We start from the raw sequence: 44,450 nt of genomic DNA, 5'->3' as shown, positions 1-44,450 counted from the left end.
CACTGCCTTCCAAATAGCCTGTACTCGTCAATACGGTTCTCGCTATACGCTTACGTATGGCGGTGAGAATAATCCAGACCAATAAAAACCGGATATTTACATTTTGGTTAAGTTGCACACTGGCCAGCAGGGCGGTCAGCCATAAGGGGACGATGAAAAGTAGCAACGCAGGCGGATAATAATAAAGTGCAGCCAGCGCGGTAAGCATAAGGATGACACTGAGAGGCCAGGCAAAAGGCAGTTGCCACCAAACAATAAAGCAGTAGCTACAATAACTCCACATCAGGCTGAGAATCAGCAGCATCACCAGACAAAGAGGCGTAAATCTGGCCGAAAGGCGGTAAATGAAAAGGAGTATCAGGACCGAAAAAACAATAATACTGCCCATAATATCGTCTATTAACGGCAGTATTCCAGTCTGTGCACTGATCGACTTGTCAAAGTCACTGATGAGTACGTGGCGAAATAAAATGATAAGCGCAAAGCTGATATTCACAAATGTGAACCACGGAATACTTACACGTAGCGCTTGCGTGACCATATCTTTATGATCCTGCCATACCCTTCCAGCATTGGAAGTACGGCGTCTGTCGTCCGAATCCTGTCCCATCCTTAATCGCCTCATAAATGAAGAATTACTATCCAGTGTAGTGCGCTGATATCTCACAGTGAAAAATGGAAAAGCTATCAGGCCAGGCAGCATTTTTGGCTGATGAGATGATTTTGTTCCACAGTGACGAACTTATAGTCACAGCTCCTGTAGTAGGGGGGAGAATTATAGTGTCTTCCGGAAACCGGAAGCGAGCCCCCCCCACTTACTAAAAGAGGATGGAACTGGCAGACGTAAAACATGATTTATTTGTATCCATAAATGGCGAAATGTAATGTTTTTGTTATATTTAAAAGAGCGAAAATGATCAGCAATAACTTTAATTGTTTGAATTAACAGATAATTAATCGACCAGATTGAGTGATATAGAATATTTTTACATGAGGGGTACAAATGAGACTTAAGTTGATCGTTAAAAGTTTTGCGCTGGCGGGGCTACTCTCTTCTACTGTGCTGACACCTTTATTTGCACAGGAAGCCCCAAAAGGTGCCACTGCTTCAACCAGGCAAGCTAACGATGCGCTTTATAACCAACTCCCTTTCTCTGATAACACCGATTTCACGAATGCCCATAAAGGCTTTATCGCCGCTTTACCTGAAGATGTGATTAAGGGAGAGCAAGGGAATGTTATCTGGAATCCACAGCAGTACGCTTTCATAAAAGAAGGGGAAAAATCGCCTGACACTGTTAACCCTAGTCTGTGGCGTCAGTCCCAACTAATTAATATCAGTGGCTTGTTTGAAGTAACAGACGGCGTCTACCAGATTCGTAACCTTGATTTATCCAACATGACGATCATCGAAGGTAACGAGGGGATTACGGTTGTTGATCCGCTGGTTTCTGCGGAAACAGCCAAAGCTGGTATGGATTTGTATTTCAAAAACCGGGGCAATAAGCCTGTTGTCGCCATCATTTACACTCATAGCCATGTTGACCACTATGGCGGGGTGCGTGGCGTTGTCGATGAAGCGGACGTGAAATCCGGCAAGGTGAAAGTGTATGCGCCTGCTGGCTTTATGGAGGCAGCAGTAGCCGAGAATATTATGGCCGGCAACGTGATGAGCCGCCGTGCCAGCTATATGTATGGCAACCTCCTGAAACCAGATGCCTCCGGCCAGGTTGGCGCCGGGCTGGGGACGACCACCTCTGCGGGAACGGTGACACTGATTGCGCCCACTAATATCATCGATAAAGACGGCCAGAAAGAAGTGATTGATGGCCTGACTTACGATTTTATGCTGGCGCCTGGTTCGGAAGCCCCTTCGGAAATGCTGTGGTTCATCGAAGAGAAGAAACTCATCGAAGCCGCAGAGGACGTCACTCACACCCTGCATAACACCTACTCGCTACGCGGCGCGAAAATTCGTGAGCCGTTGCCATGGTCGAAATATATCAACGAAGCCATAGTACGTTGGGGTGACAAAGCTGAAATTATTATGGCCCAGCACCACTGGCCGACCTGGGGTAATGAGAATGTTGTTGGTCTGCTGAAAAGCCAGCGAGACCTGTATCGTTATATCAATGACCAGACTCTGCGCATGGCCAATGAAGGTCTGACTCGCGATGAAATAGCGGCCAATTTCAAACTACCGGATAGCCTGGCAAAAACCTGGGCCAACCGCGGCTATTACGGATCTATCAGTCATGATGTAAAAGCAACGTATGTACTGTATCTCGGTTGGTTCGATGGCAATCCGGCAACCCTTGATGAGCTGCCACCCGAAGAAGCGGCTAAGAAATTTGTTGAATACATGGGCGGTGCCGATGCGATTCTTCAGAAAGCCAAAGCAGACTTTGACCAGGGGAACTACCGCTGGGTTGCTCAGGTGGTGAGTAAGGTCGTGTTTGCCGATCCAAATAACCAGAATGCGCGTAACCTTGAAGCCGATGCGCTGGAACAATTGGGGTATCAGGCTGAATCTGGTCCATGGCGTAACTTTTATCTGACCGGTGCTCAGGAGCTGCGTAACGGTGTGGTTAAAGGTCCGACGCCAAATACCGCAAGTCCGGATACCGTTCGGGCGATGACGCCTGAAATGTTCTTTGACTTCCTGGCTGTACATATCAACGGTGAAAAAGCAGGTAATGCCCGGGCGGTGTTTAACATTGACCTTGGCAGCGACGGCGGGAAGTACAAGCTGGAGCTGGAAAACGGCGTGCTGAATCACACGGCTAATGCTGAAGCGAAAGATGCTGATGCCACGATTACTCTGAACCGTGACACGCTAAATAAAATTATCCTGAAGGAAGAAACCCTGAAGCAGGCTCAAGATAAAGGCGAAGCCAACGTCACCGGTAATGCTGCGAAACTGGATGAGATGCTGGGCTATATGGACAAGTTTGAGTTCTGGTTCAATATCGTTACACCATAAATAGATTCCCTGCGGCTTCAATGCTGCAGGGAGTTACTTCAGACAATTCTGTACGTTTTTCATACTCGATTTTTCCTTCATTCTTTATATCTTGCTTCATTTTATGTATTTGCTGCTGAAGCACATGACCCTGATACCAGTCAGTTCTGATTCTGTTATGCACAGCCTTTTTCATCAGATGAGAGTAACTGGTTGTTGCGTGATTCAATGAGCTACGAGTCTGGTCAACATGTTTTTTGTAGTGGCACACTAAATTTGGCCACCTGATTAAAGGTGATATTCTCACCACTACAGTTGTGAAAATCAGGCTGACGTTAATAAAACACGCCAGCCTGAAGTAATATTCAGTTCATCAGGGACTGATGAAACATAATGACCAGATATACCCTCAGTCCTGATATGGTTGTTATAATTTTCTGTAAAAAATTAACAACCACATATCTGACACCAGTCACTTGGTTTCTCTATACCTGATGGCCAGCTGTCACACCACTTTGGGCGAATCAATGCTGCGGGGCCAGACGGCCAGCCACCGGAGGTGTGTTTTGTATTATCTGGTGGTGGGGGGGAATCACTGGCAGCCATCGCCGATGCCGAAAAGGCGGTAGCCGACAACACCAGAAGCAATGGTAAAAATATACGATGTCTCATAATATCACCCGTGAATGTTCAGATTATCCTTGCTATTGACTTCCTTCATTTCCAGCATAACTCACGCTTCATCATCATTGAATAAACAATTAAGCTTGTTGAGCGAAAATTTACTTAAACAAAAAATAATAAGCACTAATATTTTTTGCAGTATTTTAACTTATAGCAGAATAAATGTGCGTAGATGGCGTAAAACCTGATGAGCAGGAATACTTACACACTAAAAATGCTCCCACAAACAGAGAAAATGAGAGAGAGGAACGTTTGCCCCTTACATTTCCACCAAAGATTCTGGTCTTGTCTTTTCAGGTAAAGGGCATACGTATCGCGTTTTATCTCATTAAGAAAGCATGTTGACGTATTACATTATGCATAACGCTCTTTCAATTGCTTCACGTTTGAAATGAATAATTCAAAACCAGTGAGTGCCTCTTCTTCGGTACTGGTTTGCGGCAAGCGATAAAGCGCCACTAAAGCAGTATTGTCTGCGTCGGCGCCGATAGTGACGGCGCTGGCGTAGTTAAGACGTAAAAAATGCTGCAAAGTCAGGATGTCGTCAGGCAATGGCATAAAGGGACAACACATTTCCAGTGTAAGATCGGATTCATTAAAATAAACCTGTATCCCATCATCAATGATGAGAAGTGGCTCATCTTCTGGCGCATCCAGGCCTAACGCGGCATATAAACGATTTAATATATTTTCCATACACTTACCTCAAGACTCAAGATGTGATTAATGAAGAAATTCCTTTTACTGACTGCCAAATATTTTCATCCCCAATTCGTTTTTGATAGGATAGATTGAGCACTTCTGGCGATAAATTTTTCATCACTTTGTTTCCCGCCCCACCCGTATTTTGTTTCTGGATCTCCAGGTTGCCGCTATTCAGTAATACTTTTTGGAAAATTTTCTGTCCACTGCTATCCGGAAGACTGCCAGGCGCATTTAAAATATGGGTCTGATGTAAAGAAATGAGCTCTCGCCTGATTTCTGAATCCATCATCCCTGTACGATCTTTGCCGCTTTTACAATTCCATGCGGGCACCGCGTCAATTTCATGGGCTAACATGGCAAGGCGTTGTGCGAGTTTATAGGGTTCGCCGCCATCTTTATGATGTAGGTTATTTTTCCAGATATCCTTAATCTGGCGTGCTAATGTATTTACGACCTCATAATTATCCGGGTATTGCTCCAGCCATTCGCCAACCCAGCCACCTGGTCTGGCTTCAGGGCGTAAATCATTGCCTAATAACTGATGTAGCGCTTCGGCATTATAGCTATCAGATGCCTTAAGGCCAAAGCCGAGCTTGAGCGCCAGCTCATTAACACCCACATTAAATGCGGCGACGTCCGGTTTTATTTTTACCGTCTGTAGATCGCCATCTTTATTGCGGATTTTTAAATGAATCATTTTTCCCGGCTGGGTTAACGATTGCCATGCGCGCATTTGATCCTCGACCATCGTTCCCTCTTTGCCGAAAATATTCGACGCGGTGAGTAACCCGACGGATACCAGTTTCAGGCTTACCGCTTCGCCCGCTAAGGCTCTGTTAAGCAACTCAGGTTTACTAAAAAGTGCCGCAGTTAATACTTCTTTGGCTTTGTTTTCAGCGCCGGCCTGACGCAGAAGCGGATCTTTCACATGATAGGGGGAAAGCACGCCATGACGTATCCCGCAAAAAAGCGTTTTATCTTTACCGTCCTCATGCACACTCACCGTGGACATCCACAAATTATTGGCGTGATGAATATTCCTGGTATCCCAACTGCATACGCCCTTTCCCTGATAAGCACTGGGAAAGATATCTTTTGCGCCGATTTTCATCTCTGCGGCAGGGAGCTGCGTGTTGGTATAGTGATGCCCGTTATGCGTGAGTGTATTTTTTATGGTTTGCCAGGGCTGGTTATTAAGCTGCTTGATCTGAGCATCTCTAAACGCTACTGTCGCAAAGCGATGAGCCTCTTTTGCAGGTAAGCCATTTTGCTGCTGAGTGCGTGCTGCAATAAGTTCGATAAGATTTTTCTTCAATGCTTTTGCCGCGGCTTCTTCTTGTTTTGTTGCTGGCCGGTCCGCTTTAACTTTGGCTAACTCCATTTGTTTTGCCATTGACGTTAGAACCGGGTCTTGTTTACCCAGAACGGTTGCCGCGACGGTAAGAAGATCGCGCTGTAAGTTATAGAGGTTATGCAGCGAGTGGTTAGACGTCTTCTGATGCTGTAGATAATTCCCCCATGTCGCGCCAGGTTCTCGCAGGACAATAATTTCCGGGCGAGCGTCGGACGCTTTAGCCGGCGCTTTGCCCTGGCCTGAGAGAATCTGCATTCCATTGTATAAGGTTTTTTGTAGGCTTTTAAAAGCCTCCTGGGTTTTTAGTGAAGCTGAGTGATAGAAGCTCTGTATTTGCATAGCGTTTTTAATATTCCTGAATAGGGGAGTGGGAACATTCGACAGGGTTAACAACCCTCTAAAAGGGTGTGACATTTATTCGCCAGGAACTTTAAAAAAATGTCCTTTTTAGTGAGAAAGCGCTTCTGATCAAGCGGGGATGCGTCCTGACGTCCATACGTAGTGGCGATCTTGACATCCTCCCCCACCTTCGCACTTCGTGACTCAGGTGGGGGATTCCCATTAGTGGGTGACGACTGATTGCTCAGCGTCTGGTTCCTGTTTCAGACGGGCGGCCTGACTGCACCATCCCTCCACAGGCAAGAACGGCGTGCCCCGCCGCTAAAATGTTACGAGCGCCGTTTACATCAGCGTTCGCTGTATATCCGCATGCCTGACACACAAATTTACTTTGTGACAGGCGATTTTCTTTCGCGGTATGACCACAGCACGCGCAACGCTGGCTTGTGTATGCTGGCGGAACCGCAAGCACCTGACCGCCACGCCAGAGCTGTTTGTACTCAAGCTGGCGGCGCATTTCATACCAGCCCTGATCCAGTATCGAACGGTTCAGACCTGATTTAGCCTTGACGTTTCGTCCGTGCTGTTCTGCTGTACCTTTTGCCGATTTCGACATGTTACTAACCTTCAAATCCTCAATGACTATCATCGCGTGGTTTTTGCTGATTTCACTGGTAACTTTATGAAGGTAGTCGCGCCGGATATTGGCTATGTGCGAGTGCAGACGCTGGACTTTTCGCTTTTGTTTCTGCCAGTTACTGCTGAATTTGACTTTACGGCTTAACTGCCGCTGGAGTGTTGCCAGCCTGCGCTGACTTGCTTTAAAACTGTTGACTGGTTGGTATACCGTACCGTCTGAAAGCGTGGCGAGTTTTGTTACTCCTGCGTCCAGACCGACTATCGTTGTGCTTGTGTGATTGGGTTCTGCCGTTTCAACTTCAACCTGAAACGAGATATACCACTGTCCCGCTAACTGACTGATTGTCGCATTTTTGATTTTACCGTTCACACGTTGAGATTGCCGGAATTTTACCCACCCAAGACCTGACGGTAGCTTCACTCTGCGATTTTCAAGGCGGCAATATTTCTCAAAGTTCACAAAACGGATTGAGTCTCTGCCCTCATTTTTTCGTTTCCATACCGGGGCCTTAGCGGCGAGCTTTTTATCAAAGCAACGTTTCCATGCAGCATGCAGGTCTTTCAACTTTTGCTGCAGATTGTCGGTATAAGCATCCTGTAAAAAGATGTGTTCCGGCATTTTTTTCCACACTGTAAGCATCCTGTTCAACTCGAAAGCCGAAGGTAACTTTTCGCCTGAGCCAGGGATGCGCTTTGTCTCCGCAAGACCTAAATTCCAGACAAAACGGGCGCAACCACATAACTGCCGCAAACGCTGCGACTGTTCAGGCGTTGGTTCCAGTCTGAATTTGTAGGCTTTCAGGATTAGTATCATCACTCAGTGTGTAGTAGATTTGTTTGCTATGTTACTGTTTTTACGGTCAAATTCAATGCAAAAACATAAAATTAATCGTTCAAGACATGCCGCCTTCCTTTTGCATGTTCATCTTGTCTTTGTAACAAAATACCGTCGAAAGATACTGGGAGAGTCACACTATGCTGCATTCCATCAGTATGCAGCAGAAGTCTGCCGTGATTTTGGTGCAGAACTTAAAGAAAGTAACGGAGACGTCGATCATGTCCACATGCTGATCGAATACCCACCAACAGTGCAGCTTTCGGTACTGGTTAACTCACTGAAAGCTGTGACATCCCGCCGTCTGCGAAACGAATTTATTGATTTGCGGGGAGCATACGGAAAAGCCGTGCTCTGGTCGAGGTCATACTTTGCTGGCTCGTGCGGAGGTGCGCCGCTGGAAGTTGTGAAGCAATACATTCAACATCAGCGTGGCTGATGATCCTTCGGGCTTTTCAAGCCCGTCCAGATTCCCCTCCCGCCTTATGTCGGCGGGAGTACCCTTTGGAGTTAATATGGGGGTGATCGGCACATCAAATGTTCATAAAATCTACAAACTTCACAATTTATGGCACAACTTTTATTGAAAACCCACCTTCTTGACTCAGATCAAATTCACCGATTTACTCCTGCGTAAAGTAACGACGTTACATCAAATGTTATACAGGTGTGTGTATGCCAGCAAAGCCCCGGACAAGTAAGACCGTGACGAAAAATATTCGTTTTTCCTATTCCATGCTTGAACAGATAGAATTCGCGTTGAAATCTGAAAAGACGCGGAATTTTTCAGCATGGGTAAAAGAGGCCTGTCGGGAAAAGTTATGTAACACGGGACATAAGCTGTAGTTATCGTTTTATGCGAGAGGAGGCGGCCATTTTGAAAAGAACAACGTGCTTATATACCTCCTGGGTTTTTGCCGCTTTTGTCTCTCTGCTGATATTTTCCTGGAGTGTCATAAACTATCCTCTCTATGAATCCATAATAATTATTGTCTTTTATATCTGGCTAATTCTGGTACCGCTTTATCTTATTGTGTATGAGTGGTTAATAGATTGTCATTAAATTTATGGTTGCGTACTTGAAAAGTGATATTTCATATCTGTGCGGTAAGTCATTGTCGTAATGATATTATTGGTCAGGCGACGGGCGAGCGTCTGCGCATTTTGCATCGTTTTATCTTCAAAATTTTGTAGTAAGCGTTGCGCTTCTTTCGGATGCGACGCATATAATCTCAGATAGCTCTGCTCCATCTTATACTGCTGCTTAGCTGTTTGCTGTTCAAATGTTTTCCAGGCGTATTGCACATCTGGCGCAAACGCATTGTAGTCCTGCATAACCAGCGTTTGCAGCGTGCGGAATGTCCAATAGGTAGAGTCGTTGCTCGCCCGATCGGTTCCTTTATCATCTCCGGGTTGATAATGACGCATCCCCTGATAATAGGGGAGATAGACGCTAAGAGATGGCATTCCATAGGCGATGTATTCTACGTCGCCGATAGCCTGCGGTAATTTCGGTCTGACCTGTAAAATATGTGATTCCTGGGTACGAAAAACGGATATGGGTCGCCATGGTTCTTGTGGATTATGACTGGCATAAGGGGCGTGCGACGTTCCCTGATAGTGATTGCGTAACGCGTTTTTTACTGCCGCCACGCTAATTTTCGTCATCGGCGTTAAAAAAACGGGAAATGTTTCCCCTTCGCTAACGACCGTATCCAGATGCGGGTTAAACTGGTGTTGTAGCGTCCAGACGCGCGGATAATTATAGGTGGTATCGTTTTTGTTATCCTGCGAATAGGCTTGATGGAAGTCGAATTCGCCGCGGGCCGGATCATATAATCCCTGCTTTTTCGCAAAACTGACTAACGTTGGTGACGCCATATAATTCGCGTTATCATTCGGATCGTAATGGCGTAAACGTCCCTGATTGGCGGAAACAAAATAGCTATCTGCCGGAAGTCGTACTGCCAGCCATTGATGTCCGCTTCCCGTCTCCAGATACCATATCTCTTTGCTATCAATAAACGCGACGCCGAAACCTTCGCCCGCGCCTTTTTGTTCAATAATATCTCCCAATAATTTGGCGCCCTGACGCGCCGATTGCGCCACTGGCAGGATCACGGACTCAATGGCGTCTTCCATGATTCCCGTTTTTGTCACGTAAGGATCGGCAGCCAGCGCCGCTCTGCCGTTATAAATGGTTTCCGTTGCGCTCATTCCGACGCCCGCCGAATTGAAACCGGCTTCACCCATGGCGTTATCGTTAGTATCAAAGTCATGAATCGCCGTATAGCGCATCGCTGTCTCCGGAAGCGGCCAGCTAAAATTGTTCCGATGTGCTTTATACTCGCCTTGTTGATGAAACGCGACGGGATGAATAACCTTATGCTTGGCGTTATTTGCCGAGCCATCCTCGTTGCGCGCGATAATGAAGGAGCCGTCAGCCGAAGCCTGATTGCCTACCAAAAGGGTAGTACAGGCGATGACTTTACCTATACCCAGCAGCGTAACGGCGAATGCAAGATACTTTTTCATAAAGGTTCCCACTGAATAACGCGTTATGGGATGAATTGACCCTGGATTGGAAACCGAGAAAGTGATCGAGCCAGCAATATTCTTTGCCGGCATCCTTTATTTTCTTTTTATTGAGGTTGTATTGATAACCACAGCCCTGTGGCAGGGAAGGGGAGCAGAACCTGTACTGACCTTAGCTATCACCGCTATCAGGCAGACGAACCGAAAAGATATTATGTTCATCGGCATAACGGTAAGATGCCGAGCCACCGTGCAATAGAGCAATCGCGTTAACCAACGATAGCCCCAGGCCGAAACCGGTAGTGTGGCGGGCATTATCTCCTCGCCAAAAACGCCGGAAAAGCTTATCCGCATCGGCGGGGTGGCTGCCTGGATTAGCGACCCGAATTTCTGCAACGTTATCATCATAAGCGCTTTCAATACGTATCACGGCGTTTTCATCAGAATAACGGATGGCATTCGTCAGCAGGTTTGAGAGCATTCTTTGTAATAATATTTCGTCAGCCCATACCGTTCCCTGAGATTGATTTATAAAACAGATGCGCTTCTCCTCGGCAAGGGGGCTAAGATAATCCAGCATATTTTCAACCAACGCATTGAGCGAAACAGGCTGTTTTTTTACCGCTATATTCTGGTGCTCCGCGCGTGCCAGAAAGAGAATATTTTCTGTCAGTCGCGACAGTCCCTCCAGCTCTTCAATATTATCGACAAGGGCTTGTTGATACTCTTCGGCGCTGCGTTCCTGACTCAGCATCACCTGATTCTTCCCCAGTAAAATATTAACCGGCGTGCGCAGCTCATGCGCCAGATCGTCGGCAAATTGGTTCAGGCGTTCAAAATCGTCGGAAAGCTTCTGGCGCATGGTATTTAGCGCTTGTCCAAGCGGCCTGAGCTCAACGGGTAACGCCTGTTCCGCCAGCGGCTGGCGAAGTGTGCCGCTATCTGTCGCCGCGGTGAGTCGGCTGAGCGACGTAATGGCCCGCAGCCCGTTTCTGATGACTAATGGACTGAGCGCCGAACAGACGAGGATCGCGATAAGGCTAATCAGCAAACTGTTGCGGCGATATTGCGCCAGCATTTGCCGCCTTTCCGTCGCCAGCCTGGCAATAGTAAGGGTCAGTGGGTCATCGCCGCTTCTGGCGTTTACTCGTACCGCGGTCAGCTCCGTGCCTTGTACCGCCTGGCGAAATAAGGTTTCGCGGGTGATGTTTTTAGCCAGCGGAATCTCGTTAAAGCGTTGGTCGGGGATGCCGCTATGATTAATCGCAACATTGTGGCCTGTTGCTGAATGGATCAATAAGATATCCTGCTTCGTATCCACCATCCGATTGAAATAGAGCGGCAGATTTTCCGGCCTGGCGCCATCCAGTAACAGTTGCTGCATTTGCGCCGCCCGATTTATTAGCGTCATATCATCCCGATACGTTAATTCTTTGCTCAGCGCGTTATAGAGCGTCCAGCTAATGCTGGTACAGGCAAGGATAAGGATGGCGATAAAAGAAATTGTCAGGCGCAGAGTCATTGATAACTTAACCATTCTGCGACGTTTCCGCCTGTAATCGATAACCCATCCCCCGGACGGTCATAATGAGCTTCTTTTCAAATGGATCGTCTACTTTGGCGCGAAGCCGACGAATCGCGACATCAACGGTGTTGGTTTCACTATCAAAGTTAATTCCCCAAACTTCGCTGGCGATCGCGGTTCGGGGCACGATTTCTCCTGCCCGGGACGCCAGTAACCAGAGGAGCAGGAATTCTTTGCGGGTCAGGGAAATCGGTTTGCCATTTCGTGACACCGATTGCTTTGTGGCATCCATGTCCAGACTATTGATCGTCAGTCGGGTAAAGACAGGGACATGCTGTCTGAGTTGAGCTTTCACCCGGGCCAGCAGTTCGGCGAAGGAAAAAGGCTTAACAAGGTAATCATTAGCGCCCGCCTCAAGACCTTTGACGCGATCCTCAACCGAGTCGCGCGCCGTCAGGCAAATAACAGGGGGCTGATACGCCGTGCGTAACGCGCGTAAAACCTGCCATCCATCAAGCCCCGGCAGCATAATATCAAGAATAATCAATGAATAATGTTCCTGAAGGGCCAGGTGTAATCCGTCTCGTCCATCACAGGCATAATCAACCACATAGCCTGCTTCCGTGAGTCCCTGACGTAGCCACTCAATGGTTTTCTGGTTATCTTCAATCAATAAAATCTTCATCAACGCAGTATGCCATAGGCTTGGTAGCGAATCCGTAAATCTCCAACAAGATGACATAATTGTCATGTCCGTGTAAGGTTAATCCTGGACGCGCCAGATATATTTTCCTGCATCAATACCGTAAAGGAGTGAAGCATGAAACGATATATACTGGCTACCGCGATAGCATCTCTTGTTGCAGCCCCGGCAATGGCGCTGGCCGCTGGCAACAATATTCTCAGCGTGCATATTCTCGATCAGCAAACAGGCAAACCGGCGCCCGGCGTGGAGGTGGTACTGGAGCAGAAAAAGGATAACGGATGGACGCAATTAAACACCGGGCATACCGACCAGGATGGACGAATTAAAGCACTGTGGCCCGAAAAAGCTGCCGCGCCGGGGGATTATCGCGTTATTTTTAAAACCGGCCAGTATTTTGAAAGTAAAAAACTGGACACGTTTTTCCCGGAGATTCCCGTCGAGTTTCATATCAGCAAAACGAATGAGCACTATCATGTGCCGCTGTTATTAAGTCAGTATGGTTATTCAACCTATCGCGGGAGTTAATTTAGAGCCTATCCCATTAGGGCTGTTTTACTTGCCATTGTGGTCCTGGGCAGTGCTCGCCAAAACGCGTTAGCGTTTTGAACGCCGCTAGCGGCGGCCCGAAGGGCGAGCGTAGCGAGTCAAACCTCACGTACTACGTGTACGCTCCGGTTTTTGCGCGCTGTCCGTGTCCAAACTGGCTGCGCCAATAACGCCTGGTGGGATAGGCTCTTAGATTTTATTAATCGCCGCGATTTATGGCGAGCAAACATCGCGGCGGGAATAAAAATCTTCAGCGTATCGACTCTTCTCCCACAAGCGGTGGTTATCCCGCTTGTGGGCATGAGTGACGGTTAAACAGGCGCTTCCATCTCAAGTCTGACCGGATGAAAACGGCGTTTGAAATAAATCAGGCCATGCCCATCCTGGCTAAGGATAATATTTTTGATCGCCACCAGATACACCAGATGCGTGCCAATGGTTTGTACCTCGCTAATCTCGCCTTCAAGACCGGCCAGCGCGCCGTTAAGTACCGGCTGGCCCAGCGGCCCGTTTTGCCAACATGGCTGGTGAAAACGCTCCTCCATCGCCATCCCCGTCATACCGGCAAAGTGGCGCGCCATCAGCTCCTGCTCATGGTTAAGTACATTAATGCACAGCCTGCCGTTGCCCTGAAAGACGGGGTTCATGGCGCTATTGGCATTAATACATACCATCACGGAGGGTGGCGTATCGGTGACGGAGCAAACCGCTGTTGCGGTGATACCGCAGCGTCCGGCGTGACCCGCCGTGGTTACGATGTTGACCGCTGCCGCCAGACTTGCCATCGCATCGCGAAAACGCAGACGTTGTTCATCTACTTGCATGAGAACCTCCTGCCGCGTTATTTCAGCAGCTTATCCAGTTGATTGATGTCGTCGTTATTGTGCAAATGCGAAACCGTCCAGCCATTCTGATCGTATTCGGAGAGGCAGCGATCGACCATTGCCATCATCTTATCCATATTGCCGGAGCTCTGGGCCTGACGCAGGCACTGCAGACGAATTTCATCCTGGCTGCCCGAGTAGTTAATCTCGTACAGCTCATGGCGACCGCCAAACTCGCTGCCGATGGCATCCCACATCAATTTAAGAATTTTGATACGTTCAACATGGTCCATTCCGTTAGAGCCGCGTACGTATTTCGCCAGGTACTGGTCGATTTGCGGATTATTCAGATCGCGGGCGCTGGAAGGCAGGTAAATCAGGCCGCTGGTAACGTTACGTTCAATAATATTTTTAATTTTCGCGTAGGCCATTGGGGCCATGACACGATAGGTTTGCAGCGCAGCGTGGTCCGGTAGCCAGGCGCCGTTTACCCACGGGGTTGCTTCAGAACACATAGAATCGCTCAATGCCCAGAACATATTGCGCCAGGCCACGACTTCGCCGAGATCGGCCTGCACGCCCCGGAACTCTACGGTACCCGTACATTCGAGCGATTTTTTCAGCAGCGCGGTAATGAAATCAAGTTTAACCGCCAGACGAACACAGGCTTGCAGTGGATACATACGGGCAAAGCCGCCTTCCATCGTCCAGCGACGGCAACGATCGAAATCACGGTAAATTAATACGTTTTCCCACGGGATCAGCACCTTGTCCATCACCAGAATGGCATCGTTTTCATCAAAGCGGCTGGAGAGGGGATAATCAAACGGCGAGCCCGTCGCGCCCGCGACCATTTCATACGAGGCGCGCGAAATAAGTTTTACGCCTTCGGCATCCATTGGCGCGACAAACATCAGAGCAAAATCCGGGTTTTCGCCCATCACCTGGGCTGAGCCGAAACCAATCATGTTGTAGTGAGTCAGGGCGGAGTTAGTGGCGACAACTTTCGCCCCGCTGACAATAATCCCGGCGTCCGTCTCTTTCTCCAGCTTGATATAGACGTCTTTCACTTCGTCGGCAGGTTTGTGGCGGTCAATGGGTGGGTTGACGATAGCATGGTTAAAGTACAGGCCGGTCTCCTGAATACGGGTGTACCAGTTACGGGCGTTCTGCTCAAACTGGCCGTAGAAGGCTGGGTTAGCGCCCAGAGCGCAGCCAAAGGCGGCTTTGTAATCCGGTGTGCGTCCCATCCAGCCGTAACTCAGGCGTGACCACTCGGCGATAGCATCACGCTGTTGGCGCAGATCGTCTGCGCTTTTCGCCACGCGGAAAAATTTATGCGTATAACCGCCGCTGCCGGTATCGGTATTCCAGCACAGGGTATCTTGCATCGACGGTTTATGTAATGCGTCATACAGTTGTGCGACAGAGGCTGCGGCATTGCGGAATGCCGGATGTGTCGTAACATCTTTAACGCGTTCACCGTAAATATAAATTTCCCGTCCGTCCTGCAGGCTTTTTAAATACTCTTCGCCCGTTAACGGACGCTTGTTATCAGTACGAAAATCTTCAGGTTTCATTGCGGCCTCTTCCTCGTTAATCGGAATTTTTTGTTAAAAATATGTTTCTTATTTGTTGTTTAATTGAATAGGCAGAAGCGTAAACTGTGAAGAGACTTTCAGGACAACGGCGGGTACTTTTCAGATGAACGTCGAAGAAGAAGAGTAAAATGCGATCGCCGTCAACGTTGTAAGCGGGAGGGGATTCCCGTGTCGGCGGCGTGGGAAGGAAAGAATACTATGCTTCCGCTTCGCTATCAGGATGCTGGCGTCCCAGAGCAATAAGATCGTCCAGCAGCAGCATCAATTGCTGTGTTTTTTCGGGCGTGAAATCGGCCTCAATTTTTCGATAAGCCTCTTCTACCTGGCTTCGGGCACGGGCGTACAACGTTTGTCCCTGCTCCGTCAACATGACATATAACTTACGCTGATCGTTAACCGGCTTGAGTCGCAACACCAGTCCGTCTCGCTCCATGCGCGTCAATATTCCGGTCAGACTTGGACGCAAAATGCAGGTACGAAAGGCCAGCTCGTGAAAATCCATAGAGGGGCTATCGGCCAGGATTCGCACAATGCGCCATTGCTGGTCGGTCAGATTGTGGCTTTTAACGATGGGGCGGAAATAGGTCATTGCTGCTTCGCGCGCCTGAAGCAATGCGATGGTTAATGAATCATGCATAAGCGTTTCTCTTTTGCAGAATTATTAATACCTGAATAATCGTGTTTACCGATGTGAGCTATGACATCTGTTTTATGTCCAAAGTTTAACAGAAACAAGGGGTTTTATTTAACTATTTGATATATTTGTATTTAATTATTATTTTGTGAAAATATTGTTAATCACATCACAAATACTTTACTTCAGCTTGCTAAATGTACAGCGAAAGCATAAATCTAATCATTAATATATTAATGAAATCACAGCCCGTTAAATCGGCCTGAGGAGTTTATGTATGAAGGGTACTGTTTTCGCCGTTGCGTTAAACCATCGCAGCCAGCTTGATGCCTGGCAAGAGGCTTTCTCTCAGCCTCCCTATAATGCGCCGCCTAAAACCGCAGTGTGGTTCATCAAGCCGCGTAATACGGTGATTCGTCACGGCGAACCCATTCCTTATCCGCAGGGAGAAAAGGTACTGAGCGGCGCGACAGTGGCGCTCATTGTGGGGAAAACCGCCAGCCGGATACGCCCTGAAGCGGCGGCGGACTATATCGCCGGGTATGCGTTGGCTAACGAGGTCAGCCTGCCGGAAGAGAGCTTTTATCGCCCGGCGATTAAAGCGAAATGTCGCGATGGCTTTTGCCCTCTGGGTGAAATGGCGCCGCTGAGTGATGTGGATAACCTCACCATTATCACTGAAATCAACGGACGAGAAGCGGACCACTGGAATACTGCCGATTTACAGCGTAGCGCCGCACAGCTGCTTAGCGCGTTAAGTGAGTTCGCTACGCTTAACCCTGGCGATGCGATCTTACTCGGTACGCCGCAGAATCGCGTTGCGCTGCGTCCCGGCGATCGGGTGCGTATTCTGGCGAAAGGTTTACCCGCTCTGGAAAATCCGGTTGTCGCAGAAGATGAATTCGCCCGCCACCAGACGTTTACGTGGCCGTTGTCAGCAACGGGAACGCTATTTGCGCTGGGGTTGAACTACGCCGATCACGCCAGCGAGCTGGCATTTACGCCGCCGAAAGAGCCGCTGGTATTTATCAAAGCGCCAAACACCTTTACCGAACATCATCAAACGTCGGTGCGCCCGAACAACGTCGAATATATGCACTATGAAGCCGAACTGGTCGTGGTAATTGGCAAAACGGCGCGTAAGGTGAGCGAAGCCGAAGCCATGGAGTATGTGGCCGGTTACACCGTCTGTAACGACTACGCGATCCGCGACTATCTGGAAAACTACTACCGTCCAAATCTGCGGGTAAAAAGCCGCGACGGCCTGACGCCGATAGGCCCGTGGATTGTGGATAAAGAGGCGGTTTCTGATCCGCATAACCTGACGTTACGCACCTTTGTCAACGGTGAGCTGCGCCAGGAAGGGACGACCGCCGATCTGATCTTCAGCATCCCGTTCCTGATTTCTTATCTGAGCGAATTTATGACGTTGCAACCGGGCGACATGATTGCCACCGGTACGCCGAAAGGGTTGTCCGATGTGGTGCCGGGGGATGAAGTTGTCGTGGAAGTAGAAGGCGTGGGTCGCCTGGTTAACCGAATCGTCAGTGAGGAGAGCGCAAAATGAAGAAAATAAATCATTGGATTAACGGCAAAAATGTTGCAGGTAACGACTACTTCCAGACTACTAACCCGGCGACCGGTGACGTGCTGGCGGAAGTGGCCTCCGGCGGTGAAGCAGAAGTGAACCAGGCTGTCTCGGCGGCCAAAGAGGCGTTCCCGAAATGGGCCAACCTGCCGATGAAAGAGCGCGCGCGCCTGATGCGTCGTCTGGGTGACCTGATTGACCAGAACGTACCGGAAATCGCGGCGATGGAAACCGCCGACACCGGCCTGCCTATTCACCAGACTAAAAACGTGCTGATCCCGCGCGCCTCGCATAACTTCGAATTCTTCGCCGAAGTGTGCCAGCAGATGAACGGCAAGACCTATCCTGTTGACGATAAAATGCTCAATTATACGCTGGTGCAGCCCGTCGGCGTCTGCGCGCTGGTGTCGCCGTGGAACGTGCCGTTTATGACCGCGACCTGGAAAGTCGCGCCGTGCCTGGCGCTGGGCAACACCGCGGTGCTCAAAATGTCCGAGCTGTCGCCGTTGACTGCCGACAGGCTGGGCGAGCTGGCGCTGGAGGCAGGAATTCCGGCAGGCGTGCTGAACGTGGTGCAGGGCTATGGCGCGACGGCGGGCGATGCGCTGGTACGCCACCATGACGTGCGTGCGGTGTCGTTTACCGGCGGTACCGCCACCGGTCGCAATATCATGAAAAATGCTGGCCTGAAAAAATACTCGATGGAGCTGGGCGGCAAATCGCCGGTGCTGATTTTTGAAGATGCCGACATTGAGCGCGCGCTGGACGCCGCGCTGTTCACCATCTTCTCGATCAACGGCGAACGCTGCACCGCCGGGTCGCGCATCTTTATCCAGCAGAGCATTTACCCTGAGTTCGTGAAGCGCTTTGCTGAACGCGCGAATCGCCTGCGTGTCGGCGATCCGACCGACCCGAACACCCAGGTCGGCGCGCTGATTAGCCAACAGCACTGGGAAAAAGTCTCCGGTTATATCCGCCTCGGCATTGAAGAGGGCGCAACGCTGCTGGCGGGCGGTGCGGAAAAACCCACTGACCTGCCTGCGCATCTGAAAGGCGGTAACTTCCTGCGCCCAACCGTGCTGGCCGATGTCGACAACCGTATGCGCGTCGCGCAGGAAGAGATCTTTGGGCCAGTCGCCTGTCTGCTGCCATTCAAAGACGAGGCGGAAGGGCTACGTTTGGCAAACGACGTGGAATACGGTCTGGCCTCTTATATCTGGACCCAGGACGTGAGCAAAGTGTTGCGTCTGGCGCGTGGGATTGAAGCCGGCATGGTCTTCGTCAACACCCAGAACGTCCGCGACCTGCGCCAGCCGTTCGGCGGCGTGAAAGCCTCCGGTACCGGGCGCGAAGGCGGCGAATATAGCTTCGAAGTGTTTGCGGAAATGAAAAACGTCTGCATCTCAATGGGCGACCATCCTATCCCAAAATGGGGAGTTTGATATGGGCAAGTTAGCGTTAGCAGCAAAAATTACCCACGTGCCGTCGATGTATCTTTCTGAACTGCCGGGAAAAAATCACGGTTGTCGTCAGGCAGCCATTGATGGGCATATTGAAATTGGCAAGCGTTGCCGCGAAATGGGCGTTGACACCATTATCGTATTCGATACCCACTGGCTGGTGAATAGCGCTTACCACATTAATTGTGCCGACCATTTCCAGGGCGTCTATACCAGCAACGAATTGCCACACTTTATTCGCGACATGACCTATGACTATGACGGCAATCCGGAGCTCGGCCACCTGATCGCCGATGAGGCGGTCAAACTGGGTGTGCGCGCTAAAGCGCATAACATCCCGAGCCTGAAGCTGGAGTATGGCACGCTGGTGCCGATGCGCTACATGAACAGCGACAAGCACTTCAAAGTGGTCTCCATCTCGGCGTTCTGCACTGTGCATGATTTTGCCGACAGCCGCAAACTGGGCGAATCCATTCTCAAGGCGATTGAGAAATATGACGGTACCGTAGCGGTATTCGCCAGTGGTTCTCTGTCGCACCGTTTTATTGACGACCAACGGGCGGAAGAGGGGATGAACAGCTACACCCGCGAGTTCGATCATCAAATGGACGAGCGCGTGGTCAAGCTGTGGCGCGAAGGCAAATTCAAGGCGTTTTGCACCATGTTGCCGGAGTACGCCGACTACTGCTACGGCGAAGGCAACATGCACGACACGGTCATGCTGCTGGGAATGCTGGGTTGGGACAAATACGACGGCAAGGTGGAGTTCATCACCGACCTGTTCGCCAGCTCCGGTACCGGCCAGGTGAACGCTGTTTTCCCGCTGCCTGCGTAAGGGGTGTTTATGCCGCACTTTATTGCTGAATGTACTGAAAATATTCGCGAGCAGGCTGATTTACCCGGCCTGTTCAGCAAGGTAAACGAGGCGCTGGCCGCCAGCGGGATTTTCCCCATCGGCGGTATCCGCAGTCGCGCCCACTGGCTGGATACCTGGCAGATGGCTGACGGTAAGCATGATTACGCGTTTGTGCATATGACGCTGAAAATCGGCGCCGGGCGCAGCCTGGAGAGCCGTCAGGAAGTTGGCGAAATGCTGTTTGGGCTGATTAAAGCCCACTTCGCCGACCTGATGGAGAACCGCTATCTGGCGCTGTCGTTTGAGATTGCCGAGTTACATCCGACGCTCAATTACAAACAAAACAACGTACACGCGTTATTTAAATAGCACACTCTTTCGCCCGGTGGCGCTGCGTTTACCGGGCCTACAAAAAAAACGATGCACGAAGCAATACCGAACCGTAGGCCGGGTAAGACGCACCCGCGTCGCTACCCGGCGCAGCAGCACCGAATGACGTAACAGGAAGCAACTATGCTCGATAAACAGACCCATACCCTGATCGCCCAGCGACTTAATCAGGCTGAAAAACAGCGTGAACAGATCCGCGCAGTGTCGCTGGATTACCCCAACATCACTATTGAAGATGCCTATGCTGTACAGCGTGAATGGGTCAATATCAAGATCGCCGAAGGGCGCACGCTCAAAGGCCACAAAATCGGCCTGACCTCAAAAGCGATGCAGGCCAGCTCGCAAATCAGCGAACCGGATTACGGCGCGCTGCTTGACGATATGTTCTTCCATGACGGCGGCGATATCCCCACCGACCGTTTTATCGTCCCGCGTATTGAAGTGGAGCTGGCGTTTGTGCTGGCGAAACCGCTGCGCGGCCCTCACTGCACGCTGTTCGACGTCTACAACGCCACGGATTATGTGATTCCGGCGCTGGAACTGATTGACGCTCGCAGCCACAACATCGACCCGGAAACCCAGCGCCCGCGCAAAGTGTTCGACACCATTTCCGACAACGCCGCCAACGCCGGGGTGATCCTCGGTGGTCGTCCCATCAAACCAGACGAGCTGGATCTGCGCTGGATCTCCGCGCTGCTCTATCGCAACGGCGTGATCGAAGAAACCGGCGTCGCCGCAGGCGTGCTGAATCATCCGGCCAACGGCGTGGCGTGGCTGGCGAACAAGCTTGCCCCCTACGATGTCCAGCTTGAAGCCGGGCAGATCATCCTCGGCGGCTCGTTCACCCGCCCGGTGCCGGCGCGCAAGGGCGACACCTTCCATGTCGATTACGGCAACATGGGCGCGATCAGTTGCCGGTTTGTGTAAGGAAAAAACGATGAAAAATGCTTTCAAAGACGCGTTAAAAGCGGGGCGTCCGCAAATCGGTTTGTGGCTGGGGCTTGCCAACAGTTACAGCGCTGAACTGTTAGCGGGTGCCGGCTTCGACTGGCTACTGATTGACGGTGAACACGCGCCAAACAACGTGCAGACGGTGTTGACCCAGTTGCAGGCGATTGCGCCTTATCCCAGCCAGCCGGTGGTGCGTCCGTCATGGAACGATCCGGTACAGATTAAGCAACTGCTCGACGTCGGCGCGCAAACGCTGCTGATACCGATGGTGCAGAATGCCGATGAAGCGCGAAACGCCGTGGCGGCTACGCGTTATCCGCCTGCCGGTATTCGCGGCGTGGGCAGCGCGTTGGCGCGGGCATCGCGCTGGAACCGCATTCCGGACTATCTCCACCAGGCCAACGACGCCATGTGCGTACTGGTGCAGATTGAAACGCGTGAGGCGATGAGCAATTTGGCGTCAATTCTCGACGTGGATGGCATTGACGGCGTGTTTATTGGCCCGGCGGACCTCAGCGCCGATATGGGCTTTGCCGGCAATCCGCAGCACCCGGAAGTGCAGGCGGCGATTGAGAACGCCATCGTGCAGATACGCGCGGCGGGGAAAGCGCCGGGGATTCTGATGGCCAATGAAGCACTGGCGAAACGTTATCTGGAACTGGGGGCGCTATTTGTCGCCGTCGGCGTTGATACCACGCTGCTGGCGCGCGGCGCAGAGGCGCTGGCGGCGCGCTTTGGCGCAGAAAAAAACCTGTCCGGTGCGTCCGGCGTCTATTAAGCCTGGCCCGGTAAGCGCAGCGCTACCGGGCAACCCGTAGTACCCTACAAAATTCCCATCAGAGGAAAAAAAATGAGCGACACATCATCTGCACTTCCGGAAAGCCCCGAGTCTGTCAGTTCGCACAACGCGCTCAGCACGGGTCAACAAACCGTCATAAATAAACTGTTCCGCCGACTGATCGTATTTTTATTCGTGTTGTTTATCTTCTCGTTTTTAGACCGTATCAACATCGGTTTTGCCGGGTTGACGATGGGGCAGGATCTGGGGTTAAGCGCCACCATGTTTGGTCTTGCCACGACGCTGTTTTACGCCACCTACGTCATTTTCGGCATTCCCAGCAACGTGATGTTGAGCATTGTCGGCGCCCGCCGCTGGATTGCGACCATTATGGTGCTATGGGGCATTGCATCTACCGCCACTATGTTCGCGGTGGGACCGAAAAGCCTGTATGTGCTGCGAATGCTGGTGGGCATTACCGAAGCGGGCTTTTTGCCAGGAATACTGCTCTATTTAACCTACTGGTTCCCGGCATTTTTCCGCGCCCGCGCCAACGCATTATTTATGATTGCGATGCCAGCCACTACCGCATTGGGGTCGATTGTCTCCGGCTATATTTTATCGCTGGACGGCATATTCAATCTGCATGGATGGCAGTGGTTATTCCTGTTGGAAGGATTTCCGTCAGTTTTGTTAGGCATTATGGTGTGGTTTTACCTGGATGATACCCCGGCAAAAGCCAAATGGCTGACGGCAGAGGATAAAAAATGTTTGCAGGAGATGATGGATAATGACCGCCTGACGCTGGTTCAGCCGGAGGGGGCCATCAGCCATAACGCCATGCAGCAGCGTAGTCTGTGGCGCGAAGTATTCACGCCAATTGTACTGATGTATACGCTGGCCTATTTTTGCCTTACCAATACGCTTAGCGCCATTAGTATCTGGACGCCGCAAATCCTGAAAAGTTTTAATGAAGGCAGTAGCAATATCACCATCGGCCTGCTGGCGGCGATCCCGCAGATTTGTACTATTCTGGGCATGATTTACTGGAGCCGCCATTCGGACAAACATCAGGAGCGTAAACATCACACGGCGTTACCGTTCCTGTTTGCCGCCGCGGGCTGGCTGCTGGCGTCGGCTACCGACCATAACCTGATCCAGCTCCTGGGGATCGTGATGGCATCCACGGGTTCCTTTAGCGCGATGGCGATCTTCTGGACCACGCCGGATCAGTCGATCAGTTTACGCGCCAGGGCGATAGGCATTGCGGTCATCAATGCCACCGGCAATATTGGCTCCGCGCTCAGCCCGTTTATGATTGGCTGGCTAAAAGATATCACCGGTAGCTTCAATAGCGGACTCTGGTTTGTCGCTTCTCTGTTAGTCGTCGGCGCCGCCATTATCTGGCTCATCCCCATGAAAGCATCGCGTCCGCGCGCCACCCCTTGAGGAGAAACTATGTGCCAACGTGCGATCGCCAATATTGATATCAGCAAAGAGTATGACGAAAGCATGGGCAGTAACGATGTGCATTATCAGTCGTTTGCTCGTATGGCGGATTTCTTTGGTCGTGATATGCAGGCGCATCGCCACGACCAGTTTTTTCAAATGCACTTTCTTGATACCGGGCAGATTGAGCTACAGCTCGACGATCATCGCTATTCGGTGCAGGCGCCGCTATTTGTGCTTACGCCGCCCTCGGTGCCACATGCTTTTATTACCGAATCGGATAGCGATGGTCATGTTCTGACGGTACGCGAAGAGCTGGTTTGGCCGCTGCTGGAAGTGCTTTATCCCGGCACCAGAGAGGCCTTCGGCCTGCCGGGAATCTGTCTGTCACTGGCGGATAAACCCAACGAGCTGGCGGCGCTCAAACATTACTGGCAGCTAATTGAGCGGGAGTCCACGGAACAACTGGCTGGCTGCGAACATACCCTGGTGCTACTGGCGCAGGCGGTATTTACCTTGCTGTTGCGTAATGCGAAGCTGGACGATCACGCCGCAACCGGGATGCGCGGTGAACTGAAACTTTTTCAGCGCTTTACCCTGTTAATTGACAACCACTTCCATCAGCACTGGACGGTGCCCGATTATGCCTGTGAGCTGCATATTACCGAATCTCGTTTGACCGATATCTGCCGCCGTTTTGCTAATCGCTCGCCTAAACGCCTGATTTTTGATCGGCAATTACGCGAGGCGAAACGACTGCTGCTTTTTTCCGACAATGCTGTCAATGAGATCGCCTGGCAATTAGGTTTTAAAGATCCGGCTTATTTCGCCCGTTTCTTTAATCGCCTTGCTGGCTGTTCTCCTTCGCAGTTTCGCCAACGTGAAGTTCCCTCTTTTCTCAACTAAGAAGAGTAAAAACATGATGAAAAAAAGCGTCGCTATGCTGGCGGTTTGTATGCTGGCGCAAAGCCACCTTGCCATTGCTGCCGGTGCTCCTGCGCCTCAAGAGATCAACATTGTTTTACTGGGCACCAAAGGCGGGCCTTCTTTGCTCAATACAGCCAGACTACCGCAAGCGACGGCGCTCACTATCGGCGATAAAATATGGCTGATAGATGCCGGCTACGGCGCCAGTCTGCAACTGGTGAAAAATGGCATTCCACTGCGCAACATCAATACTATTTTGCTCACCCATCTGCACAGCGACCACATACTGGATTATCCTTCCTTGCTGATGAATGCCTGGGCAAGTGGCCTGCAAGACCATACCATACAGGTGTATGGCCCGCCGGGAACCCAGGCGATGACGAAGGCTAGCTGGAAGGTCTTTGACAGGGATATCACGCTACGCATGAAAGAAGAGGGGAAACCCGATCCGCGCAACCTGGTTAAGGCGACCGATATTGGCCAGGGCGTCATCTATAAAGATGAACTGGTCACAATCAGCGCGCTGAAAGTGCCTCATTCCCCTTTCCCGGACGGTGAAGCGTTTGCTTACCGTTTTGATACCCAGGGTAAGCGAATCGTCTTCTCTGGCGATACGTCCTGGTTTCCGCCGCTTGCAACGTTTGCCCAGGGGGCGGATATCCTGGTACATGAGGCGGTACATGTCCCCTCGGTAGCAAAACTGGCTAATAGTATTGGCAACGGAAAAACGCTGGCTGAAGCGATTGCGTCGCATCACACCACGATTGAAGATGTCGGTAAGATTGCTCGCGAGGCCCACGTGAAAAAACTGGTGTTAAGTCATCTGGTGCCTGCGACGGTTGCGGATGACGTCTGGCAACAGGAAGCCATGAAAAATTACCCGGGCCCTGTCATTGTCGGTCATGACAATATGACGATAAGCGTACCGTAAGTATCAGGGCAGGGGTAAACCAACGGGCTGACATGATGTCAGCCCGTTATGCTTTTGGCGATCAGCATGACACGCAGAGCTTTTGTCTATACCCTTCATACTTCAAGTCGCTTATGTGTTGGCTACGGATTACTCGGCCCATCCATGGGCCTCGCCCTGACGGGCCGTCGCACGCGACGTTCAAATCTGCTCCCGGCAGATTTGTCGCTCACCCCAGTCACATAGTTATCTATGCTCCTGGGGACTCACTCCCTTGCCGCCTTTAAGCAACTCGAATTATTTTGGGTATAAAACATTATTTTTTCTAAACACTACTTGCTGATTTTTATGCACAATAAAGGTAAGATGATTGCTCTGGTGAAATATTACTAAATAAGAATGTCACGGATGGAATTTATACAGTGTTAAAAGCAATGCGTTTCTTTGTCTGCCGGCCATCAGTAATATCCTCTGTACCGGCTCCTCGTTGCCAAAGTGAAGGTTAGATTAAACGAATCAAAAAATATCCGAACTGTACAATTTTTATATCAAACATATTTAACTGCAAAATACTGCAAACGTGCGCGAATACACTTAATCAGTAGTATGGCTAATGCATATTTTATTTCCTAAACTTTCTTATTATCTATTTTAATATTTCTGGTTAAACCAAATGGACAAACGGATACCAGACACTCAAAAGGATAACTGCAGGCTTCTGGTTTAGGATTGCAGTTACCAGGACAGTGGCTATTTTCTTTAAGCGATTTCCATAGAACAGGATTAAACCTGGTAACGTTGTAAACAGTAACGGGATAAAGTTTATCGTTTATTAAGACTCCCTTATTAAAGGGTATGATAATGCTACCTGGAGGCATGTAAACATCTGCCTGATACCATAAGGTCAATCTAAGATTTTTTAGGCTATGTATGCATGAGAACAACACTCCGGTAGAGGGACTTATAACGGTATCAACGACCTTCCATTCCATTACAGAAACCTTTTAAGTGAAATAGTCAATGGTGTAAATTATATTTTCCGCAAGCCTATTCAGGATAGATGAAAATCTGAGAAACATAACTCGTTGAAAACGATCGTTTTTTATTGACCACTCTATTTATATTGATTTTTTAATAAGTTATTTATTTTATGCTCTTATTTTGTTTACATTCTATTACATTTTTGTATTTTAGGCGTGGTGTAAATATTGGGCGGCAGTGGATGTTATAACGCTCAATTATTAAACTGTAAGTGACTGTTGTATTTCTTATTTATAAATACCGCAACCTGTAAGCGCAGCGGTACATTTTACCCGGCATTGACAGGGAGAAGGTACGTATCAACCAGAGAGTACAAAACAGTGAAAGAATATATTCTTCAGGCAATAAATGATCGCTAACGTGTAAAAATAACCGACGTATCTAAAAAATGTGAACGTGTGGCTGGTCTTTATTTAAACGATGATCTTCGCAATGGCGCATTAATGGCTGACATTGGCGGTTCGTTGATCGAGTTGTGCGCGGTGAAAGGCTATATTTCTTCCGTTGGGGGAAGTATGTTAGATGCATTCTGGTATTATACCGGGTGCGTATAAATCCGGGGTGGGCAGAAAGCCCACCCTCGGTTTATTGCCTTTATCGTGGATTAGGGATGCGAGATAAAGCGAGAAAGGCGTTGCAGCAGTAACCGGTTTTCTTCGCGCAGCCGCGAATTCTCTTCCAGCAGCGTTAACGCGACCGCGATCCCAGGCCAGTCGAGCGCCAGCTCCTCGCGTAAGCGTAACGCGCGTTGTACCACGCTCGCTGCGCGATCGTCGAATTGCCAGTCGGCGTTATCGTCTTCGTAAGGCTCAATTACGCCAAGTCCGACGATTTCGTTTAGCTCCTCTTCCGTCACGCCGGTGTGCAAACAAAATTCGGTGATGGTAAAGGTGACAGTGATGTTAGCCATTATGCTTTCCCCCATTGCTGGCGTGGGTCAAAGGACGACTGCGTGTCCGCCAGTTGTTGCCACAGGGCAGCTGTTTTCTCGTCAGGTTTCGGCGGCATAACGATTTTGATGATGGCGTAGAGATCGCCAGTGTGCTTTTTACTGGCTAATCCTTTTCCTTTGATACGCAGCCGCTGACCAGCCTGGCTGCCGGGGGGAATGGTCAGCAAAATACGCTCTTTAAGCGTTGGCACAGACACCTTAGCGCCGAGCGCCGCCTCCCATGGGGCAAGCGGAAGGACGACTTCCAGATCCTGATTGACGATATCAAAGAGCGGATGCGGGGCAATATGGATAACGAGCCATAAATCGCCATTAGGTCCGCCGTTTTCCCCCGGCGTGCCCTGGCCTTTCAGTCTGATTCGTTGCCCGTTGCTGACGCCAGCCGGGATCTTCACATTCAATGTTTTGGGAATTTCCCGCTCCACCAGGCCGAACGCGTTGTAAACGGGGACGGAATAGCTAATCGTACGCTGGTGCTCTTCCAGCGTTTCTTCCAGGAATACCGCCACTTCAATTTCGATATCATGACCGCGTGCGGCGTGGCGGTGGTGCGAATGGCGACCGTGCTGACCAAAAATAGACGAGAAAATATCATCAAAATCTTCGGCGTTATACGGCTGGCCTTCGTGTTGCTGGAACTGGCGATTAAATTGTGGATCGTTACGGTGTTGCCATAACTGGTCATACTCGGCGCGCCGTTGCTCATCACTCAGCACTTCCCATGCTTCAGCAACCTCTTTGAAACGGGCTTCGGCATCGGGTTCTTTGCTGACATCAGGATGGTACTTGCGGGCCAGTCGGCGATAGGCGGTCTTAATCGTCTTGAGATCGTCCGTCGGTTTCACGCCCATAATGGCGTAATAATCCTTAAGTTCCATAGCATCATCTCGCTAAATCAATACATACAGAAGGGACCCCAAAAAGGTTTCTCCACTAAGTGTAGGGTAAACCTGAAAAGTGCGTATGAAAACACCAGTTATATCATTAGTAAGAATAAATTACGTTGTTCGACTATCAGAAGGTTGCGCAGCGCGCCGACATAACTTTACAGGGGAAAGGTTGCCAAAACCGCGCCAGTGGCTAAGATAACTCGCGTTAAACAGTGAGGGCGCAATGGCGAAACAACAACGGATGGGCTGGTGGTTTCTTTGCCTTGCATGTGTCGTGGTAATGGTTTGTACCGCGCAACGCATGGCGGGCCTGCACGCCTTGCAGATGCAGGCGACGGCCTCTGCTGCGGTGGTCAGCGCTCCCTCCTCGACAGATGACGGTTCGCCGGTCACTCCCTGCGAATTAAGCGCCAAGTCGCTGCTGGCGGCGCCTCCGGTACTCTTTGAAGGCGCTATCCTTGCGCTTTGTCTGCTGCTTTCCTTACTGGCGCCTGTCCGGGTCATGCGCCTGCCGTTTTCGCCTCCACGGGCTATTTCGCCGCCCACATTACGGGTACATCTACGATTTTGTGTCTTCCGTGAATGACAGACCGGTTATTACTAACGGTTAATTACTCATTCACGGAGAAAAAATATGATGATTTTGTTCAGGCGGATACTGTTCTGCCTGTTATGGCTTTGGCTGCCCGTCTCCTGGGCGGCGGAAAGCGGCTGGCTGCGTTCGCCCGATAACGACCATGCCAGCATACGGCTACGTGCCGATACGTCCGCTAACGGTGAGACCCGACTGTTGCTTGACGTCAAACTGGAAAACGGCTGGAAAACCTACTGGCGCGCGCCGGGGGAAGGGGGCGTGGCGCCCTCTATCGCCTGGAAAGGCGACATGCCTGAGGTAAGCTGGTTCTGGCCAACCCCCTCGCGCTTTGATGTGGCGAATATCACCACCCAGGGATATCACGACGAGGTGACCTTTCCGATGATCGTGCGCGGTACGCCGCCCGCGACCTTGCGCGGCGTGTTGACGTTATCAACCTGCAGCAATGTTTGTCTGTTGACCGATTACCCCTTTTCCGTGACGCCCACTGTGCAGAATGCCGATTTTGCCCATGACTATGCGCGGGCGATGGGTAAAGTTCCGCTCCGCAGTGGGCTAACGGACTCGCTTGACGTCGGCTATCGCCCGGGAGAACTGGTGGTCACTGCTACGCGAGCGGCGGGCTGGTCATCGCCCGGGCTCTATCTTGACACCATAGATGACGTCGATTTTGCGAAGCCTCGCCTGCGCGTAGAGGGCGACAGGTTACAGGCGACGGTGCCGGTGACGGACAGTTGGGGCGAAAAGGCGCCCGATTTGCGCAACAAATCGCTGACCCTCGTGTTAGCCGATGGCGCTATCGCCCAGGAGAGCACGCAAACCATTGGCGCTGCGCCAGCGCAAACGCCGGACAATGCGGCGCTACCTTTCTGGCAAGTTGTAATGATGGCGCTGATCGGCGGACTGATTCTTAATTTAATGCCCTGCGTACTGCCGGTTCTGGGTATGAAACTTGGCTCTATTTTATTGGTAGAGGAAAAAAGCCGCTCTCACATCAGGCGACAATTTTTGGCTTCGGTCGCCGGTATCATTGCGTCATTTATGGCGCTGGCGGCGTTTATGACCCTCCTTCGCCTGTCAAACCATGCGCTGGCCTGGGGAGTCCAGTTCCAGAATGCATGGTTTATTGGTTTTATGGCGCTGGTGATGTTGTTGTTTAGCGCCAGCCTGTTCGGGCTTTTTGAGTTCAGGCTTCCCTCATCTATGACCACGAAACTGGCCACTTACGGCGGTAACGGTATGTCGGGACATTTCTGGCAGGGGGCATTCGCCACGCTGCTGGCGACGCCTTGTAGCGCGCCGTTTCTGGGCACGGCGGTCGCGGTGGCGCTCACGGCGTCGCTGCCGACGCTGTGGGGGCTGTTCCTTGCGCTTGGCCTGGGAATGAGCGCGCCGTGGCTACTGGTCGCGATACGACCAGGGCTTGCGCTACGTTTACCGCGCCCCGGGCGTTGGATGAATGTCCTGCGCAGGCTCCTCGGTCTGATGATGCTGGGGTCGGCTATCTGGCTGGCGACGTTACTCCTGCCGCATTTCGGCTTCACTGCGTCAAAGAGCGCGCAAGACACGGTTCAGTGGCAACCGTTGAGTGAACAGGCAATCCAGTCGGCGCTGGCGCAGCATAAGCGGGTATTTGTCGATGTCACTGCGGACTGGTGTATTACCTGTAAAGTGAATAAATACAACATCCTGCAAAAAGAGGATGTACAGGCCGCCTTGCAACAGCCGGATGTTGTGGCGCTGCGGGGAGACTGGACGCTGCCGTCCGATGCCATTACCGATTTTCTGAAAACGCGTGGCCAGGTCGCCGTGCCGTTTAATCAGGTATATGGCCCCGGCTTGCCGGAAGGGGAGGCACTGCCCACTTTGCTGACCCGCGATGCGGTATTACAAACGTTGAAAAAAGCGAAAGGAATAACCCAATGAAATACATGATTGTTTTGCTGCTGGCGCTGTTTTCGACGCTGAGCATCGCGCAAGAAACCGCTCCTTTTACGCCGGATCAGGAAAAGCAGATTGAAAATCTGATCCATGCGGCGTTGTTTAACGATCCTGCCAGCCCGCGGATAGGCGCTAAACACCCTAAGCTGACGCTGGTGAACTTTACGGATTACAACTGTCCGTACTGCAAACAGCTCGATCCGATGCTGGAAAAGATTGTGCAGAAATATCCTGACGTTGCGGTCATTATTAAACCGCTGCCATTCAAAGGAGAGAGTTCCATACTGGCGGCGCGTATTGCGCTGACCACCTGGCGCGATCATCCGCAACAGTTCCTCGCGCTACATGAAAAACTTATGCAAAAGCGCGGTTACCATACGGATGACAGTATTAAACAAGCCCAGCAGAAAGCAGGGGCTACGCCAGTGACTCTGGATGAAAAAAGCATGGAAACGATACGCACTAATTTGCAGTTGGCAAGGCTGGTCGGCGTGCAAGGAACGCCAGCGACGATCATTGGCGACGAGCTGATTCCGGGCGCAGTGCCCTGGGATACGCTGGAAGCGGTGGTGAAAGAAAAACTGGCGGCTGCCAATGGCGGGTAAACTGCGGCGTTGGCTGCGTGAAGCCGCGGTTTTTCTGGCGCTCCTCATCGCGATAATGGTGGTCATGGACGTCTGGCGCGCGCCGCAGGCGCCTCCGGCGTTTGCCGCGACACCGTTACATACGCTGACGGGAGAGTCGACAACTCTGGTGACATTGAGCGAAGAACGCCCCGTACTGCTCTATTTTTGGGCCAGCTGGTGCGGGGTATGCCGCTTTACTACGCCTGCGGTCGCTCGCCTGGCGGCGGAAGGGGAAAACGTCATGACCGTTGCGCTCCGCTCCGGCGATGACGCTGAGGTTGCCCGCTGGCTGGCGCGCAAGGGCGTTGACTTTCCGGTCGTCAATGATGCTAACGGCGCCTTATCCGCTGGCTGGGAAATCAGCGTGACGCCAACGCTGGTGGTGGTTTCACAAGGTCGGGTTGTGTTCACCACCAGCGGCTGGACCAGCTATTGGGGCATGAAGCTTCGACTATGGTGGGCAAAAACGTTCTGAATATGCGCCGGGGTTTCCCGGCGCTAACGCGTTTACTGTAAGAAAAACCCCCGTTTTGCGAAATCGTTCCCGGAAAAATGATCCATTTCTGTCACACTCAGAACGATTTGATAACAACAAGAGGTCATAGGGATGAAAAAATCATTACTCGCTGTTGCTGTGGCAGGGGCTGTTTTGTTGTCATCCGCCGTACAGGCGCAGACAACGCCGGAGGGTTATCAATTACAACAGGTGCTGATGATGAGCCGCCATAATCTGCGGGCGCCGCTGGCGAATAATGGCAGCGTACTGGCGCAGTCGACGCCGAACGCCTGGCCGGCGTGGGACGTTCCCGGCGGGCAACTGACGACGAAAGGCGGCGTGCTGGAAGTCTATATGGGACACTACACACGTGAATGGCTGGTCGCGCAGGGGCTGATACCGTCGGGAGAATGTCCGGCGCCCGACACGGTATATGCCTATGCGAATAGTTTGCAGCGCACCGTCGCCACCGCGCAATTTTTCATTACCGGCGCTTTCCCCGGCTGTGATATTCCTGTTCATCATCAGGAAAAAATGGGCACTATGGACCCTACCTTCAATCCGGTGATTACCGATGATTCCGCCGCGTTCCGGCAACAGGCTGTACAGGCGATGGAAAAAGCGCGTAGTCAGCTACATCTTGATGAGAGTTATAAACTGCTGGAGCAGATAACGCATTATCAAGACTCACCGTCCTGCAAAGAGAAGCATCACTGTTCGCTAATCGACGCGAAAGATACCTTCAGCGCGAACTATCAGCAAGAGCCTGGCGTGCAGGGGCCGTTGAAAGTAGGGAACTCGCTGGTGGATGCGTTTACCCTGCAATATTACGAAGGGTTTCCGATGGATCAGGTCGCCTGGGGCGGCATCCACACCGATCGGCAGTGGAAGGTGCTGTCAAAACTGAAAAACGGCTACCAGGACAGCCTGTTTACCTCACCCACGGTGGCGCGCAATGTCGCTGCGCCGCTGGTGAAGTATATCGATAAGGTGCTGGTTGCCGATCGCGTTAGCGCGCCGAAGGTTACCGTGCTGGTGGGGCATGATTCCAATATCGCGTCGCTGCTGACGGCGCTGGATTTTAAACCCTATCAGCTCCATGACCAGTATGAGAGAACGCCGATTGGCGGTCAGCTTGTCTTCCAACGCTGGCATGACGGCAACGCTAACCGGGATTTGATGAAAATCGAGTATGTCTACCAGAGCGCCCGGCAGTTACGTAATGCGGAAGCGTTAACGCTCAAATCGCCCGCGCAAAGGGTAACCCTGGAACTGAAAGGATGTCCGGTGGATGCGAACGGCTTCTGTCCGCTGGATAAGTTCGATAACGTTATGAACACTGCTGCAAAATAGCCGTATGCCCCCGCGCAGGCGGGGGCGTTTGTGTTATACGTTCTTACGTTCGATGATTTGTTCGCCCCAGAAGAGCGAGTCTTTATCCGTTTTCTCAAAGGCTTTGATCAGCACCTCATCGCTACCTTCTTCCCATATTTTTTCTGCCAGTTTCTCGTCATAGTGAGCGACTTCAAAAATGGCTTCGGCAATTTCCGGCGACGTATTACGCAGGCTTGCCCATTCGCCGACGCGGTGCGCTTTTGCTTCTTGAGTTGGCATTCGAATCCTCCTGTTGAAGATTAGCCGTTGAGTTTGACTGCCAGACCGGCGACGTATTCCCCCTGATAGCGAGCGATAGAGAGTTCCTCCTGGCTTGGTTGACGTGAACCGTCGCCTCCGGCGATAGTCGTTGCGCCGTAAGGCGTGCCGCCGCGAACCTGGGAGACGTCAAAGAGTTCCTGTGCGGCATAGCCTATCGGGACGATCACCATCCCATGATGGGCAAGCGTAGTCCAGGTCGAGGTGATGGTCTGCTCCTGGCCGCCGCCCGTTCCGGTAGAACTGAACACGCTGCCGAGCTTGCCGTATAGCGCGCCGGATGCCCACAGGCCGCCGGTTTGGTCCAGGAAGGTACGCATCTGGCCTGACATATTGCCAAACCGGGTTGGCGTACCAAAAATAATGGCATCGTAATCCGCCAGCTCCTGTGGGGTGGCAACCGGTGCGTTTTGCGTTTTACCGCCAGCTTTTGCGAAGATTTCAGGCGGCATTGTTTCTGGCACACGCTTTATAATGACCTCTGCGCCGTCGACTTTCTTTGCCCCTTCCGCCACCGCGTGCGCCATGGTTTCAATGTGTCCGTACATGGAATAATAGAGCACCAGAATCTTTGCCATTTGTACTACTCCTCAGATTAATCAGGTGTGTAGCGATTCGCTACGTCTATTTAAAGATATGCCCTCCTGTGAAGAGTGCAAATTTCAGCGCCATTTCTTTGATTTATAACAATAATTAATTTGGCGACCTTTGTTGCAAAATGATACATTTTTAAGCGCTTTGATTTTCCCAAATATAAGAATAACTTATTTATTTCTTATTGTTATTATTCTGCGTATTCGGCTTCCGATGTTGCAGAATATTTCGGTAAGCGGCCTACCACGGCGTTTTTCACTATGCTTAATCTTACGCGGCGTTACTGATGATATCGTTCATACGCTGCGCGAGGAGATACTCCTCATTACCTATGCAATATGATGTCTAATCTATGACGGAGGTCAGTAATGGCAAACCATCGTGGCGGTTCCGGTAATTTTGCGGAAGACCGCGAAAGAGCATCAGAAGCAGGTCGTAAAGGTGGTCAGCACAGCGGGGGCAATTTTAAGAATGACCCGCAGCGTGCATCCGAAGCAGGCAAAAAAGGGGGCAAAAGCAGTAACCGTAATAGCTAGCCTGCGTCACAACAGCAAGACGCTGAGCGTTTCACGCTAAAAAGCGTCATGCGCCACCGCCGCCGGATTTCCGGCGGTTTTTTTGTTTATAAGCCGGATTTGGTATGCTTGCGTCCTGACAAAAAGGAGAGGGCGCATGTCGCAACGCACAGAGAAAAAAATTGGGAAACGCTCGCAGGCCACCGGTGCAAAACGGCAGCTTATCTTAACCGCCGCGCTTGCCGTTTTTTCCCAGTATGGCATTCATGGCGCGCGTCTTGAGCAGGTCGCCGAGCGGGCAGGCGTCTCCAAAACCAATCTGCTTTATTATTATCCCTCGAAAGAGGTGCTGTATGTCGCGGTAATGCGACAGATCCTGGATGTCTGGCTGGCGCCGCTCAAGGCGTTTCGCGCAGAATTTTCCCCTCTGGAGGCCATCAAAGAGTATATCCGTCTCAAGCTGGAGGTTTCGCGTGATTATCCGCAGGCGTCGCGGCTCTTCTGCATGGAGATGCTGGCGGGCGCGCCGCTCTTAATGGAGGAACTGACCGGCGATCTAAAAGCGTTGATAGATGAAAAATCCGCGCTGATTGCCGGATGGGTGCACAGCGGGAAACTGGCGCCCGTCTCCCCGCACCATTTGATCTTCATGATTTGGGCCGCCACGCAACATTACGCCGATTTTGCCCCTCAGGTTGAGGCGGTAACCGGCGCGACGCTTCGCGATGAAGCCTTTTTTAACCAAACGGTCGAAAGCGTTCAGCGCATTATTATTGAAGGGATTCGCGTGCGTTAACCGGCTGGCGGCAGTGGGCAGCTCAAATCCCCCTCTTCACATTGCAGCAGCGAGGCTAAAAACGCTTCGCGTTCGTTCGTTTTATCGGTCAGGCACTGGCTGGCGATCATGGGTTGCACGCTGCCGCCCTCCGTACCTGAGCGAATCAGAGCGCAATCGGCGTCCCGCAGTGCAATCCATGCCACCTGCGCTTTTTGCAACAGCTCGCGCTGCGGCGGTTGTGCACGCTTAATCGCGCTTTGATAGGTTTCGTTCAGCTTTTTATCTGCCGCCTGGTATTGCGCGGCGGCGCAGCGATTCATTTCCAGCTGCGTACTGGCGCTGGCACACTCATCGGCCAACGCCTGACTGCTGAACAACAACGCCGCGCAGGTAAGGAAAATTCGTTTCATACGCTCCTCTGACGCGAGTAAAAAGGCTCCATTGACGGAGCCTTAATTAACCACAGTATTAGCCAATTGTCATCAGGCTGGCATTACCGCCAGCGGCGGCAGTGTTTACGCTCAGCGAACGTTCAATATAGAGCCGTTCCAGCAGTATATTGCTTTCGCCGCGGGCGAACCCCTGTACCGATACTATCGCGCCTTCGCGGGCGGCGACGGCTTCGCACACGGTTCGCAGCTTGTCGGAGTCGCCGTGGAAAATCACCGCGTCAAACGGCTGCGCCATCAGCGTTTCCGCTTTCGCAAACTGGACACGCGCCGCAACGGCGGCGGGGAGACGCTTCGCCAGATCGCGGTGGAAGGCGTCGTCTGACCATAGCGCCTGACTGCCGACGGCGAGAACGGCGGCAAGCTGCGTCAGCGCATCCTGTTCGTCATCAGCCAGGCATAATACCCGTTCACGCGGCAACAGCGTCCAGGTATTACGCTCGCCGGTCGGTCCCGGTAGCAGGCGCTGCGTGCCGGCCTGCGCCAGATCGGCGAATTGTCGGCAGAGCGTCTGTAGCGCCGGGCGATCCGCCGCCCATTGCGTCAGGGCGGTCAACGGCGCGAGTAGCGTGGTTTTAAGCTGCGCATCTACCGGGTAACGCGCATCCTGACGAGTCAGCGTCGTATTGAGCGCATTGGGCGGGCGGTGTGCCAGCAGGCGGTAGAGATAGAGCGGCCCTCCCGCTTTTGGCCCGGTGCCGGACAGGCCTTCGCCGCCAAACGGCTGGACGCCGACGACCGCGCCCACCATATTACGGTTAACGTACAGGTTGCCGACATGGGCGGAACCGGTGACTTGCGCAATGGTTTCATCAATACGGGTATGTACGCCCAGCGTTAGCCCGTAGCCGGAAGCGTTAATCTGTTCGATAAGCTCCGCCAGTTGGTTACGGTTATAACGCACGACGTGCAGCACGGGCCCGAAGACCTCTTTTTCCAGTTCTGCGAAGTTTTCCAACTCAATAAGCGTGGGCATAACAAACGTACCGGTCTGCCATTCCTGCGCGTCATCGTTGTTTTCACGCGCGGCCTGGAAAACCGGGCGGCCTTTGGCGCGCATCGTCTGGATATGACGCTCGATGTTGGCTTTGGCCTCGCTATCGATCACCGGCCCGATATCGGTCGTCAGGCGGCCTGGATTCCCCATCCGACACTCCGCCATCGCGCCGCGTAACATTTTCAGCGTATGTTCGGCGATATCGTCCTGCAAACACAGCACGCGGAGCGCGGAACAGCGTTGTCCGGCGCTGTCGAAAGCGGAAGCCAGCACATCCACGACCACCTGCTCGGTGAGCGCGGAAGAGTCGACAGTCATAGCGTTCATACCGCCGGTTTCCGCAATCAACGGAATAGGGCGGCCCTGGGCGTCAAGACGCGTGGCGATGTTGCGCTGCAACAACGTCGCGACCTCCGTGGAACCGGTAAACATCACGCCGCGTACACGCGCATCGGCGGTAAGCTGGGCGCCGACGGTTTCTCCCCGTCCCGGCAACAGTTGCACGACGCCCGGCGGTACGCCCGCTTCCAGCAAAATGGCAATGCCCTGGGCGGCAATCAGCGATGTCTGCTCTGCCGGTTTCGCCAGAACGCTGTTACCTGCCGCCAGCGCGGCGGCGATTTGGCCGGTAAAAATAGCCAGCGGGAAGTTCCATGGACTGATGCAGACCACCGGCCCTAACGGGCGATGCGTTTCGTTATCGAAATCGTCACGCACTTGACCGGCATAATAATGGAGGAAGTCTACCGCTTCGCGCACTTCGGCAATGGCGTTGCTGAACGTTTTCCCCGCTTCACGCACCAACAGGCCAATCAACTGCTGCATTTGGTCTTCCATTAATACCGCCGCCCGCTGCAAAATGGCGGCGCGTTCTTGCGGCGGCGTCGCAAACCAAACCGGCGCCTGATTGACCGCGTTTTGCAATGCCTGTTCAACCTCGCTTTCTGTCGCTTCGCGTCCCCAGCCGACAATATCTTTCGGTTCCGCCGGGTTGATAACCGGCGTCATCTCACCGTCGGCCACCGGTTGTTCCAGCACAGGTTTGGCCTGCCATTTCTGCATGGCGTTGCTTAACAGGGCAGAAGAAAGCGAGGCGAGGCGATGTTCATTCGCTAAATCAAGTCCGGCGGAGTTTATCCGACCTTCGCCGTACAGATCGCGCGGCAGCGGAATTTTCGGATGCGGTATGCCAGCCTGACCTTCCTGCTGCGCCAGTTTTTCCACGGCCTCGACCGGGTCGGCCACCAGTTCATCGAGCGGTAGGGTGGCATCGGCGATGCGGTTGACAAAAGAGGTGTTGGCGCCGTTTTCCAGCAGGCGTCGTACCAGATAGGCCAGCAGGGTTTCGTGTGTTCCCACCGGCGCGTAAATACGGCAGGGACGGTTAAGTTTTCCGTCCGCTACTTTACCGGTGACCTGTTCATACAGCGGTTCGCCCATGCCGTGCAGGCACTGGAATTCGTACTGACCCGGATAGTAATTTTGCCCGGCCAGATGATAAATCGCCGCCAGTGTGTGAGCGTTATGGGTCGCGAACTGCGGGTAGATCAGATTAGGTACGGCGAGCAGTTTTTTCGCGCAGGCCAGATAAGAGACATCGGTATACACTTTGCGGGTATAAACCGGATAGCCCTCCAGCCCTTCTATTTGCGCGCGTTTGATCTCGCTATCCCAGTAGGCGCCTTTCACCAGACGAATCATCAGCCGACGGCGGCTACGGGAGGCCAGATCGACTAAATAATCAATGACCAGCGGGCAGCGTTTTTGATAAGCCTGGATCACAAAGCCAATGCCGTTCCAGCCCGCCAGTTCGGGTTCGAAGCAGAGTTTTTCCAGCAGATCGAGCGAGATCTCCAGACGATCCGCCTCTTCGGCGTCGATATTGAGACCAATGTCGTACTGGCGCGCCAGCAGCGTCAGGGATTTCAGGCGCGGATAAAGCTCCTCCATTACCCGATCGTATTGCGCGCGACTATAGCGTGGATGCAGGGCGGACAGCTTAATCGAGATGCCTGGCCCTTCGTAAATACCGCGACCGTTAGACGCTTTGCCGATGGCATGAATCGCTTGCTGGTAAGAGACCATATAGGCCTGCGCATCGGCGGCGGTTAACGCGGCTTCGCCCAGCATATCGTAAGAATAGCGGAACCCTTTCTCTTCCAGTTTTCGGGCATTCGCCAGCGCCTGAGCAATGGTTTCGCCAGTCACGAACTGCTCGCCCATTAAACGCATCGCCATGTCGACGCCTTTGCGGATTAACGGTTCGCCGCTCTTGCCGATAATGCGGTTCAGCGAGCGCGAAAGATTGGCTTCGTTATGCGTTGAGACCAGTCGGCCGGTAAAGAGCAGCCCCCAGGTGGCGGCGTTTACAAACAGCGACGGGCTACGGCCAATATGCGACTGCCAGTTGCCATTACTGATTTTGTCGCGAATTAACGCATCGCGCGTAGCTTTGTCGGGAATACGCAGCAGCGCTTCCGCCAGACACATCAGCGCTACGCCTTCTTGCGAAGAGAGGGAAAACTCCTGCAACAGGCCTTGCACCATGCCCGCGCGACCGCTGGCGGATTTTTGATTGCGCAATTTCTCCGCCAGTTGATACGCCAGTTTATGCGCCTGCTCCGCGACAGGCGGCGACAGGCGCGCCTGTTCCACTAGCATTGACACCGCATCGGTTTCCGGGCGGCGCCAGGCGGCAGTGATGGCGGCGCGAGAGACGGATTGGGGAAGAATCTGTTCGGCAAACTCCAGAAAGGGCTGATGCGGCTCATCCTGCGGCGCGACCGGCTCCTCGCTTTCATTTGCCGCGCCGGCAAACAGCGCAGGTAGCTCCGGTAGCGTATCGCTATTTTCCAGCTTGTCCAGATAGCTAAAGATCGCCTGTTTTATTAACCAGTGCGGCGTGCGATCGATACGCGAGGCGGCCATTTTGATCCGTTCGCGCGTGGCGTCGTCCAGCTTAACCCCCATCGTGGTGGTTCCCATACCCTCTACTCCTGTTATTCGCTCTATCTGCTAACCAATAGTTAGCGGAAAATATCCACTATGTTGCAACTTTGTGCAACCTCGTTAAATGTGACCTGCGTTGCAAGCTTAAAAATGAATAAATTGTTAAAAAAAGAAAGGGGAAGTCTGACGGGGAAAACCATCTGGATTTATTTTCTCTGCGGTAGTTAACACTTTTAAAAGGTGCAACCGCAAAAAATGTGAGAGAGTGCAACCTGGAGAAAAATAGTATCCCTCTGCAATCAAATTTGATGTAAATGGTGTGTTAAATCGATTGTGAATAACCACCGCTTCCGGCAGGATACGGTCGCCCTGGTAAACATAACACCCTTGCCACGTTCCGGCAGGGTACAAAACGGCACGCTACGGTAGTGCCAATAAATAAATTTGGAGAACCTTGATGGCTATTAGCACACCGATGTTGGTGACATTCTGTGTCTATATTTTTGGCATGATATTGATTGGGTTTATCGCCTGGCGCTCAACCAAAAACTTTGATGACTATATTCTAGGCGGTCGCAGTCTGGGGCCGTTTGTTACGGCTTTATCAGCCGGCGCGTCGGATATGAGCGGCTGGCTGTTAATGGGGCTGCCTGGCGCTATCTTTCTGTCGGGGATCTCTGAAAGCTGGATCGCCATTGGCCTGACGTTAGGCGCATGGATTAACTGGAAGCTGGTGGCCGGGCGCCTGCGCGTACATACCGAATTTAACAATAACGCGCTCACGCTGCCGGACTATTTTACCGGTCGGTTTGAGGATAAGAGCCGAGTCCTGCGTATTATTTCCGCGCTGGTCATTCTGCTGTTTTTCACTATCTATTGCGCGTCAGGTATTGTCGCTGGGGCACGACTGTTCGAAAGCACCTTCGGTATGAGCTATGAAACCGCACTGTGGGCGGGGGCCGCGGCAACCATTATTTATACCTTTATCGGCGGGTTTCTTGCCGTTAGCTGGACGGATACCGTTCAGGCCAGTCTGATGATTTTTGCGTTAATCCTGACGCCGGTGATGGTTATTGTCGGCGTAGGCGGTTTTAGCGAGTCGCTGGAGGTGATCAAGCAAAAGAGCATCGAGAATGTCGACATGCTCAAGGGGCTGAATTTTGTCGCTATTATTTCCCTGATGGGCTGGGGACTGGGTTACTTCGGTCAGCCGCATATTCTGGCGCGCTTTATGGCGGCGGACTCCCATCACAGCATTGTTCATGCGCGTCGTATCAGTATGACCTGGATGATTCTGTGTCTGGCGGGCGCAGTGGCGGTGGGCTTCTTTGGCATTGCGTACTTTAACAATAACCCCGCGCTGGCCGGGGCGGTGAACCAAAACTCAGAACGCGTATTTATTGAACTGGCGCAGATCCTGTTTAACCCGTGGATTGCCGGTGTTCTGCTGTCTGCTATCCTGGCGGCGGTGATGTCGACGTTGAGCTGTCAGTTGCTGGTATGCTCCAGCGCGATTACGGAAGATTTATATAAGGCTTTTCTGCGTAAAAGCGCCAGCCAGCAAGAGCTGGTATGGGTAGGGCGAGTGATGGTACTGGTGGTAGCGCTGATCGCCATTGCGCTGGCGGCGAATCCCGATAACCGTGTGCTGGGGCTGGTGAGCTACGCCTGGGCTGGATTCGGCGCGGCATTTGGGCCTGTTGTCCTGTTTTCTGTGATGTGGTCGCGTATGACACGTAACGGCGCGCTGGCGGGAATGATCATTGGCGCGGTGACGGTTATCGTCTGGAAACAATATGGCTGGCTGGATCTGTATGAGATCATCCCTGGCTTCATTTTCGGCAGTATAGGGATCGTAATCTTTAGCCTGCTTGGCAAAGCGCCGACAGCAGCGATGCAGGAACGCTTTGCAAAAGCGGACGCGCATTATCATTCCGCGCCGCCGTCGAAGCTACGGGCGGAATAACCGCCATGTCCGAGAGCATTATTGCCATCGGACATATTTTACCAGGCGGCGTTATACGCCTGCCTGGTCCCCTGATAAGTCCCGGACCGATTGACTGAAGGCGTTCAGGTAAATAAGGACGCACTCTCGAACTATTTTTAGCCCTTGAGCGCCGTTTACGCGGGCGTAATACGTCCCGTGTAATCACCAACTGGCCACATATGAAATCTCCTGTTAATGGTACCAATAGCCTTGACGCAATAGAGTAATGACAAAAATTAAAACGAGTCAGCGTTACTGGCGTAAATATGCCGCACAAAATTTCGCATAAATAATGCCGTTTTAGCGACGAGAGAGAGGACACGTTAATTAATCCATTTGAACCTTATGTATGTTGCATATTCAATGGGTTATGGATATTTTCAGAATTAATACCCGGAGAATCTAATGATTATATTTTTTAGTGTCCTGCCTATGAAATAATCGTGTAATCTTTCTGTAAGAGACTGACAATGACGCAATAAGTTTTGGTTAATATTTAGTAAGCGCATTGTTGCATTTTTGATTTTTTGTGTTGTACTTAGTAGTAACAGCGGTAGTTCCCCGGCAGTGATGGCCACTCACTATGGAGATCGCGAATGGTAATGTCCGCCCCAGGACACTTTGTTTACAGTAGTTACAACACCCTGTACGGACATTCTCTCTCCGGTGGTGGTCCTGTCACCTTAAAAGCTTTCATCATTTCCCTTACTGCCCATCCCCATGACGTCATATGTGGTGCGCGTAGCCGTGTGTGGCGTCGTTTCAAAAAGCAAGCTAAGGCTTACAAGGAAGCCAACCCTCAGATGTGTGTGCGCATAATCGCGTTCAAGAGAACGCGGGTGATGTATACCTACAACTCAAGGTGCTATCCATGGGAAGACAAAAAGCAGTGATCAAAGCTCGTCGTGAAGCAAAGCGTGTGTTGAGACGAGATTCGCGTAGTCATAAGCAACGTGAAGAAGAATCGGTCACGTCACTGGTACAGATGAGCGGAGTAGAAGCCATTGGCATGGCGCGCGATAGTCGCGATACCTCTCCTGTTAAGGCGCGAAATGAAGCACAGGCGCATTATCTGAACGCTATCGACAGTAAACAGCTTATTTTTGCGACCGGCGAAGCCGGCTGTGGAAAAACATGGATCAGTGCGGCAAAGGCGGCAGAAGCATTGATTCATAAGGACGTCGAGAGGATCATTGTGACGCGTCCGGTATTGCAGGCTGATGAAGATCTTGGTTTTTTGCCCGGTGATATCGCTGAAAAATTTGCGCCTTATTTTCGTCCTGTCTATGACGTACTGCTTAAACGGTTGGGCGCTTCCTTTATGCAATATTGTTTGCGCCCGGAAATCGGTAAGGTAGAAATTGCCCCGTTCGCCTATATGCGTGGGCGTACTTTTGAAAATGCGGTTGTGATCCTCGACGAGGCGCAAAATGTGACTGCGGCGCAAATGAAAATGTTTTTGACGCGATTAGGCGAAAACGTCACGGTCATTGTCAATGGCGATATTACGCAATGCGACCTGCCGCGCGGCGTGCGTTCCGGGTTGAGCGATGCGTTGGAACGCTTTGAAGAAGATGAAATGGTGGGGATTGTGCATTTCAACAAAGACGACTGCGTGCGCTCGGCGCTTTGTCAGCGAACGCTTCACGCATACAGCTAATATAGCATTGACTTTCAGAGCCCGGGAGACCGGGCTTTGTTGTCTATCCCCGTTAAGGTGACTTAATGCGAGACTGTAATTTAAATTGTGTATCTGCCTGTTTTTGATATGTTCACTCCAACAACGGAGACAGGCAAATTATGGACGAAAAGAGACTCAAAGCACTGGCAACTGAACTGACTAAAGGCCTTAAAACCGAAGCCGATCTCAATGCTTTTTCCCGCATGCTGACGAAGCTTACCGTCGAAACCGCACTCAATGCTGAGCTGACTGACCATCTTGGGCATGAGAAAAATGCGCCCAAAAAAGGCTCTAATACCCGCACAGGTTAACATCGGTGGTGATGTATTGTCATGGGCCAATCAAACTGCATTTGCAGAGCTCATGCTATCCTGGGAAATGCGTTCGTGGTATGAAGCGGAAGGACAAACATAACCCTGCTTCTTCGATCGCGGCGTTCCTGATGTTGTAGGTTATTTACGTCTTTCTGAGCTTACCATAAAATGGCGAACTTTTTTCAACAGTTGCCACATTGAGCTGCACTGATGATTGCGCGTTATTGTGTCGTGAAGTGCCTGCCAGAGCCATTCTACATGATTCACCCATGGCGAGTAAACCGGCTGATAAATCACCCTGAACTTCGGGTTCTCCTTCAGCCAGTGCTGTGTTTCACGGCTTTTGTGGATAATGTAGTTGTCCACGATCAGCGTGATAGTTTTCGCCCGACGGTACGTTGCTTTAAGCCGCTTCAGCAGGCTGATGAACAGCGCCGAACTTTTGCTGCTGCCGCCCACGTAGCTGACTTTACCTGTTCCGCTGTGCAGTGCGCCAGCCAGATAATATTTTTCATTCTGTCCCGGCGTCACCACGCGTTTTTGCTGCCCGCGTGGCTGCCAGTCCGCACCGATTTTGGGATTAAGGTGGATATCCACCTCATCTTCATAAAATACCGGATGCTCTGCGCTGTATTCGTCCAGCGCTTTGTGGATTGCCGCCATCTTTTCATCTTTATGCGGGTCACGGATACGCAGGGTTGGCGCGGCCCTGCGCCACACAAGCCCCGCAGACGGCAATCAGCGGCGAACGGTTCCGGCATGTAACTGGCAACCGGTTATCTCATTGATTTTTA

The 44,450-nt window shown here is 51.7% G+C and carries 40 protein-coding genes and 4 pseudogenes; 24 read left to right on the top strand and 20 right to left on the bottom strand.

Going from position 1 to position 44,450, the window contains the following annotated elements:
* Positions 1-610 (bottom strand): membrane-associated sensor domain-containing protein (locus ACLD4K_RS17650; protein ID WP_411012240.1); only part of this gene is annotated, 610 nt, incomplete at its 3' end.
* 393 nt (positions 611-1,003) lie between these two features.
* Between ACLD4K_RS17650 and ACLD4K_RS17645 the strand changes: the two genes are divergently transcribed.
* Positions 1,004-2,983, top strand: coding sequence for an alkyl/aryl-sulfatase (locus ACLD4K_RS17645; protein WP_411012239.1), 1,980 nt, complete (start codon positions 1,004-1,006; stop codon positions 2,981-2,983).
* A gap of 426 nt (positions 2,984-3,409) precedes the next feature.
* On the opposite strand, the gene ACLD4K_RS17640 is transcribed toward ACLD4K_RS17645, so the two are convergent.
* Positions 3,410-3,568 (bottom strand): hypothetical protein, encoded by a 159-nt coding sequence (locus ACLD4K_RS17640; RefSeq protein WP_411012242.1) that lies wholly within the window; start codon positions 3,566-3,568, stop codon positions 3,410-3,412.
* Between the two features lie 101 nt (positions 3,569-3,669).
* On the opposite strand from ACLD4K_RS17640, the pseudogene ACLD4K_RS17635 reads away from it, so the two are divergent.
* Positions 3,670-3,991 (top strand): annotated as a pseudogene (locus tag ACLD4K_RS17635) (hypothetical protein).
* A gap of 9 nt (positions 3,992-4,000) precedes the next feature.
* Here ACLD4K_RS17635 and sigE read toward each other — a convergent pair.
* The 3 genes and pseudogenes from sigE to ACLD4K_RS17620 all read right to left on the bottom strand — a co-directional run bounded on the left by sigE (position 4,001) and on the right by ACLD4K_RS17620 (position 7,494).
* A complete protein-coding gene (gene sigE / locus ACLD4K_RS17630) occupies positions 4,001-4,342 on the bottom strand; it encodes a type III secretion system chaperone SigE (protein ID WP_183059220.1) in 342 nt (113 codons plus the stop codon).
* Between the two features lie 16 nt (positions 4,343-4,358).
* The gene (sopB, locus tag ACLD4K_RS17625; RefSeq protein WP_411012241.1) at positions 4,359-6,044 is read right to left on the bottom strand and encodes an SPI-1 type III secretion system effector inositol phosphate phosphatase SopB; all 1,686 of its coding nucleotides are present in this window, start codon (positions 6,042-6,044) and stop codon (positions 4,359-4,361) included.
* A 222-nt stretch (positions 6,045-6,266) separates the two neighbouring features.
* Positions 6,267-7,494: pseudogene (locus tag ACLD4K_RS17620) on the bottom strand (RNA-guided endonuclease InsQ/TnpB family protein).
* A 58-nt stretch (positions 7,495-7,552) separates the two neighbouring features.
* On the opposite strand from ACLD4K_RS17620, the gene tnpA reads away from it, so the two are divergent.
* Together tnpA and ACLD4K_RS17610 are read left to right on the top strand one after the other, a co-directional pair.
* On the top strand, positions 7,553-7,957 hold the full coding sequence (tnpA, locus tag ACLD4K_RS17615; RefSeq protein WP_071055695.1) for an IS200/IS605 family transposase: 405 nt from the start codon (positions 7,553-7,555) through the stop codon (positions 7,955-7,957).
* Positions 7,958-8,193: 236 nt separating this feature from the next.
* Complete coding sequence (locus tag ACLD4K_RS17610) at positions 8,194-8,364, top strand: YlcI/YnfO family protein (RefSeq protein WP_001111006.1); 171 nt, start codon at positions 8,194-8,196, stop codon at positions 8,362-8,364.
* Here ACLD4K_RS17610 and ACLD4K_RS17605 read toward each other — a convergent pair whose 3' ends face one another.
* From ACLD4K_RS17605 to hprR, 4 genes are all read right to left on the bottom strand, one after another.
* Positions 8,365-8,475, bottom strand: coding sequence for a hypothetical protein (locus ACLD4K_RS17605; RefSeq protein ID WP_001655493.1), 111 nt, complete (start codon positions 8,473-8,475; stop codon positions 8,365-8,367).
* Positions 8,476-8,583: 108 nt separating this feature from the next.
* Entirely contained in the window at positions 8,584-10,053 is a 1,470-nt protein-coding gene (locus ACLD4K_RS17600) for a C69 family dipeptidase (protein ID WP_411012238.1), read from the bottom strand.
* A gap of 172 nt (positions 10,054-10,225) precedes the next feature.
* The gene (locus ACLD4K_RS17595; protein WP_411012237.1) at positions 10,226-11,590 is read right to left on the bottom strand and encodes a heavy metal sensor histidine kinase; all 1,365 of its coding nucleotides are present in this window, start codon (positions 11,588-11,590) and stop codon (positions 10,226-10,228) included.
* On the bottom strand, positions 11,583-12,263 hold the full coding sequence (gene hprR / locus ACLD4K_RS17590; protein WP_411012236.1) for a response regulator transcription factor HprR: 681 nt from the start codon (positions 12,261-12,263) through the stop codon (positions 11,583-11,585). The genes ACLD4K_RS17595 and hprR overlap by 8 nt, the downstream gene beginning before the upstream one ends.
* Before the next feature lie 135 nt (positions 12,264-12,398).
* Here hprR and hiuH point away from each other — a divergent pair, with 135 nt between their 5' ends.
* Positions 12,399-12,809, top strand: a complete 411-nt coding sequence (gene hiuH / locus ACLD4K_RS17585) for a hydroxyisourate hydrolase (protein WP_000833182.1) — start codon at positions 12,399-12,401, stop codon at positions 12,807-12,809.
* Between the two features lie 332 nt (positions 12,810-13,141).
* Here the strand turns inward: hiuH and ACLD4K_RS17580 are convergent, their stop codons facing one another.
* The 3 genes from ACLD4K_RS17580 to hpaR form a co-directional block, all read right to left on the bottom strand.
* A complete protein-coding gene (locus ACLD4K_RS17580; RefSeq protein ID WP_001195556.1) occupies positions 13,142-13,654 on the bottom strand; it encodes a 4-hydroxyphenylacetate 3-monooxygenase reductase subunit in 513 nt (170 codons plus the stop codon).
* A 17-nt stretch (positions 13,655-13,671) separates the two neighbouring features.
* A complete protein-coding gene (gene hpaB, locus ACLD4K_RS17575; protein ID WP_000801496.1) occupies positions 13,672-15,234 on the bottom strand; it encodes a 4-hydroxyphenylacetate 3-monooxygenase, oxygenase component in 1,563 nt (520 codons plus the stop codon).
* A gap of 217 nt (positions 15,235-15,451) precedes the next feature.
* Positions 15,452-15,892 carry a homoprotocatechuate degradation operon regulator HpaR gene (gene hpaR, locus ACLD4K_RS17570; RefSeq protein WP_000543922.1) on the bottom strand — a complete coding sequence of 147 codons (441 nt, stop codon included), beginning with the start codon at positions 15,890-15,892 and terminating at the stop codon, positions 15,452-15,454.
* A 274-nt stretch (positions 15,893-16,166) separates the two neighbouring features.
* On the opposite strand from hpaR, the gene hpaG reads away from it, so the two are divergent.
* The 9 genes from hpaG (at position 16,167) to ACLD4K_RS17525 (ending at position 25,219) form a co-directional block, all read left to right on the top strand.
* Entirely contained in the window at positions 16,167-17,456 is a 1,290-nt protein-coding gene (gene hpaG, locus ACLD4K_RS17565; RefSeq protein ID WP_000679210.1) for a 4-hydroxyphenylacetate degradation bifunctional isomerase/decarboxylase, read from the top strand.
* Positions 17,453-18,919, top strand: a complete 1,467-nt coding sequence (hpaE, locus tag ACLD4K_RS17560) for a 5-carboxymethyl-2-hydroxymuconate semialdehyde dehydrogenase (protein WP_079944642.1) — start codon at positions 17,453-17,455, stop codon at positions 18,917-18,919. Before hpaG ends, hpaE begins: the two co-directional genes overlap by 4 nt.
* Position 18,920: 1 nt before the next feature.
* Positions 18,921-19,772: a 3,4-dihydroxyphenylacetate 2,3-dioxygenase gene (gene hpaD, locus ACLD4K_RS17555; protein WP_183059214.1), complete on the top strand. Its 852-nt coding sequence runs from the start codon at positions 18,921-18,923 to the stop codon at positions 19,770-19,772.
* A 9-nt stretch (positions 19,773-19,781) separates the two neighbouring features.
* Entirely contained in the window at positions 19,782-20,162 is a 381-nt protein-coding gene (locus ACLD4K_RS17550) for a 5-carboxymethyl-2-hydroxymuconate Delta-isomerase (protein WP_001119849.1), read from the top strand.
* Between the two features lie 144 nt (positions 20,163-20,306).
* On the top strand, positions 20,307-21,110 hold the full coding sequence (hpaH, locus tag ACLD4K_RS17545; RefSeq protein ID WP_000884795.1) for a 2-oxo-hept-4-ene-1,7-dioate hydratase: 804 nt from the start codon (positions 20,307-20,309) through the stop codon (positions 21,108-21,110).
* 10 nt (positions 21,111-21,120) lie between these two features.
* The gene (gene hpaI / locus ACLD4K_RS17540; RefSeq protein WP_000785062.1) at positions 21,121-21,912 is read left to right on the top strand and encodes a 4-hydroxy-2-oxoheptanedioate aldolase; all 792 of its coding nucleotides are present in this window, start codon (positions 21,121-21,123) and stop codon (positions 21,910-21,912) included.
* A gap of 72 nt (positions 21,913-21,984) precedes the next feature.
* Positions 21,985-23,361 (top strand): 4-hydroxyphenylacetate permease, encoded by a 1,377-nt coding sequence (gene hpaX / locus ACLD4K_RS17535; protein WP_001285803.1) that lies wholly within the window; start codon positions 21,985-21,987, stop codon positions 23,359-23,361.
* A 9-nt stretch (positions 23,362-23,370) separates the two neighbouring features.
* The gene (gene hpaA / locus ACLD4K_RS17530; RefSeq protein ID WP_183059212.1) at positions 23,371-24,267 is read left to right on the top strand and encodes a 4-hydroxyphenylacetate catabolism regulatory protein HpaA; all 897 of its coding nucleotides are present in this window, start codon (positions 23,371-23,373) and stop codon (positions 24,265-24,267) included.
* A gap of 13 nt (positions 24,268-24,280) precedes the next feature.
* Positions 24,281-25,219, top strand: coding sequence for an MBL fold metallo-hydrolase (locus tag ACLD4K_RS17525; protein WP_411012235.1), 939 nt, complete (start codon positions 24,281-24,283; stop codon positions 25,217-25,219).
* Positions 25,220-25,827: 608 nt separating this feature from the next.
* On the opposite strand, the gene ACLD4K_RS17520 is transcribed toward ACLD4K_RS17525, so the two are convergent.
* From ACLD4K_RS17520 to cbpA, 3 genes are all read right to left on the bottom strand, one after another.
* Positions 25,828-26,190: an anti-adapter protein IraM gene (locus ACLD4K_RS17520; protein WP_183058896.1), complete on the bottom strand. Its 363-nt coding sequence runs from the start codon at positions 26,188-26,190 to the stop codon at positions 25,828-25,830.
* A 653-nt stretch (positions 26,191-26,843) separates the two neighbouring features.
* A complete protein-coding gene (cbpM, locus tag ACLD4K_RS17515) occupies positions 26,844-27,149 on the bottom strand; it encodes a chaperone modulator CbpM (RefSeq protein WP_001284251.1) in 306 nt (101 codons plus the stop codon).
* Positions 27,149-28,069, bottom strand: a complete 921-nt coding sequence (gene cbpA / locus ACLD4K_RS17510) for a curved DNA-binding protein (protein ID WP_023250458.1) — start codon at positions 28,067-28,069, stop codon at positions 27,149-27,151. Before cbpA ends, cbpM begins: the two co-directional genes overlap by 1 nt.
* Positions 28,070-28,304: 235 nt before the next feature.
* On the opposite strand from cbpA, the gene ACLD4K_RS17505 reads away from it, so the two are divergent.
* The 5 genes from ACLD4K_RS17505 (at position 28,305) to agp (ending at position 33,092) form a co-directional block, all read left to right on the top strand.
* Positions 28,305-28,667, top strand: a complete 363-nt coding sequence (locus ACLD4K_RS17505; protein ID WP_001118902.1) for a copper resistance protein — start codon at positions 28,305-28,307, stop codon at positions 28,665-28,667.
* 48 nt (positions 28,668-28,715) lie between these two features.
* Entirely contained in the window at positions 28,716-30,602 is a 1,887-nt protein-coding gene (locus ACLD4K_RS17500) for a protein-disulfide reductase DsbD family protein (protein WP_183058897.1), read from the top strand.
* Positions 30,599-31,222: a DsbA family protein gene (locus ACLD4K_RS17495; protein ID WP_000876681.1), complete on the top strand. Its 624-nt coding sequence runs from the start codon at positions 30,599-30,601 to the stop codon at positions 31,220-31,222. The genes ACLD4K_RS17500 and ACLD4K_RS17495 overlap by 4 nt, the downstream gene beginning before the upstream one ends.
* On the top strand, positions 31,212-31,718 hold the full coding sequence (locus ACLD4K_RS17490; protein WP_411012234.1) for a protein disulfide oxidoreductase: 507 nt from the start codon (positions 31,212-31,214) through the stop codon (positions 31,716-31,718). The genes ACLD4K_RS17495 and ACLD4K_RS17490 overlap by 11 nt, the downstream gene beginning before the upstream one ends.
* Before the next feature lie 132 nt (positions 31,719-31,850).
* The gene (agp, locus tag ACLD4K_RS17485) at positions 31,851-33,092 is read left to right on the top strand and encodes a bifunctional glucose-1-phosphatase/inositol phosphatase (protein WP_183058898.1); all 1,242 of its coding nucleotides are present in this window, start codon (positions 31,851-31,853) and stop codon (positions 33,090-33,092) included.
* Positions 33,093-33,125: 33 nt separating this feature from the next.
* Here agp and ACLD4K_RS17480 read toward each other — a convergent pair whose 3' ends face one another.
* Together ACLD4K_RS17480 and wrbA are read right to left on the bottom strand one after the other, a co-directional pair.
* Entirely contained in the window at positions 33,126-33,353 is a 228-nt protein-coding gene (locus ACLD4K_RS17480) for a YccJ family protein (RefSeq protein ID WP_001143125.1), read from the bottom strand.
* 20 nt (positions 33,354-33,373) lie between these two features.
* Positions 33,374-33,970, bottom strand: a complete 597-nt coding sequence (gene wrbA / locus ACLD4K_RS17475; RefSeq protein WP_001062898.1) for an NAD(P)H:quinone oxidoreductase — start codon at positions 33,968-33,970, stop codon at positions 33,374-33,376.
* 384 nt (positions 33,971-34,354) lie between these two features.
* Here wrbA and ACLD4K_RS17470 point away from each other — a divergent pair, with 384 nt between their 5' ends.
* Together ACLD4K_RS17470 and rutR are read left to right on the top strand one after the other, a co-directional pair.
* Positions 34,355-34,522 carry a general stress protein gene (locus ACLD4K_RS17470; RefSeq protein WP_001273663.1) on the top strand — a complete coding sequence of 56 codons (168 nt, stop codon included), beginning with the start codon at positions 34,355-34,357 and terminating at the stop codon, positions 34,520-34,522.
* 136 nt (positions 34,523-34,658) lie between these two features.
* Positions 34,659-35,297 (top strand): HTH-type transcriptional regulator RutR, encoded by a 639-nt coding sequence (rutR, locus tag ACLD4K_RS17465; RefSeq protein ID WP_001529158.1) that lies wholly within the window; start codon positions 34,659-34,661, stop codon positions 35,295-35,297.
* On the opposite strand, the gene ACLD4K_RS17460 is transcribed toward rutR, so the two are convergent.
* Both ACLD4K_RS17460 and putA read right to left on the bottom strand, forming a co-directional pair.
* On the bottom strand, positions 35,294-35,689 hold the full coding sequence (locus ACLD4K_RS17460; RefSeq protein WP_000821059.1) for a lysozyme inhibitor LprI family protein: 396 nt from the start codon (positions 35,687-35,689) through the stop codon (positions 35,294-35,296). The two genes, rutR and ACLD4K_RS17460, sit on opposite strands and share 4 nt — an antisense overlap.
* Before the next feature lie 58 nt (positions 35,690-35,747).
* Positions 35,748-39,710, bottom strand: a complete 3,963-nt coding sequence (gene putA, locus ACLD4K_RS17455) for a trifunctional transcriptional regulator/proline dehydrogenase/L-glutamate gamma-semialdehyde dehydrogenase (protein ID WP_411012233.1) — start codon at positions 39,708-39,710, stop codon at positions 35,748-35,750.
* A 421-nt stretch (positions 39,711-40,131) separates the two neighbouring features.
* Here putA and putP point away from each other — a divergent pair, with 421 nt between their 5' ends.
* The 3 genes and pseudogenes from putP to ACLD4K_RS17440 all read left to right on the top strand — a co-directional run.
* The gene (gene putP, locus ACLD4K_RS17450) at positions 40,132-41,640 is read left to right on the top strand and encodes a sodium/proline symporter PutP (RefSeq protein WP_411012232.1); all 1,509 of its coding nucleotides are present in this window, start codon (positions 40,132-40,134) and stop codon (positions 41,638-41,640) included.
* Between the two features lie 892 nt (positions 41,641-42,532).
* Complete coding sequence (gene phoH, locus ACLD4K_RS17445; RefSeq protein ID WP_411012231.1) at positions 42,533-43,321, top strand: phosphate starvation-inducible protein PhoH; 789 nt, start codon at positions 42,533-42,535, stop codon at positions 43,319-43,321.
* A 140-nt stretch (positions 43,322-43,461) separates the two neighbouring features.
* Positions 43,462-43,650, top strand: a pseudogene (locus tag ACLD4K_RS17440) (IS256 family transposase); the annotation flags it as partial.
* Positions 43,651-43,794: 144 nt separating this feature from the next.
* Here the strand turns inward: ACLD4K_RS17440 and ACLD4K_RS17435 are convergent.
* Positions 43,795-44,450: pseudogene (locus tag ACLD4K_RS17435) on the bottom strand (IS630 family transposase); the annotation flags it as partial.

The sequence above is a fragment of the Salmonella sp. 741265055_HSA genome (assembly GCF_046569525.1).
Classification (GTDB): Bacteria; Pseudomonadota; Gammaproteobacteria; order Enterobacterales; family Enterobacteriaceae; genus Salmonella; species Salmonella enterica.
This window is presented reverse-complemented; position numbering and strand designations above follow the sequence as displayed.

What these genes read in the sequence shown, in the direction of transcription:
- ACLD4K_RS17645 (WP_411012239.1), top strand. Translation starts at nt 1,004, where the DNA reads ATGAGACTTAAGTTGATCGTTAAAAGTTTTGCGCTGGCGGGGCTACTC.
- ACLD4K_RS17640 (WP_411012242.1), bottom strand. Translation starts at nt 3,568, where the DNA reads ATGGCTGCCAGTGATTCCCCCCCACCACCAGATAATACAAAACACACC.
- sigE (WP_183059220.1), bottom strand. Translation starts at nt 4,342, where the DNA reads ATGGAAAATATATTAAATCGTTTATATGCCGCGTTAGGCCTGGATGCG.
- sopB (WP_411012241.1), bottom strand. Translation starts at nt 6,044, where the DNA reads ATGCAAATACAGAGCTTCTATCACTCAGCTTCACTAAAAACCCAGGAG.
- tnpA (WP_071055695.1), top strand. Translation starts at nt 7,553, where the DNA reads ATGCAAAAACATAAAATTAATCGTTCAAGACATGCCGCCTTCCTTTTG.
- ACLD4K_RS17610 (WP_001111006.1), top strand. Translation starts at nt 8,194, where the DNA reads ATGCCAGCAAAGCCCCGGACAAGTAAGACCGTGACGAAAAATATTCGT.
- ACLD4K_RS17605 (WP_001655493.1), bottom strand. Translation starts at nt 8,475, where the DNA reads ATGACACTCCAGGAAAATATCAGCAGAGAGACAAAAGCGGCAAAAACC.
- ACLD4K_RS17600 (WP_411012238.1), bottom strand. Translation starts at nt 10,053, where the DNA reads ATGAAAAAGTATCTTGCATTCGCCGTTACGCTGCTGGGTATAGGTAAA.
- ACLD4K_RS17595 (WP_411012237.1), bottom strand. Translation starts at nt 11,590, where the DNA reads ATGGTTAAGTTATCAATGACTCTGCGCCTGACAATTTCTTTTATCGCC.
- hprR (WP_411012236.1), bottom strand. Translation starts at nt 12,263, where the DNA reads ATGAAGATTTTATTGATTGAAGATAACCAGAAAACCATTGAGTGGCTA.
- hiuH (WP_000833182.1), top strand. Translation starts at nt 12,399, where the DNA reads ATGAAACGATATATACTGGCTACCGCGATAGCATCTCTTGTTGCAGCC.
- ACLD4K_RS17580 (WP_001195556.1), bottom strand. Translation starts at nt 13,654, where the DNA reads ATGCAAGTAGATGAACAACGTCTGCGTTTTCGCGATGCGATGGCAAGT.
- hpaB (WP_000801496.1), bottom strand. Translation starts at nt 15,234, where the DNA reads ATGAAACCTGAAGATTTTCGTACTGATAACAAGCGTCCGTTAACGGGC.
- hpaR (WP_000543922.1), bottom strand. Translation starts at nt 15,892, where the DNA reads ATGCATGATTCATTAACCATCGCATTGCTTCAGGCGCGCGAAGCAGCA.
- hpaG (WP_000679210.1), top strand. Translation starts at nt 16,167, where the DNA reads ATGAAGGGTACTGTTTTCGCCGTTGCGTTAAACCATCGCAGCCAGCTT.
- hpaE (WP_079944642.1), top strand. Translation starts at nt 17,453, where the DNA reads ATGAAGAAAATAAATCATTGGATTAACGGCAAAAATGTTGCAGGTAAC.
- hpaD (WP_183059214.1), top strand. Translation starts at nt 18,921, where the DNA reads ATGGGCAAGTTAGCGTTAGCAGCAAAAATTACCCACGTGCCGTCGATG.
- ACLD4K_RS17550 (WP_001119849.1), top strand. Translation starts at nt 19,782, where the DNA reads ATGCCGCACTTTATTGCTGAATGTACTGAAAATATTCGCGAGCAGGCT.
- hpaH (WP_000884795.1), top strand. Translation starts at nt 20,307, where the DNA reads ATGCTCGATAAACAGACCCATACCCTGATCGCCCAGCGACTTAATCAG.
- hpaI (WP_000785062.1), top strand. Translation starts at nt 21,121, where the DNA reads ATGAAAAATGCTTTCAAAGACGCGTTAAAAGCGGGGCGTCCGCAAATC.
- hpaX (WP_001285803.1), top strand. Translation starts at nt 21,985, where the DNA reads ATGAGCGACACATCATCTGCACTTCCGGAAAGCCCCGAGTCTGTCAGT.
- hpaA (WP_183059212.1), top strand. Translation starts at nt 23,371, where the DNA reads ATGTGCCAACGTGCGATCGCCAATATTGATATCAGCAAAGAGTATGAC.
- ACLD4K_RS17525 (WP_411012235.1), top strand. Translation starts at nt 24,281, where the DNA reads ATGATGAAAAAAAGCGTCGCTATGCTGGCGGTTTGTATGCTGGCGCAA.
- ACLD4K_RS17520 (WP_183058896.1), bottom strand. Translation starts at nt 26,190, where the DNA reads ATGGAATGGAAGGTCGTTGATACCGTTATAAGTCCCTCTACCGGAGTG.
- cbpM (WP_001284251.1), bottom strand. Translation starts at nt 27,149, where the DNA reads ATGGCTAACATCACTGTCACCTTTACCATCACCGAATTTTGTTTGCAC.
- cbpA (WP_023250458.1), bottom strand. Translation starts at nt 28,069, where the DNA reads ATGGAACTTAAGGATTATTACGCCATTATGGGCGTGAAACCGACGGAC.
- ACLD4K_RS17505 (WP_001118902.1), top strand. Translation starts at nt 28,305, where the DNA reads ATGGCGAAACAACAACGGATGGGCTGGTGGTTTCTTTGCCTTGCATGT.
- ACLD4K_RS17500 (WP_183058897.1), top strand. Translation starts at nt 28,716, where the DNA reads ATGATGATTTTGTTCAGGCGGATACTGTTCTGCCTGTTATGGCTTTGG.
- ACLD4K_RS17495 (WP_000876681.1), top strand. Translation starts at nt 30,599, where the DNA reads ATGAAATACATGATTGTTTTGCTGCTGGCGCTGTTTTCGACGCTGAGC.
- ACLD4K_RS17490 (WP_411012234.1), top strand. Translation starts at nt 31,212, where the DNA reads ATGGCGGGTAAACTGCGGCGTTGGCTGCGTGAAGCCGCGGTTTTTCTG.
- agp (WP_183058898.1), top strand. Translation starts at nt 31,851, where the DNA reads ATGAAAAAATCATTACTCGCTGTTGCTGTGGCAGGGGCTGTTTTGTTG.
- ACLD4K_RS17480 (WP_001143125.1), bottom strand. Translation starts at nt 33,353, where the DNA reads ATGCCAACTCAAGAAGCAAAAGCGCACCGCGTCGGCGAATGGGCAAGC.
- wrbA (WP_001062898.1), bottom strand. Translation starts at nt 33,970, where the DNA reads ATGGCAAAGATTCTGGTGCTCTATTATTCCATGTACGGACACATTGAA.
- ACLD4K_RS17470 (WP_001273663.1), top strand. Translation starts at nt 34,355, where the DNA reads ATGGCAAACCATCGTGGCGGTTCCGGTAATTTTGCGGAAGACCGCGAA.
- rutR (WP_001529158.1), top strand. Translation starts at nt 34,659, where the DNA reads ATGTCGCAACGCACAGAGAAAAAAATTGGGAAACGCTCGCAGGCCACC.
- ACLD4K_RS17460 (WP_000821059.1), bottom strand. Translation starts at nt 35,689, where the DNA reads ATGAAACGAATTTTCCTTACCTGCGCGGCGTTGTTGTTCAGCAGTCAG.
- putA (WP_411012233.1), bottom strand. Translation starts at nt 39,710, where the DNA reads ATGGGAACCACCACGATGGGGGTTAAGCTGGACGACGCCACGCGCGAA.
- putP (WP_411012232.1), top strand. Translation starts at nt 40,132, where the DNA reads ATGGCTATTAGCACACCGATGTTGGTGACATTCTGTGTCTATATTTTT.
- phoH (WP_411012231.1), top strand. Translation starts at nt 42,533, where the DNA reads ATGGGAAGACAAAAAGCAGTGATCAAAGCTCGTCGTGAAGCAAAGCGT.